The 57,671-nt window shown below is 42.3% G+C and carries 56 protein-coding genes (1 of these 56 running past the window's edge); 37 read left to right on the top strand and 19 right to left on the bottom strand.

What is annotated here, in order from left to right:
* Together glyA and rnk are read left to right on the top strand one after the other, a co-directional pair.
* Window positions 1-865, top strand: partial view of a serine hydroxymethyltransferase gene (glyA, locus tag G5T77_RS03025; protein WP_004784306.1) — the 3' portion only. Its footprint begins 389 nt before the window's first position; 865 of the gene's 1,254 nt are visible here — the last part of the coding sequence; its start codon lies off the left edge, out of view; its stop codon occupies window positions 863-865.
* 393 nt (window positions 866-1,258) lie between these two features.
* A complete protein-coding gene (gene rnk, locus G5T77_RS03020) occupies window positions 1,259-1,663 on the top strand; it encodes a nucleoside diphosphate kinase regulator (protein ID WP_034171243.1) in 405 nt (134 codons plus the stop codon).
* Window positions 1,664-1,726: 63 nt separating this feature from the next.
* Here rnk and G5T77_RS03015 read toward each other — a convergent pair whose 3' ends face one another.
* Window positions 1,727-2,215, bottom strand: a complete 489-nt coding sequence (locus G5T77_RS03015) for a TIGR00645 family protein (protein ID WP_005236522.1) — start codon at window positions 2,213-2,215, stop codon at window positions 1,727-1,729.
* Between the two features lie 399 nt (window positions 2,216-2,614).
* Between G5T77_RS03015 and G5T77_RS03010 the strand changes: the two genes are divergently transcribed.
* The 4 genes from G5T77_RS03010 (at window position 2,615) to ahpF (ending at window position 7,303) form a co-directional block, all read left to right on the top strand.
* Window positions 2,615-3,406: a tellurium resistance protein gene (locus G5T77_RS03010; protein ID WP_166135978.1), complete on the top strand. Its 792-nt coding sequence runs from the start codon at window positions 2,615-2,617 to the stop codon at window positions 3,404-3,406.
* 16 nt (window positions 3,407-3,422) lie between these two features.
* Entirely contained in the window at window positions 3,423-4,556 is a 1,134-nt protein-coding gene (locus tag G5T77_RS03005) for a toxic anion resistance protein (protein ID WP_166135981.1), read from the top strand.
* 37 nt (window positions 4,557-4,593) lie between these two features.
* Window positions 4,594-5,511 (top strand): hypothetical protein, encoded by a 918-nt coding sequence (locus G5T77_RS03000; RefSeq protein WP_166135984.1) that lies wholly within the window; start codon window positions 4,594-4,596, stop codon window positions 5,509-5,511.
* A 226-nt stretch (window positions 5,512-5,737) separates the two neighbouring features.
* Entirely contained in the window at window positions 5,738-7,303 is a 1,566-nt protein-coding gene (ahpF, locus tag G5T77_RS02995) for an alkyl hydroperoxide reductase subunit F (RefSeq protein ID WP_166135987.1), read from the top strand.
* A gap of 247 nt (window positions 7,304-7,550) precedes the next feature.
* Here ahpF and G5T77_RS02990 read toward each other — a convergent pair whose 3' ends face one another.
* The 3 genes from G5T77_RS02990 to G5T77_RS02980 form a co-directional block, all read right to left on the bottom strand.
* Window positions 7,551-7,805, bottom strand: a complete 255-nt coding sequence (locus tag G5T77_RS02990) for a YfhL family 4Fe-4S dicluster ferredoxin (protein WP_166135990.1) — start codon at window positions 7,803-7,805, stop codon at window positions 7,551-7,553.
* A gap of 3 nt (window positions 7,806-7,808) precedes the next feature.
* On the bottom strand, window positions 7,809-9,218 hold the full coding sequence (yegQ, locus tag G5T77_RS02985) for a tRNA 5-hydroxyuridine modification protein YegQ (protein WP_166135993.1): 1,410 nt from the start codon (window positions 9,216-9,218) through the stop codon (window positions 7,809-7,811).
* 133 nt (window positions 9,219-9,351) lie between these two features.
* Entirely contained in the window at window positions 9,352-9,762 is a 411-nt protein-coding gene (locus tag G5T77_RS02980) for a Cd(II)/Pb(II)-responsive transcriptional regulator (RefSeq protein WP_159123205.1), read from the bottom strand.
* Between the two features lie 85 nt (window positions 9,763-9,847).
* On the opposite strand from G5T77_RS02980, the gene G5T77_RS02975 reads away from it, so the two are divergent.
* The 3 genes from G5T77_RS02975 (at window position 9,848) to G5T77_RS02965 (ending at window position 11,113) form a co-directional block, all read left to right on the top strand.
* Window positions 9,848-10,471: a cation transporter gene (locus G5T77_RS02975; RefSeq protein WP_166135996.1), complete on the top strand. Its 624-nt coding sequence runs from the start codon at window positions 9,848-9,850 to the stop codon at window positions 10,469-10,471.
* Between the two features lie 249 nt (window positions 10,472-10,720).
* Window positions 10,721-10,912, top strand: coding sequence for a hypothetical protein (locus tag G5T77_RS02970; protein ID WP_227607384.1), 192 nt, complete (start codon window positions 10,721-10,723; stop codon window positions 10,910-10,912).
* An 18-nt stretch (window positions 10,913-10,930) separates the two neighbouring features.
* Entirely contained in the window at window positions 10,931-11,113 is a 183-nt protein-coding gene (locus G5T77_RS02965; RefSeq protein ID WP_166136002.1) for a hypothetical protein, read from the top strand.
* Between the two features lie 67 nt (window positions 11,114-11,180).
* Here the strand turns inward: G5T77_RS02965 and G5T77_RS02960 are convergent, their stop codons facing one another.
* Window positions 11,181-13,595: a membrane-bound PQQ-dependent dehydrogenase, glucose/quinate/shikimate family gene (locus G5T77_RS02960; RefSeq protein WP_166136005.1), complete on the bottom strand. Its 2,415-nt coding sequence runs from the start codon at window positions 13,593-13,595 to the stop codon at window positions 11,181-11,183.
* A gap of 174 nt (window positions 13,596-13,769) precedes the next feature.
* Window positions 13,770-14,549, bottom strand: coding sequence for a ferredoxin--NADP reductase (locus G5T77_RS02955; protein WP_005236496.1), 780 nt, complete (start codon window positions 14,547-14,549; stop codon window positions 13,770-13,772).
* A 105-nt stretch (window positions 14,550-14,654) separates the two neighbouring features.
* On the opposite strand from G5T77_RS02955, the gene tsaA reads away from it, so the two are divergent.
* Complete coding sequence (gene tsaA / locus G5T77_RS02950) at window positions 14,655-15,362, top strand: tRNA (N6-threonylcarbamoyladenosine(37)-N6)-methyltransferase TrmO (protein WP_166136008.1); 708 nt, start codon at window positions 14,655-14,657, stop codon at window positions 15,360-15,362.
* A gap of 145 nt (window positions 15,363-15,507) precedes the next feature.
* Here tsaA and G5T77_RS02945 read toward each other — a convergent pair whose 3' ends face one another.
* Window positions 15,508-16,527 (bottom strand): hypothetical protein, encoded by a 1,020-nt coding sequence (locus G5T77_RS02945; protein WP_166136010.1) that lies wholly within the window; start codon window positions 16,525-16,527, stop codon window positions 15,508-15,510.
* A gap of 130 nt (window positions 16,528-16,657) precedes the next feature.
* Entirely contained in the window at window positions 16,658-17,923 is a 1,266-nt protein-coding gene (locus G5T77_RS02940) for an MgtC/SapB family protein (RefSeq protein ID WP_166136013.1), read from the bottom strand.
* 212 nt (window positions 17,924-18,135) lie between these two features.
* On the opposite strand from G5T77_RS02940, the gene G5T77_RS02935 reads away from it, so the two are divergent.
* The 4 genes from G5T77_RS02935 to G5T77_RS02920 all read left to right on the top strand — a co-directional run bounded on the left by G5T77_RS02935 (window position 18,136) and on the right by G5T77_RS02920 (window position 22,488).
* The gene (locus G5T77_RS02935; protein ID WP_166136016.1) at window positions 18,136-19,893 is read left to right on the top strand and encodes a GspE/PulE family protein; all 1,758 of its coding nucleotides are present in this window, start codon (window positions 18,136-18,138) and stop codon (window positions 19,891-19,893) included.
* A gap of 96 nt (window positions 19,894-19,989) precedes the next feature.
* Window positions 19,990-20,355, top strand: a complete 366-nt coding sequence (locus tag G5T77_RS02930) for a NirD/YgiW/YdeI family stress tolerance protein (RefSeq protein ID WP_125279084.1) — start codon at window positions 19,990-19,992, stop codon at window positions 20,353-20,355.
* Between the two features lie 136 nt (window positions 20,356-20,491).
* Complete coding sequence (locus G5T77_RS02925) at window positions 20,492-21,163, top strand: response regulator transcription factor (protein ID WP_034703721.1); 672 nt, start codon at window positions 20,492-20,494, stop codon at window positions 21,161-21,163.
* The gene (locus G5T77_RS02920) at window positions 21,160-22,488 is read left to right on the top strand and encodes an ATP-binding protein (RefSeq protein ID WP_166136019.1); all 1,329 of its coding nucleotides are present in this window, start codon (window positions 21,160-21,162) and stop codon (window positions 22,486-22,488) included. The genes G5T77_RS02925 and G5T77_RS02920 overlap by 4 nt, the downstream gene beginning before the upstream one ends.
* An 86-nt stretch (window positions 22,489-22,574) precedes the next feature.
* On the opposite strand, the gene G5T77_RS02915 is transcribed toward G5T77_RS02920, so the two are convergent.
* Entirely contained in the window at window positions 22,575-22,745 is a 171-nt protein-coding gene (locus G5T77_RS02915) for a hemin uptake protein HemP (RefSeq protein WP_004784247.1), read from the bottom strand.
* A gap of 138 nt (window positions 22,746-22,883) precedes the next feature.
* Here G5T77_RS02915 and G5T77_RS02910 point away from each other — a divergent pair, with 138 nt between their 5' ends.
* On the top strand, window positions 22,884-23,783 hold the full coding sequence (locus tag G5T77_RS02910) for an NUDIX domain-containing protein (protein ID WP_125279081.1): 900 nt from the start codon (window positions 22,884-22,886) through the stop codon (window positions 23,781-23,783).
* A gap of 41 nt (window positions 23,784-23,824) precedes the next feature.
* On the opposite strand, the gene G5T77_RS02905 is transcribed toward G5T77_RS02910, so the two are convergent.
* Together G5T77_RS02905 and mrcB are read right to left on the bottom strand one after the other, a co-directional pair.
* Window positions 23,825-24,373 carry a tetratricopeptide repeat protein gene (locus G5T77_RS02905; protein WP_125279080.1) on the bottom strand — a complete coding sequence of 183 codons (549 nt, stop codon included), beginning with the start codon at window positions 24,371-24,373 and terminating at the stop codon, window positions 23,825-23,827.
* A 14-nt stretch (window positions 24,374-24,387) separates the two neighbouring features.
* Entirely contained in the window at window positions 24,388-26,778 is a 2,391-nt protein-coding gene (gene mrcB, locus G5T77_RS02900) for a penicillin-binding protein 1B (RefSeq protein ID WP_166136022.1), read from the bottom strand.
* 191 nt (window positions 26,779-26,969) lie between these two features.
* Between mrcB and G5T77_RS02895 the strand changes: the two genes are divergently transcribed.
* Window positions 26,970-27,908, top strand: a complete 939-nt coding sequence (locus tag G5T77_RS02895) for an NAD(+) kinase (protein ID WP_125279078.1) — start codon at window positions 26,970-26,972, stop codon at window positions 27,906-27,908.
* Window positions 27,909-27,910: 2 nt separating this feature from the next.
* A complete protein-coding gene (locus G5T77_RS02890; protein ID WP_004784238.1) occupies window positions 27,911-28,183 on the top strand; it encodes a DUF1315 family protein in 273 nt (90 codons plus the stop codon).
* Between the two features lie 59 nt (window positions 28,184-28,242).
* Here the strand turns inward: G5T77_RS02890 and G5T77_RS02885 are convergent, their stop codons facing one another.
* Window positions 28,243-29,244 carry a glycosyl transferase family protein gene (locus tag G5T77_RS02885; RefSeq protein WP_166136025.1) on the bottom strand — a complete coding sequence of 334 codons (1,002 nt, stop codon included), beginning with the start codon at window positions 29,242-29,244 and terminating at the stop codon, window positions 28,243-28,245.
* 414 nt (window positions 29,245-29,658) lie between these two features.
* On the opposite strand from G5T77_RS02885, the gene G5T77_RS02880 reads away from it, so the two are divergent.
* Together G5T77_RS02880 and G5T77_RS02875 are read left to right on the top strand one after the other, a co-directional pair.
* Window positions 29,659-31,002 carry a dicarboxylate/amino acid:cation symporter gene (locus tag G5T77_RS02880; RefSeq protein WP_125279076.1) on the top strand — a complete coding sequence of 448 codons (1,344 nt, stop codon included), beginning with the start codon at window positions 29,659-29,661 and terminating at the stop codon, window positions 31,000-31,002.
* Window positions 31,003-31,169: 167 nt separating this feature from the next.
* On the top strand, window positions 31,170-32,312 hold the full coding sequence (locus tag G5T77_RS02875; RefSeq protein ID WP_166136028.1) for an acyl-CoA dehydrogenase family protein: 1,143 nt from the start codon (window positions 31,170-31,172) through the stop codon (window positions 32,310-32,312).
* Between the two features lie 82 nt (window positions 32,313-32,394).
* Here G5T77_RS02875 and G5T77_RS02870 read toward each other — a convergent pair whose 3' ends face one another.
* Entirely contained in the window at window positions 32,395-32,913 is a 519-nt protein-coding gene (locus G5T77_RS02870; RefSeq protein WP_166136031.1) for a DJ-1/PfpI family protein, read from the bottom strand.
* A gap of 487 nt (window positions 32,914-33,400) precedes the next feature.
* Here G5T77_RS02870 and pheA point away from each other — a divergent pair, with 487 nt between their 5' ends.
* The 5 genes from pheA (at window position 33,401) to G5T77_RS02845 (ending at window position 38,917) form a co-directional block, all read left to right on the top strand.
* Window positions 33,401-34,510 (top strand): prephenate dehydratase, encoded by a 1,110-nt coding sequence (gene pheA / locus G5T77_RS02865; protein ID WP_166136034.1) that lies wholly within the window; start codon window positions 33,401-33,403, stop codon window positions 34,508-34,510.
* Window positions 34,511-34,576: 66 nt separating this feature from the next.
* Entirely contained in the window at window positions 34,577-35,668 is a 1,092-nt protein-coding gene (hisC, locus tag G5T77_RS02860) for a histidinol-phosphate transaminase (RefSeq protein WP_125279072.1), read from the top strand.
* A gap of 3 nt (window positions 35,669-35,671) precedes the next feature.
* A complete protein-coding gene (locus G5T77_RS02855; protein WP_166136037.1) occupies window positions 35,672-37,918 on the top strand; it encodes a bifunctional prephenate dehydrogenase/3-phosphoshikimate 1-carboxyvinyltransferase in 2,247 nt (748 codons plus the stop codon).
* A gap of 100 nt (window positions 37,919-38,018) precedes the next feature.
* Entirely contained in the window at window positions 38,019-38,384 is a 366-nt protein-coding gene (locus G5T77_RS02850; RefSeq protein WP_166136040.1) for a hypothetical protein, read from the top strand.
* On the top strand, window positions 38,372-38,917 hold the full coding sequence (locus G5T77_RS02845) for a GNAT family N-acetyltransferase (protein ID WP_166136043.1): 546 nt from the start codon (window positions 38,372-38,374) through the stop codon (window positions 38,915-38,917). The genes G5T77_RS02850 and G5T77_RS02845 overlap by 13 nt, the downstream gene beginning before the upstream one ends.
* Window positions 38,918-38,950: 33 nt before the next feature.
* Here G5T77_RS02845 and G5T77_RS02840 read toward each other — a convergent pair whose 3' ends face one another.
* Window positions 38,951-39,583 (bottom strand): hydrolase, encoded by a 633-nt coding sequence (locus tag G5T77_RS02840; protein ID WP_159123226.1) that lies wholly within the window; start codon window positions 39,581-39,583, stop codon window positions 38,951-38,953.
* 122 nt (window positions 39,584-39,705) lie between these two features.
* Between G5T77_RS02840 and yaaA the strand changes: the two genes are divergently transcribed.
* From yaaA to rnhB, 7 genes are all read left to right on the top strand, one after another.
* A complete protein-coding gene (yaaA, locus tag G5T77_RS02835; protein WP_166136046.1) occupies window positions 39,706-40,488 on the top strand; it encodes a peroxide stress protein YaaA in 783 nt (260 codons plus the stop codon).
* Window positions 40,489-40,961: 473 nt separating this feature from the next.
* Window positions 40,962-41,150, top strand: a complete 189-nt coding sequence (locus tag G5T77_RS02830; protein ID WP_004784216.1) for a hypothetical protein — start codon at window positions 40,962-40,964, stop codon at window positions 41,148-41,150.
* A 441-nt stretch (window positions 41,151-41,591) separates the two neighbouring features.
* Window positions 41,592-42,914: an NCS2 family permease gene (locus tag G5T77_RS02825; protein ID WP_004815389.1), complete on the top strand. Its 1,323-nt coding sequence runs from the start codon at window positions 41,592-41,594 to the stop codon at window positions 42,912-42,914.
* 77 nt (window positions 42,915-42,991) lie between these two features.
* Entirely contained in the window at window positions 42,992-43,993 is a 1,002-nt protein-coding gene (locus G5T77_RS02820) for an adenosine deaminase (RefSeq protein ID WP_166136049.1), read from the top strand.
* A gap of 82 nt (window positions 43,994-44,075) precedes the next feature.
* A complete protein-coding gene (locus G5T77_RS02815; RefSeq protein WP_004815392.1) occupies window positions 44,076-44,420 on the top strand; it encodes a hypothetical protein in 345 nt (114 codons plus the stop codon).
* 184 nt (window positions 44,421-44,604) lie between these two features.
* A complete protein-coding gene (locus G5T77_RS02810; protein ID WP_159123230.1) occupies window positions 44,605-44,985 on the top strand; it encodes a hypothetical protein in 381 nt (126 codons plus the stop codon).
* A 57-nt stretch (window positions 44,986-45,042) separates the two neighbouring features.
* On the top strand, window positions 45,043-45,633 hold the full coding sequence (gene rnhB, locus G5T77_RS02805; protein WP_166136052.1) for a ribonuclease HII: 591 nt from the start codon (window positions 45,043-45,045) through the stop codon (window positions 45,631-45,633).
* A gap of 79 nt (window positions 45,634-45,712) precedes the next feature.
* Here rnhB and csrA read toward each other — a convergent pair whose 3' ends face one another.
* The 3 genes from csrA to alaS form a co-directional block, all read right to left on the bottom strand.
* On the bottom strand, window positions 45,713-45,970 hold the full coding sequence (gene csrA / locus G5T77_RS02800; protein WP_004784202.1) for a carbon storage regulator CsrA: 258 nt from the start codon (window positions 45,968-45,970) through the stop codon (window positions 45,713-45,715).
* Window positions 45,971-46,218: 248 nt separating this feature from the next.
* Complete coding sequence (locus tag G5T77_RS02795) at window positions 46,219-47,499, bottom strand: aspartate kinase (RefSeq protein WP_166136055.1); 1,281 nt, start codon at window positions 47,497-47,499, stop codon at window positions 46,219-46,221.
* Window positions 47,500-47,563: 64 nt separating this feature from the next.
* Entirely contained in the window at window positions 47,564-50,257 is a 2,694-nt protein-coding gene (gene alaS, locus G5T77_RS02790; RefSeq protein WP_171521864.1) for an alanine--tRNA ligase, read from the bottom strand.
* A gap of 409 nt (window positions 50,258-50,666) precedes the next feature.
* Between alaS and G5T77_RS02785 the strand changes: the two genes are divergently transcribed.
* Entirely contained in the window at window positions 50,667-51,695 is a 1,029-nt protein-coding gene (locus G5T77_RS02785; RefSeq protein ID WP_166136058.1) for a type I glyceraldehyde-3-phosphate dehydrogenase, read from the top strand.
* Window positions 51,696-51,874: 179 nt separating this feature from the next.
* Window positions 51,875-52,171: a hypothetical protein gene (locus G5T77_RS02780; protein ID WP_004815405.1), complete on the top strand. Its 297-nt coding sequence runs from the start codon at window positions 51,875-51,877 to the stop codon at window positions 52,169-52,171.
* Window positions 52,172-52,207: 36 nt separating this feature from the next.
* Here the strand turns inward: G5T77_RS02780 and G5T77_RS02775 are convergent, their stop codons facing one another.
* Together G5T77_RS02775 and G5T77_RS02770 are read right to left on the bottom strand one after the other, a co-directional pair.
* On the bottom strand, window positions 52,208-52,507 hold the full coding sequence (locus tag G5T77_RS02775; protein ID WP_166136061.1) for an AzlD family protein: 300 nt from the start codon (window positions 52,505-52,507) through the stop codon (window positions 52,208-52,210).
* Window positions 52,504-53,250: an AzlC family ABC transporter permease gene (locus tag G5T77_RS02770; RefSeq protein WP_166136064.1), complete on the bottom strand. Its 747-nt coding sequence runs from the start codon at window positions 53,248-53,250 to the stop codon at window positions 52,504-52,506. Before G5T77_RS02770 ends, G5T77_RS02775 begins: the two co-directional genes overlap by 4 nt.
* 473 nt (window positions 53,251-53,723) lie before the next feature.
* Here G5T77_RS02770 and G5T77_RS02765 point away from each other — a divergent pair, with 473 nt between their 5' ends.
* The 4 genes from G5T77_RS02765 (at window position 53,724) to G5T77_RS02750 (ending at window position 57,607) form a co-directional block, all read left to right on the top strand.
* Entirely contained in the window at window positions 53,724-54,890 is a 1,167-nt protein-coding gene (locus G5T77_RS02765; protein ID WP_004815411.1) for an ATP phosphoribosyltransferase regulatory subunit, read from the top strand.
* A gap of 79 nt (window positions 54,891-54,969) precedes the next feature.
* Complete coding sequence (locus G5T77_RS02760; RefSeq protein WP_004784184.1) at window positions 54,970-56,289, top strand: adenylosuccinate synthase; 1,320 nt, start codon at window positions 54,970-54,972, stop codon at window positions 56,287-56,289.
* A gap of 130 nt (window positions 56,290-56,419) precedes the next feature.
* Window positions 56,420-57,205, top strand: a complete 786-nt coding sequence (locus tag G5T77_RS02755) for a M48 family metallopeptidase (RefSeq protein ID WP_166136067.1) — start codon at window positions 56,420-56,422, stop codon at window positions 57,203-57,205.
* Between the two features lie 93 nt (window positions 57,206-57,298).
* Window positions 57,299-57,607, top strand: a complete 309-nt coding sequence (locus G5T77_RS02750) for a hypothetical protein (protein WP_166136070.1) — start codon at window positions 57,299-57,301, stop codon at window positions 57,605-57,607.
* Window positions 57,608-57,671: the final 64 nt, after the last annotated feature.

Below are 57,671 nucleotides of genomic sequence, written 5' to 3'. Positions count from 1 at the left end.
GAAAGTAAGCTTCTCAGGTAAAACTTATAATGCAATTCAATACGGTCTGAATCCAGAAACTGGTGAGATCGATTATGAAGAAGTTGAACGTCTAGCTGTAGAACACAAACCACGTATGATCGTAGCTGGTTTCTCTGCATACAGCCAAATCGTAGATTGGCAACGTTTCCGTGACATCGCGGATAAAGTTGGTGCTTACCTGTTTGTAGATATGGCTCACGTTGCTGGTCTGGTTGCTGCTGGCGTTTACCCAAGCCCAGTTCAAATTGCTGACGTAACAACAACGACTACTCACAAAACTCTTCGTGGTCCACGTTCAGGCCTGATCCTTGCAAAAGCGAACGAAGAAATCGAGAAAAAACTTCAATCAGCTGTATTCCCGGGTAACCAAGGTGGTCCTCTGGTTCACGCGGTTGCTGCTAAAGCAATCTGCTTCAAAGAAGCAATGGCACCTGAATACAAAGCATACCAACAACAAGTGGTTAAGAATGCTCAAGCAATGGCTGAAGTTCTAATCGAACGCGGTTACGATGTTGTATCTGGCGGCACTAAAAACCACCTGTTCTTGTTGTCTCTGATCAAACAAGACATCACTGGTAAAGATGCTGACGCTTGGTTGGGTGCTGCACACATCACTGTGAACAAAAACTCTGTACCAAATGATCCACGTTCTCCATTCGTGACTTCAGGTATCCGTATCGGTACACCTGCTGTAACGACTCGTGGTTTCGGTGAATCAGAAGTTCGTGAACTTGCTGGTTGGATCGCTGATATCCTTGATGCTAAAGGCGATGAAGCTGTGATCGCTGCGGTTAAAGAAAAAGTTGCTGCTGTTTGTGCTAAATTCCCTGTTTACGCAAAATAAGCCTAACTTGAGAAAAGCCCCCTCAAGGGGGCTTTTTTATTGGGTGATATTTTTTCTGACTCATCTTCTGCTGCTAGCTTTTACGATGAGTTAAAAGGGAAGATAAGATCAAAGCTTAATCAATCCTATATAGAAAATACTTATCCTTTTATAAAACAAAGTTGAGAAATACAGATCCTATAAATCTGATTTCGAAAAGAGTATTGAGTTTTTCTAAAACTGGTTACATTCTTTGAAAAACAGCTTTATAAGTTGAGTTAAGACACAATTTTTTTAGCAGCTAAAAATAGATTTTTTATATTTGAACTTAATTTAATCTGATTAACCACTTAGAACCTAGATTCATTCGCTTTTTAAAGACTATTCAATCATTCATTAAACAAGGTAGTAAGAATGGCTAAACCAAAAATTATTTTATCTGAACAGGATGTGGAGCGTCTCGAAACCATGCTTGAAAATCAAGACAAGCTCAGTGAGACCATGCTTCAACTGGAAGATGAACTGGCTCGTGCTGAAGTGGTCAAGCCAGAGGACATGCCAAGCAATGTGGTGACCATGCATGCGCGTGCATTGCTGACGATTGCACCATCAACGGAGCCTGTAGAAATCACCTTAGTCTACCCGCATGAGTTTAAAGGTGAAAAAGGGCAAGTGAATGTCGTAGCACCGATTGGAACTGCAATCTTGGGCTTGGCAGAAGGACAGACCATTGAATGGCCACAACCTGATGGTCAGTTGATGAAAGTCACGATTGAAAAAGTGCTGTATCAGCCGGAACGAGAAGGTGACTATCTATAATTTTTTAGTTAATTCGCCAATATAAAAAGGCCCCTATAATCGGGGCTTTTTAATATCCATGTTTTAATGCTTTGTGAGTTTATCCAGATAACCCATAATAAATGCAGAAATCACAAAAGTCAGATGCATAATGATGTACCACATGATTTTGTCATTCTCGACGTTGCGGGCATCCATAAAAATACGCAGTAAATGAATCGAAGAAATAGCTACGATGGAAGCCGCAACTTTGAGTTTAAGCGAATTGGCATCCATAGTGCCGAGCCAGTTCAGGCGGGTTTTATTTTCATCGATTTTGAGTTGTGAAACAAAATTTTCATAACCTGAAAACATCACCATCACAATAAGTCCACCAACCATGGTCATATCAACCAGGGAGAGAATTACCAAGATCAGGTCAGCTTCAGTATATTCAAAGATATGCGGCAGGACATGAATCACTTCCTGAAAGAATTTTAAAGCCAGCAATAATAAAGCGAATGATAAACCAAAATAGACAGGAGCTAAGATCCAGCGTGCGGCATACATCGTATTATGAAAAAAACGTTCCATTTTATTCTCAGGTTACCTACTTTATTGTTGATCTTGATCATAAATAATTCATGCTTAAAATTCGAGAATTATTTATGTTTTATAATGCCTTATAAGTATTCTTAAGTTTAAAAAAAGCTTAATTAAGACCATAAATTAACTTGGCATTTATTGTGCTTATCCTTATTTGGTTGATTATTAGCCTATTTGAGGCTGATGGGAAAGGTTATAGAGCAACAGCAGGCTAGAAGCAAAATGATTCATACAAGAAATGACTGTAGGCCAAACTTAATTCCAACAATATCTTCAACGTATATAAAGAAAATTCTATGGCTTGAAGCATTCCTTTGCAAAATGCTACATGTTATGTTGAATGAAAAGACGTACTATAAAAATCGAATTCATTGAGTTTAAAGGGCCATGTCACAGATAGATGTTTTGATTCCAATCCAAGACATTGCAGTAGAGCAGAGCGAGATTCTAAGTATCAAGCGCAACGAACTTGTGCCTTTACTCCACGATCAATACAAGCTGAATCATTATGCGGACTCACTTATTCAGGCGCAGGCAGTACTATTAAATGGGGTAGATCCCCATCTGACCCAACAACTGAGCCAGACGATTGAACAGCTGATTCACATGCTGGCTCAATCAAAAAAATATTTAAAAAAACGTAAATTTAATGCCTTGCAGAAATGGCTGGGTATTGATCTGGACTATGGCTCAAGTCAGGTTGAATACTATAAAAAACTGGACTATTTACTGGATCAGGCAGATCACCTTAGCCGTAAGTTGCAAATTGAAATCCAGAAATCCCAATCGCGATTCCAGCAGCTGATCGGTTTACGTGAGCAAATGGCCAAGCATATTGTGGCAGCAGAAGAATTTTTATCTGAATATCCGCAGTTTGTCAGGAATCAGCATCCACTGGATAATTTTTCTGAGCGGCTGTCAAAAAAGGTGCATACCTTAAGAACCTTGCAAAGCAGTAATGACATTGCCATTACCCAGATGCAATTGTCCCAGCAACTGTCTTATAGCCTACTGGATCGGTTTAAAGAAGCGCAACAGGTGCTGATTCCGGCCTGGCAATATCATGTCAAACAAAGCCAGACGAAACACTCGACAAGTGATCTGGAAAAACTTGATAATAGCCGGGACAATTTGATTAAAACGTTAAAAAAGTCACTCGAGAAACCCTCGAATACATAACAATATAAGGTGAAACATGACCAAATCTGATGTAGTAAATTTACCTGTCGAAAGCTCAACTGAACTGACTGAACAGAAGTTCCAGCAAATGGATCTCAAAGAGCTGGGCTTGCAGCCTGCCGATTTTCAGGGGGTCTTGGCAGCACGTAAAGAACTGCAGAATATGAGTCATAATAGTGTGGCCGAATATGGCAAAAATATAGCCACCAAAACTTCAAGCTATACCGATGAATTGCTGAATCTGGTACAAAATAAAGATCTGGATGCAACCGGTCAAAAGCTGAATCAGGTGGTGCAGGTGGCACAGCAACTGAATACCAGCAGTATCTTGAACAAGAAAAAAAGTTCAGGATTTCTGGGCAATATCATCAGCAAATTTAAGGGCGTGAAAGATAATTTTGACTCGCATTTCAATACCACTAAAGAACAGATTGATGTACTGGTCAAGGAAATTGAAACTTCACAATCTGGATTAAAAGCCCGCGTTGATACCCTGGATAAAATGTTCGATGGGGTGCAGGAAGAATACAAGCAGCTGGGTATTCATATTGCAGCTGGACGTTTACGTGAACAGGAATTGCAGCAGGAAATTGCTGTGCTTACAGCTTTGCCACAAGATCAGAGCACCACGCAAAAAATCTATGACCTAAATCATCTAGCCAATAATCTGGAAAAACGCATCAGTGATTTACAGGTATTGCAGCAATCTGCGATGCAGACTTTGCCTATGATCCGGATTATTCAGTCCAATAACCTGATGCTGGTGGATAAATTCTATGCCATTAAAAATATCACATTGCCAGCATGGAAAAACCAGATCAGTCTGGCCATTTCACTGAATGAACAGAAGAACAGCGTACAGCTGGCCAATACCATTGATGATGCGACCAATGAGCTTTTACGCCGTAATGCAGATTTATTGCATCAAAACTCGGTCGATACGGCAAAAGCCAACCAGCGTTCTGTTATTGATATTGAAACGCTTGAACATGTGCAAAATACCCTCATTAAAACTGTTAATGATGTGATTCAGATCCAGAAAGAAGGTGTACAGAAACGTACTGAAGCAACGGTACGTTTAAGAGCCTTACAAGATAATCTGAATCATTTGGTGATTGAATCAAGTACCAGTGGATCTAAACCCAACTAAATGCAGTAGGGCCAAGATCTAAAAAAAGGAGTGGAGATTGCCGCCCTTAGATGAATATGCTGTAAATCCTCAGGAAATCAAGCAAGGGGTCGTCGCACTCAAAAAGCGTCAACGTAATTTGATGCTTTTGGGACTGACCACCTCTACGGTCTGTATTGCATCCGTGATAGGTCTATTCTTTCAGCAGGAAATGGTTTATGGCTTTTTTGGCCTGAGTACTCAGCTTCAACAGCTGCATTTACCAGTCAGTGTCGATGCTAATCTGGCCAGTATTGGGGATAGTCCGGATTATTTCTTTGCTCTATTAAGCTGGTTTGGCTGGCTGATTCTGAAAATCTTTGCCTCTTTTATTGGTGCATTTTTTCTGGTTGGATTGCTGAAGAAGTTTCGCTTCTTCTATGTGCGCTTTCAGTCTTTCATATTGAAGTTTGTAGGCTGGCTGATTTCCTTTATCGTGATCTGGTCAGGACTGACTTATTGGCAATATGACCTGAGAAATGACCGTGAAGACGCTTATCAGCAAGTGGTCTATTACGATAGTAATATCAATGATAGTGAAGTGGCTCGTTATCTGGTTGATTCCGATATTGCTTCACCGGTGAAATCTTATTTACTTGCCCAAACTGCACTCTTGCATAAGCCTGTGGATCTATCCGCAGCCAGACCTTATGTCGCACAAGTAGTTGAAGCAGAGCGGCAGGATAACAAGTTTGAACAATACGGATTTAAACCGGAACAGATCTGGACCATGCAGCAACAGGTCTATGGCAAAAGTCTAACGCCTGTGGCACAAAGTGTAGATCGTCAAGCCCAGCAAGCCGAACAAGTCAGCAAGATTACCAATGTCATCATTATTGGCATTGCCATCTTATTTGCCTTGCTTAGCTTAATCATATTTGTACTAGCTAATTCAATTAAGGGGCGTTCGCTACGTATTGAACAGCGAATCTTCTAAACTTAAAAATGCTCCTTTAAAAGGAGCATTTTTATTTTCCAACCTATATTCGGTTTCTTTGGGATAAAAGGCATAAATTCTAGCGATAATAAAAAATAAAATGAGGAGATGGTTTTTGATCTATAAAAACGATCATTAGGATAAAAACAAACTGTTTTACCTATTTTTGTTATTCACTTAATATAGCTTCATCGAATAAATATTTACTCCCTTGGAGACGTTAGCAATGTTAGATCAAAATACTTCAGCTCAATTAAAAACACTACTTGAACGTTTGGAAGGCCCGATTGAATTAGTGGCAACTCTGGATGGCTCTGACAAATCAGCCAAAATCAAAGAACTGGTTGAGGAAATCGCGCAACTTTCTGATTTAGTGACTGCCCGTTTTGGCGGTACCAACAAACGTGCACCAAGCTTTGGTGTGGCAAAAGCCGGTGAACAGCCTCGTGTGTTCTTTGCAGGCTTGCCGATGGGTCATGAGTTTACTTCCCTGATTCTGGCATTGTTACAAACTTCAGGCTATGCACCAAAAGTCTCTGCCGAAGTTCTGGAATCAATTAAAGGTTTGGGGATCAAATCTGACTTTGATGTATTCGTATCACTCAGCTGTCATAACTGTCCGGATGTCGTTCAGGCATTGAACCTGATTGCCATCTATAACCCGGGTACAACAGCAACCATGATCGATGGTGCTTTCTTTCAGGACGAAGTGGAAGAACGCAAAATCATGGCCGTACCAATGGTCTTCCAGGACAATGAACATATCGGTCAGGGTCGTATGACACTGGAAGAAATCATTGCCAAACTGGATACCAATGCCGCAGCCAAAGACGTGGAAAAACTCAATGCCAAAGACGCATTTGATGTCCTTGTCATCGGTGGTGGACCTGCAGGGAATACTGCAGCGATCTATGCAGCACGTAAAGGCATCAAAACTGGGATCGTGGCTGAACGCATGGGCGGTCAGGTGATGGATACCATGGACATTGAAAACTATACCTCAGTGCAAAAAACCCAAGGTCCGAAATTTGCTGCGGAGATGGAAGCACATGTGCGTGAATACGGTGTTGATATCATGAACCTGCAACGCGTGTCTGACATCAAAGGCGCAGATCGCACAGCCAATGGTCTGGTAGAAGTGACTTTAGAGAATGGTGCCAAACTTGAATCTAAAACCGTGATTCTGTCTACCGGTGCACGCTGGAGAGAGATGAATGTTCCAGGTGAGGCAGAATACAAAACCCGTGGTGTAGCGTACTGCCCACACTGTGATGGTCCACTGTTCAAAGGTAAACGTGTTGCAGTCATCGGTGGTGGTAACTCGGGTGTGGAAGCTGCGATCGACCTTGCAGGGATTGTTGAGCATGTAACGCTGGTTGAATTTGACACCAAACTTCGTGCAGACCAGGTATTGCAGGACAAACTGAATAGCTTGCCAAACACCACTGTGATCAAAAATGCACTTTCTACCGAAGTCATCGGTGATGGTTCACAAGTCACAGCGTTGAAATACAAAGACCGTGCCACTGATGAAGAGCACACAGTAGAACTTGCAGGGATCTTCGTTCAGATCGGTTTGTTGCCAAACACCGACTTCCTGAAAGGAACTGATGTTGAGCTAACTAACCGTGGCGAGATTGTGATTAACGAACGCAACGAAACCAATGTGAAAGGTGTGTTTGCTGCAGGTGACTGTACCACTGTTCCTTACAAACAGATCATCATCGCGACTGGTGAAGGTGCCAAAGCATCATTATCTGCCTTTGATTACATCATCCGTTCTGGTCAGTAAAAAAAGAAGCACCTGGAATCCCCACATCCCAGGTGCTTAATCTCAAACACCTATTATTATTTTCGCTTTATAGGAACTCAGGACGCTAACACCCGGGTTCCTTTTTTTAGTTATTGTTAGATCAGCCAAAAGCGTCCCCAATCGCTTTTAGCTGTTCCTTTCCTCTGGACAGTTTTTGTTTTCAACCCTTATTTTTATCTTTCCCCAAGGTTGTTCTTAGATGAAGTCATAAGACTTCATGCATCATTCAAGCTTTGAACAGATTCAAACCTTTAAATTTTTCCATTAACTGCTCTTGCGTTTCCTGATGTTCTGGATGCGGCACAATGCACTCAATAGGACAGACGGCAATACAGGTTTGATGATCATAGAAACCCACACATTCGGTACAACGATTGACGTCAATTTCATAAAGCTTCTCGCCCTCATAAATTGCTTCATTTGGGCATTCCGGTAAGCACATATCACAGTTGATACATTTATCGGTAATCAAGAGCGCCATTTTTTAACTCGCCTGATAAGCCAATGAAGAGGCTGAAATGTCTACAGATGATGATGGCAGATTACGGATCAGCAGGGCATACTGCATATTGACATCTGCAGGCACTGGAATTTCAACGACATGACCTGAACCTTTGGCATCTTCAATCAGATTGCCTTTACGGTCTTTGATCTCAGTTAAGGTAAAAGTGATGTTGCCTTTAGTGGTCATCAGCTCTAGTGAATCACCAACGACAAAACGGTTTTTCACATCAATCTTGATATAGTCACCATTACGCTCTAACACTTCTCCACAGAACTGCTGATGATCGAAACTCGATGAACCATTTTCATAGTTTTGATATTCACTATGCACATGACGACGCAGGAAACCTTCGGTATAACCACGATTCGCAAGACCTTCCAGTTGCGTCATGAGTGAAGGGTCGAATGGCTTACCAGCAAGCGCATCATCAATGGCTTTACGGTAAATCTGCGCAGTACGCGCACAGTAGAAATAAGATTTGGTCCGACCTTCAATTTTCAGTGAATGTACGCCAATCTTGGTCAATCGTTCCACATGCTGTACCGCACGCAGGTCTTTGGAATTCATGAAATAGGTGCCATGTTCGTCTTCTTCTGCCGCGAACATGTCTTCATCATTACGCTGTAACAGTACAGGTTCATAGAAATGATGTTGGGCTTCTTTATGCACCTGGTCGATGTCTTTCGAACAGCAGCCTGAATCCAGATTTTTAACCGGGATCACATCGCCCGTTTCATCTTCCTTGGCATCCAGTACTTGGTATTCCCAGCGGCAGGCATTGGTGCAGGCGCCCTGGTTGGCATCGCGTTTGTTCATATAGCCAGACAGCATGCAGCGGCCAGAGTAGGCCATGCACAACGCACCATGTACGAACACTTCGATTTCGATATCTGGAACTTGCTGTTTGATTTCTTCGATTTCTTCGATGGACAGTTCACGTGACAAAATTACGCGAGTAAGTCCCATATTCTTCCAGAACTTTACAGTTGCCCAGTTCACAGCATTGGCCTGTACAGACAGGTGAATGTCCATGTGCGGGAAATGCTCACGCACCAGCATGATCAGACCAGGATCGGACATGATCAGCGCATCTGGCTGCATTGCCACGACTGGTTCAAGGTCACGAATAAAATTTTTCAGTTTGGAGTTATGTGGCTGAATATTCACCACGACATAGAATTTTTTGCCAAGCTTATGCGCTTCTTTGATGCCAATCGCCAGATTGTCATGGTCAAATTCATTATTACGAACACGCAAGCTATAACGCGGCTGGCCGGCATAGACTGCATCTGCACCATAAGCAAAGGCATAACGCATGTTTTTTAGGGAGCCAGCAGGTGAGAGAAGTTCGGTAACGTGAGAAATGCTCATGATAAAATCGAAAGACATATAAAAAGTACGTCTTTATTCTAGTCATCTAAAATCAGGATTCAACCTAGTAAATAACTCGGAATTGGCATAATTTAACTCAATTTCAAGTTAAAAGATAAACAGTAAACGGTTTAAAATATCCATAAATATTTCAGCTATTTTCAATAGATTCCAGTGTTTTTAAAATCTGGCAATGATTAATCGTGGTTGGGGTATTACAGCTTTCGCGAAGCGCCATTAACTGCTGTTTAAATAATTGTAATTCTTTAATTTTATTTGAAATATCTATAAGGTGCTGATCAATCATCTGGTTAACTTCACAGCAATCCTGTTCAGGATTCTGTTCCAGCTGAATCAGGTATTCAATTTCTTTTAAAGACATGCCTAAAGCACGACAGCGTTTGATAAAAATCAAGCGTTTTAAGGCCTCGTCGCCATAATAACGATACTGGTTACTTGCTCGAAAATTCGGCTGAATCAAACCTCTTTTCTCATAAAATCGAATGGTATCAGTGCTTAAATCAGTTTTCTTGGCTATATCAGAAATCAAATAATGTGACATAAATACCTCAGGCTTGACCTTGGAGTGACTCCATAGTTTCTAATGACTTTATCGCATTCAGGATAAAAAATCATCGGAGAATAATATGGCCTGTAGTTGTAGTCATGAACCCGCGCCGCCCAAATCTAATAGCAAATTTAGAACAGCTTTATGGATTGCATTATTGATTAACCTGACCTTATTTGGTGTGGAGCTGATCGGCGGTGCTTATGCACATTCATCAGCGTTATGGGCAGATGCGCTAGATTTCTTTGGAGATGCTGTGAATTATGGTATTTCTCTGGCGGTGATTGGTGCAAGTCTGTATTGGCGTGCAACAGTTGCTCTGATTAAAGGATTGACCATGGCAGTATTTGGTCTGGTCGTCATTGGCAAAGTAATTTATGCCTTTATGCAAGGTATTCCACCTGAAGCCATTACGATGGGGATCATCGGGGTATTGGCCTTAATCGCAAACGTTGTCACAGCCATAATTTTATATGCTTTCCGGGATGGCGATGCCAATATGAAATCAGTCTGGTTGTGCAGCCGTAATGATGCAATCGGCAATGTGGCCGTCATTTTTGCAGCAGTGGGAGTCTTTGGCACTGGCAGTCTATGGCCAGATGTTATTGTTGCATTCATTATGGCAAGTCTAGGCTTAAGCGCTGGATATCATGTGGTGAAACAGGCTCTAGCTGAACGAGTATTGAAGCATGAGTCAGCCTGATCCTTAATATTAAATTTAATTATGAAAAAGCTGCTGATCAGGCAGCTTTTTATTAGCCTTAAGTCTAAAAAATAGATGAAAAATAAAGCTTTACAAATGCGATAAATTTAGGAAGAATCATGCGCGAAATTTAGAAAAGATTCATATAACTAAACAATTTAAATTTTTTAGTGTTTTTGAGGGGGAGCAATGAGCTTCATAAAACTACTTTCACTTTCAACTATTATACTGATGACTGGGTGTAGTTCTATGGTCGTCACTTATGATGCATCGGGTCAGGTGATTGGATCATGTAAAGCTACACGTGGTCTGCTTTCAACTGCTAGTGCTCATTGTAATGGATCAGGCAATGCAATTGGCGTGAACTACAATACGGTGGATGCCAAGACAGGTTTATTGCCAGTACCACCAAGTCAAAATCAGATTCATTTAGCACCATAAATCTTAGAGGGGAATATCATGAAATTATCAACACTTATTGCATTAGCAGCGACTATTGTACTAACTGGTTGTGCATCAACAGTGACTACATTTGACTCACATGGCCGTATGATCGGTTCATGCAAAGCAGAAAGCGGTTTTATTATCGGTGGTGGTGCAGGCTGTTCAGGTTCTGCAAATCAGGAAGGTCGCGATCGTTAATTTTTAATGACGATTGCAATAAAAAACCGAAGCCTAAGCTTCGGTTTTTTCTTTATTCATCAAAAAATTATTTTTGATCAGGTAAAGCAAAGGCAATAATATAGTCGCCAACATCTTTAGAATGGCTTGCACCACCTGCAGAAATCACAACATATTGTTTGCCAGTTTTTGGAGATTTATAAATCAGCGGTGCAGCAACAGCAGCAACAGGAAGCTCAGCTTTCCACACTTCTTTACCAGTTTTTGAATCCAGCGCACGTAGGTAATAATCCTGAGTACCTGCGAAGAACACCAGACCAGAAGCGGTTGAAGTAGGACCACCTAATGTCGGCATACCTAAAGGAATTGGCATATGGGTTTTCACACCTAATGGACCCAATTCTTTGGCTGTACCCATTGGTACTTCCCAAACGACTTTTTTAGATTTTAAGTCGATGGCAGTCATGGTACCAAATGGTGGTTTATTACAAGGTACACCCAATTTAGATTGCATGATGTCGATTTTTACACCCGCATAAGGACCTGCCAATTGAGGACGTACTGTACCCATAAAGCCAGGGACTTCGTCAGTTGAGATATGGTATTTGTGCATATCTTCTTTACGAACCAATGACATACGAAGTGGCATACGCATATCGTTGACGTACATCATGCCAGTCGATTCATCAATGGAGATACCACCCCAGTTGAAACCACCAAGCAGACTAGGCCATTCGATATATGGTTTTTCACCAGGTGCAGTGTATAGACCGTTATAGACAGAATCTTTAAAGTCAATACGACATGCCAATTGGTCAAAGGTTGAAATCCCCCACATATCTTGTTCAGTGAGCGTTTCATTACCAATTTGTGGCATACCCACAGAGAATGGTTGAGTTGGAGAAAGTTTTTCACCTTCAGCACCATTAGTGTCGACAGGACGTTCTTCAACTTTGGTAATAGGTTTACCAGTACGACGATCAAGGACAAAGATTTGACCCATTTTGGTGGTTTGGATTAACGCAGGTACTTTTTTACCATGATCATCGGTCATGTCATAAAGTACAGGTTGTGACGGTAAGTCATAATCCCAAACATCATGGTGAACTGTTTGATACGTCCAGACAGTTTTACCTGTTGATGCATTGACAGCCACAACGGCAGAACCAAATTTTTCTTTGGCTGCGTTACGGTCACCGCCCCAATAGTCAGGAGGACCATTACCTGTAGGTAAGTAAACCAAATTCAGGTCTTTGTCATAGGTTGGGATAGTCCACATGTTCGGTGTTTCTAAAGTAAAGCCTTTGCCATCTTTAGGTTCACCCACAAGTTCAGGATTACCAACATCCCACGCCCAAGCCAATTTACCAGTACGAACGTCATAAGCACGTACAACACCAGAAGGTTCGCCATGCACAATATCACGTACCCAACCGCCTAATACAGCAACATGGCCGGCAATGAGTGGGGTCGATGTTGGGTGGTAACGTTTACTTTGCTCAGTTGGGCCCATGTCATGTAGAACATCGACTTGACCATTAACACCGAACTCAGGACATAAAGCACCTGTTTTGGCGTTCAAAGCAATTAAACGGCCATCAACAGTAGAAGTCAGGATACGTTGTAGACAAGCTTTAATACCCGGTGCTTGTAAGTCTGCTGCAGTTAAAGATTTGTCTTTAGTTGCATCATAGTAACCAACACCACGGCAAGTGATATGCTCTGCAGTTTTTGCATGTGGATCATATTTCCAAAGTGCTTTACCACTGTCACCATCAATTGCTGAAATGATGTTAGTCGGTGTACATGAATATAAAGTACTACCAATTTGAATTGGTGTATTTTCATCGACACCGGCAGAAGTATCACGACCAGTGTGATAAGTCCAAGCCACTTTTAGATCTTTGACATTTTCAGGGGTAATGTCAGTGTACGGTGCAAAGCGGGTACCGTTACCATTACGACCGAAATATTCCCAGTTGTCTGGGTTTTCTGCATTCGGTTTAGCCAGTGCAGGGTCTTGTACGATATCAACAGGATTGAGGATTTTGCCGTGTGGGAAGAACGCAGCAATCAGGGCTGCGACACAGGCAAAGAAACCGGCAAAGCCAACAAGATTGGCAGCTTTGATTTTTGCAGCATTGAGTGCTGGCAGGCTTTTGCTTGCCCACATGCTGAGGACAAACAGAATAGTTGGAACCACCAGACGTGGGATATATTGCCAGAAGCTCAAACCTTGAACTTCAGCAATAGACCAGAGGAGGGTTGCAATAAAAGTAACAATAGAAAGCCAGAAACCAAAGGCTTTTTTCATCGCATATAAAATGGCGATTGCAACATAGGCAATCCCTGCAATGAGATAATAGCTTGTACCACCGAGGCTGAGTAATTTAGCGCCTTGAATGATCAAGTACAGCGCAACAAGTAAAGTCAGTACGACAACAAAATATCGATAGACTTTAGACCCTGTACGCTCGAGAGAGGAGGGTTGTTCAGTGCTCATACCTTGCCTATAAAAAAACGGCTTGGTTACATAAACGGTGAAACAGGAGAATGGGATCTAAATAGATCGAATTAAAAGTTTACAGAGTTTATGTAACTAAGTCTTTAGCGAGGATAAATCCTCATGAGAAATCAATTACAGTTACATATTCTAACATTTAAGAAGGAATTTAGATTATTTTTCAACGAATGCACGTTCAATCACGTAATCGCCCAGAACGCCCATACGTGGAGATTCTTTCAGACCGTGTTGGTCCAGCAGTGCAGCAACATCGTCCAGGAATGCAGGAGAACCACATAGCATTGCACGGTCAGTTTCAGGATTGAAACGGGGTAGTCCGATTTTCTCGAATAATTGACCAGATTCAATCGCAGTGGTTACACGACCTTGCGTATGGAACTCTTCACGAGTAACAGTTGGGTAATACACTAATTTTTCTTTAGCACCCAATTCACCAAAGAATTCGTGGTTTGGAATTTCGTTAAGAATCAAATCTTGATAAGCCAGTTCTGAGATAAAACGTGTACCGTGAACCACGATGATTTTTTCAAAACGTTCATAAGTTTCTGGATCACGAATCACAGAAAGGAATGGTGCAAGACCAGTACCAGAAGAAAGCAGGTACAAGTTTTTACCTGGGTTTAAGTCATCAAGAACCAGTGTACCTGTAGGTTTTTTAGAAACCAGGATTTCGTCACCCACTTTTACTTTTTGCAGGATAGAAGTAAGAGGGCCATCTGGCACTTTAATAGAGAAAAACTCTAGCTCTTCTTCATAGTTTGCACTTGCAATTGAATATGCACGCATTAAAGGCTTGCCATTGACTTCAAGACCGATCATCACAAACTGACCGTTTTTAAAACGTAATGCAGTGTCACGAGTCGTTTTAAAAGAGAATAAAGTGTCATTCCAATGGTGGACGTGAGTAATCTTTTCGACGTTAAAAGCAGCCATTAAAGGTCTCAATAAGTTATCAAATTAGAACAGGTTGCTATTCTAATCTAAATTCATTCTCTATAAACTGAATATATTTAATTGAGCTTATCAAAAAAAGTGATTATGACCGAACTCACTCTGCCGATTATTGGCTATATGCATTCTCCCTATAAAGAAAAGTTTGGCATCCCGCGTCAGCCTAATTTGGTACAGGTTGAAAGCTATATTGAAATGACCGGTCCATATAATGATTTACTCGCATTTGAAGGCATCGAAGAGTTTAGTCATCTCTGGTTAGTCTGGCAGTTTCATGACAATAAAAATCAGCAGAGCCAGCAATTTCGTCCGCAGGTTCGTCCACCACGTTTAGGTGGAAATAAAAAAATAGGTGTCTTTGCCACCCGTAGCATGTACCGGCCATCACCAATCGGGCTTTCTGTAGTCAAGCTCAAAGAAGTCAAAAAAGTCGGTAAAAATGTCCGGGTTTATGTCGCAGGAAGCGACCTGTTAGATGGAACGCCGATTGTCGATATCAAGCCCTATATTCAGTATTCAGATGCCGTGATTGAGGCACAAAGTGGTTATGCTCAGGACGAACCATCACGTAAGTCCGTGATGTGGAGTAAGGACGCTGAACAGCAAAAAAATTTATTATTAGAAAAAAGAAAAATATCTGTTCAAACGCTGCAAGAACTTGAGGCTGTCTTGTCTCTCGATCCTAGGCCGGCATATCAGGATGATGAGAACAGGGTTTATGGAATGAAGTTTGCGGATTTGGATGTGAAATTTAAGGTTAATACAAATAGTACTTACATCTTAGAAATAATATAAAAGTTTCTACTTTGTATATCTAAGAGCTAATTATTTAAATTACGCTATATAAAGCCTAAGATGTAAAGCTAAAATTTTTAAATATTAAGTAAATAATTTAAAAAGAAAAACCTATAAATTTATAGGTTTTCCTCTCTAATAACTCTTATTTGTAAAGTCCAACTTTTTCAGCAATTACTTTAGATGCAGTTGAATTAAATAAAGAGCATGAAGATTTTTGTAGGTCTATTAATTCTTTTAACAAGATCTTTTGCTCGCCTGATGCAGCGTTGTAAAGTCTGTTTAGCTCAGATATTTCTGACTCAAAATTGAATGACGTTCCTGATTTATAAAAATCTACTTCATAAATATTACTTTTATATTCAGCAAAACCGTTTTCAATGTTTTCTTCATTATATAAGTAAGCTACTGAATCTTTAAATATTCTTTTTGTATAGCCTTTTGGATCTAAAAGAAGTTCTTGCCAATAGCCTTTTAGGTCCTGCTGGATATCAGGTTCTAGTGAATAGTTATATAGTTCAATATAATCTTCAGAATGTTCAGCTTTCTGTATTTGTATACAGGTTGAGCCCTCTGGGAAAGTAGAATTTTTTAGATCAGTATAAAATTTAAGTCCTTTATCGCCCATTGGATAGCTTTCAAGTAAATTATATTTTAATGCAAGAAAATTATTAGGGCTTAAGGCTGCTGCCACATTTTTACCGCTAATATCAAGTGTCTTAAAAGTTAATGTTTCACTCAAACCTTTAGAGTTAATAGATGAATATGGAAGTCTTTTCCAAGTGGTTGTATTGGAGGTAATTGTACCTTCTAATTTGCCATATGATGGGTGGTTAGTGCCTTTATCATATAATCCATTAGCAGTTAAATAAAAAGTTTCACTATTATTCCAGCCTGTTGTTTCGTCTACTTTTATATAGATATTCCCTTGATCAAAGGTTAGCTGTTCAATTTCATAATTTAGATCCGAGTCGGAATATTCATCAATATAGAATGATGACCATTGTTGGAAGTCAGGTTTTGTAAGGGTAGTATTTCCAGTTCCAGTTCCAGTTCCAGTTCCAGTTCCAGTATTACCGCCATTTGAATCAGAAGATGAACCCCCACCACACGCACTTAGCATTAATGTACTGAAAATAGCGAGCGATAAATTTTTTAATTTCATAATAGTCCTTATTAAAATAATTAATTTAAATATTGCTTCTCTTAATTGAAGCAAACTGATTATAGCGAGAAAATATTAGAATTAAACTTGTAAAATATATAAAAATTGATTATTTAAATATACTTAATAGTCAAAAATACATCCACCAAAAAATACCCATCAACACAGCCATATGTAAAATCTGTATGGGTGCAAAATACAACGCGAATTTAAAACCACCTGTTAAGGCTGCATTGACCGATTTAGCCAAAGCATGTGCGCCTAAACCTAAGAGTAAGGCATAGATCAAACGGGTATTGGAGGGATCTCCTTGAATGACCACACTGGCCATTGCGGCATGAATTTCAAATAAGGATGCAAATAAAGTACCAGCAAGAAGACCAGCATTGCCCAGTAATATTTCCAGACCGTAAACTCCAGCCTGAATCAGGGTTAATGCGGCAGCGATAATCACAGCTTCTTTGAGACTAAACATCTTACTGTCAGAAGATTCCGGAGACTCCTGATTTTTAGCAGGTTCAGCTTTATGTAATAATATAAATGCACATGCAGCCAGAATAAGCATAGCGACTAATGAAGGGAGGAGCAGAATTTTTAGCCAATCCCAGGAAACGCCTCCCACTACAATAAACAATAGAACTAATGTCGAAATGCAGGACATCAGGGCAGCGCCAGCATTGGATTTTGCATCCATTTCACCTTTGCGCACCTGTATCCCCAGTTGAGCAATAGTAGCGGTACTAGAAACAAAACCTGAAGCAATTGAAGACAGCATCAAAGCATTTTTAGTTGAAAAGAAACGTTTAGCGATATGTGCCAAAGCTTGAACTACCAGTATGAGAGTTACTAATTTTAAAATCAGATAAGGGTTCAGCACTTCACCCCATAAAGGCCGGTCAGGGGTTAGCGGTAAACCAATCAGAATCAAGGCTAATAATAGTAATCCATCCCTAAATTCAGCCTCAGTAATCCACTGTCCGGCAATATTATGCATAGAGTGTTTGGCCATTAAAATTATCGTGATCAGAACTGCTAGTCCTGCAGCCAGAGGAATATTCCATAAACAAATCGCCCCAATAAAATAGGTCATGATAAAGGCCAATTCGGTGGTAATCCCCGGATCTTCTATCTGGTTTCTAATAGAAAAAATGACAATACCGCCAATAATGAGTGCACCGGCCAGACCCATTGCCATTCCGAATAAAAAGCACAATGCGCCTAATAAAGCACAGATCGCAAAAGAGCGTAGCCCGGCAAAACTGGCCTGTTCTTCACGCTGTTTATGCCGTTCACGTTCCAGACCAATCAATAAGCCACATCCTAAAGCGGCGGTCAGGAGGGTAAGCAGCTCATGAAAGGAACTACTTTCATTTAAGGGAACTACGTTTAAATCCATACCCGGTCTCAGCGATTGAATAAGATATCCTGATTGAAATATAGGCGAAAAATTGACACATCGACAAGCAGAAAAAGGTTATGACCTAAAACCCATGTGATGTGTTTATCATTTATGAGAAACAATATTGCTTTTAAGTTTGGAAGTCGCGATGGAATGCGAAAAACAGGAAAAACTTGTTATAGTGGAGGCAGTTTTGGGGACCATCGATCATGAAATTTGATTTTGAAATTGATACAGGCTGGTGTTTGGATCAGCTTTTAAAAGACGGAAAAATAACTGAACGTGACCGGATGCGAGTTCAGACCACACATCGTCAACGTGAACAAATAAAATGGCATCCCTTGCAATGGATCGCGCACTTTAGTCTGGTTGATCAGTCCCATCCTCAAAGTACTTTGACACTCAACCGCTTATGCCAGTGGCTGGCAGAAAAAACCGGTTTAATGTTCTATATTATCGATCCGCTCAAAGCTGATGTGCAGGCCTTGACCAATGTTATGTCACAGGAATATGCATTGCGTAACCGTATTCTGGCAGTAGAAATTCAACCAGATAAAGTTCTGATTGCTACAGATCAGCCTTATAAAACTGAATGGGTCTCAAACCTCGAACAGAATATTGCACCAAAAAAAATTGAACGGGTATTGCTCAATCCGGAACAGCTCCAGCGTTATATTGTTGAGTATTATCAGGTCAGTCGTGCAGTCAGTGGCTCGCAAAAATCATCTGCTTATGACAGGGAAAATAAAGGCGTAGAAGCCTTACTGCAACTAGGTGATTCACAGAATCCGGATGCCAATGACCAGCATATCGTGAAACTGGTAGACTGGGTGCTGCAATTTGCCTTTGAGCAGGGTGCCAGTGATATTCATATGGAACCGCGCAAAGACACCGGCAAGATCCGTTTCCGGATTGATGGAGTATTGCATACCATCTATAACATGCCAGCCAATACCTTGACCGCAGTTATTTCCCGAATCAAGATTCTGGGCCGGATGAATGTGGCAGAAAAACGTAAACCACAGGATGGTCGTTTAAAAACTCGGACTCCAAAAGGGCAGGAAACAGAACTGCGTTTATCGACCTTACCCACCGCATTTGGTGAAAAGCTGGTAATGCGTATATTTGACCCAGAAGTTCTGGTCAGAAGTTTTCAGCAGCTCGGTTTCGAAGGGCATCTGCTCAATGACTGGAATAATCTGACCAGCCATAGTCACGGTATTATTCTGGTCACCGGACCGACCGGTTCTGGTAAAACCACCACACTGTATTCCACTTTAAAGCAGCTTGCGACTGAGCAGGTGAATGTCTGCACGATTGAAGATCCGATCGAGATGCTGGAACCAAGCTTTAACCAGATGCAGGTCAATAACGGAATTGAACTGGGCTTTGCAGATGGTGTACGTGCACTGATGCGTCAGGATCCTGACATTATTATGGTCGGCGAGATTCGTGACCAAGATACGGCCAATATGGCGATTCAGGCAGCATTAACCGGTCACTTGGTACTTTCTACCCTGCATACTAATGATGCGCCGTCGAGTCTGACCCGCTTGCATGATCTGGGCGTACAACCATTTTTAACAGCAGCGACTATCCTGGGGGTTCTGGCTCAACGTCTGGTGCGTAAGCTATGCCCACAATGTAAGCAGGAGAGTTTCCTGGATGAGCAGGAATGGCAACATCTGGCAGTGGACTATCCTTTACCACGCCCAGAATTTGTTTTTAAAGCAGTCGGTTGTGAAGAGTGTCGCCATACCGGTTATAAAGGCCGAATCGGGATTTATGAATTTATGCCGCTCAGCCTGACCACCAAGCAATTGATCGGAGCGGATGCTAACCTGAATCAGTTACGTCAGCAGGCAAAAAAAGAAGGGGTGGAACCTTTACGGATTGCCGGTGCTCGCAAGATTCTTGAAGGGGTCACCACGCTTGAAGAAGTCTTAAGAGTTGTGCCATTAAATTAAATTCTGAAGATGAAGTAATCTTAAGATTCAATTCATCTTTGGCTGTTTTAATAGCATTATCGAAACAGGGCAAGGCTTTAAAAAGAGGTAACTGCAATGAAAATGATGATGAATACTATTTTAGCAGCTGCATTAATGGGTTCAATTGGGACTGTCGCAGTTGCGAGTAGTGAAACTGCGGTGAATCAGGCTGCATTTGCTAAAACGACTACAGTTAAGCAAGCGTTGACCATGAAAGATGACAGCAAGGTTCAGCTGAAAGGATATGTAGTAAAAGCTGTCGGTGATGAAAAATACCAGTTCCGTGACAATACTGGCACCATCACTGTCGAAATTGATGATGAACTTTGGCAAGGTAAACCAGTATCAGCTAAAACACCTGTGGTAATCATTGGTGAAGTAGACATTGACTATAAACCTGCGAAACGTGTTGAAATTGATGTCGACCAAGTTCAGTTCTAATTCCAGCATGATTTCCTGAACTGAATCTGAAGACAGCAACAAAAAACCACATGCAAGTTACCAAAAAGCATGTGGTTTTTTTGAGTCTAAAACTTTTTCAAGGCAAGATAGAAAGATAAAATAAGCGGAGCATAGCATGCGTATTCTTTTGGCAGAGGATGATGAATCTCAGGCGGAAAGTATTCAAACCTGGCTGGAAATGGACGGTTATGTAATTGATCGGGTCGATCGAGGGGATCATGCCATTCTGGCAATTGAACAGCATCAGTATGACTGTATTTTGCTGGACCGTGGCCTGCCGAATGCAACCGGAGACGACATTCTTAAAAGCTTGCGCAATAAACAGAAAGATACACCTGTTATCTTTATCACCGCCAAGGACAGTATTCATGACCGGGTCGCAGGACTTGATTTGGGGGCCAATGATTATCTGGTAAAACCCTTTAGTCTGGAAGAGCTTTCCGCTCGCGTGCGTGCCCAGCTCAGACAAAAACAGCAAACGCCAAATCATATCCTGGAATGGCAGGATCTTAGTCTGGATACTCAGGCCAAGACCGTAATGAAGGCGGGACAGAGCATTAATCTGACTGCAAAAGAATTCCAGATTTTATATAAGCTGATGCAAAAACCAGAACATATCATTACCCGGGAGCAGCTGGAGGAATCCCTCTATGCCTGGGGAGACGAAATCGAAAGCAATGCGATTGAAGTCTTTATTTATCAGCTACGTAAAAAAATTGGCAGTCAGATGATTAAAACCATTCGTGGCTTGGGCTACCGGATGCATAAACCCGAGGCCTCCATATGAAGGCACCCATTTCCCTGCAAAGTCGGCTGATTCAACATGCCATGTTCAGTTCCATACTGGCAGGATTTCTGGCGTGGCTGCTGTTATTGGGAATTTCCAGTTATCAGGCGATTGATTTGCATGATGACCTGATGGAGGAAATTTCAGAGTTACTTTTAGGAGATGTGAACCAGGCCAAAAATACGCAGGTTGATGAAATCAGTGAGCAGTTTGATATTCAATATGCCTTACTACTGAATCAGCAGGTACTGACCACTTCAATTGATGATGAACTGATTAATGAGATACCACTTGCACAGAAAAATGGATTTCACTTTGATTATGAAAATGGTCATTTTATTCGCATCCTGATTGCTGAAGATCAAGACTTGAAAGTGAAAGTGGTACAACCGCTTTCGGTACGCTTTGATGAGCTTTGGCAAACGACTTTAGGTTTCGCCGGGATTTTATTTATCCTATGGATATTACAGTGGCTGATTTTACGTTTTGCCATTAAGCGGCAATTAAGACCTTTAAATAAAATTTCCCGAGAAATCGGTTCTAAATCTGCACAGGATCTCACTCCGGTTCAAAGTCCTGATCCTGAAATTACCGAACTGCAACCGATTGTCCGTCAGCTGAATGCTATGTTGAGCCGTTTAGAAAAATCATTGGCTGCCGAGCAACGTTTTACTGCCGATGCTTCGCATGAGTTGCGTTCCCCATTGTCTGCCATTCAAATGCGTTTACAGGTGCTTAAACGTAAATATCAGGAAGATGCCCAACTTAGGCAAGCGTTACAGATGATCCAGAATGACGTCAACCGCGGAACGCAGATTCTGGAAAACTTACTGCTATTGGCTCGGCTTGATCCAGAACATGCAGAGCAGCTTCCCAAACAGCAGGTGAATCTTAAAGTATTGGTTCAGGAGGTCTTACAAGCTTTACAACCTTTTGCTCAGGAAAAAGAGATCCACTGGAACTTAAAACTTGAAGATGCAGTGATTGAAGCAAATGCAGAGCTGATTTTTAGCTGTATCCGCAATCTGGTTGATAATGCCATTCGTTATACGCCGATGCAGGGACAGGTCGAAATCAGGACGATAGTTGAAGGTCAGAATCTACAACTTATGATTGAAAATTCGGGAGAGGGAATTCAGGAAGAAGTTGTTCAACGTTTAGGTGAGCGTTTTTACCGCGCCTTGGGCACGCGAACACAAGGTTCAGGTTTGGGATTGTCGATTTGTCAAAAGATTATGCAGTTACATACGGCCAAGATTGATTATGCGCCGTCAGTTTTGGGTGGGCTTAAAGTTTCATTAATAATTTTTCAATCTGAAGAATAAAGATATTAGATATAGCAATTAAAAAAAGCAGTATGCGCTGATTCATACTGCCTGTTCCCACGTTTATTATTTTTGGAGTATTTAAATTACTTAGTCAGGATGAGACGATTGTTACGAGTCAAACGTAGACGGTATTCTTCACCCGCATGCATGATCCGGATTTCTCGTCCTAGCGCAAATAAATTGTTCGAATGCAACATCGGTAGCGCATGCTGAGTATCATTATTGCGGGTAAATAGGCTAAATGGTGCGTTCATTCCGTCGACTCCGTGGTGTGTTTTGGATTGATTTAAATGATAATCATTATCGAATAGATCTGTCAACGAATAATTGCTGCATTTATAAAAAACTCTAATTTGCTTACAATCTGTAAAACTTCAATAGTTCAGAACATTATGTCTAAAGCCACAATTCATGTCGCAATCGCTATTTTATTTCATCACAATCAGGTTCTGGTCGGTTGGCGTGAAGCTAAACAGCATCAGGGCAATAAATATGAGTTTCCAGGCGGAAAAGTAGAACAGGGCGAATTGCCTATAGAGGCATGTCGACGTGAAGTGATTGAAGAAGTCGGAATTGACATCGAACAATGGCAGGCTTTTGATTTTATTTCGCATGAATATGAAGATGTCATCGTCAATCTGCATATTTTCCATGCTTCGGTTCAGCCAGAACAATTAGCTGGAATCAAGCAGCCTTGGCGCTGGTATAGCCGGGATGAACTCAGTGAACTAAATTTTCCTAAAGCCAATCAGGCCATGATTCAAAAGCTGCAATGGCCGAGAAAGATCAAAATTTCTGAAGACTTGAGTCACCTGAATAATCTGGAAACAGACCAGATGCTGTATTGGCGAGTAATGGCCAGCCCTGAACACATTAGCCAGTTACAGCAGATTCCAGTCGATCAGTTATCCAGATTGATCATTAATCAGGAACTTTGGTCACAATTGAATGAATTGCAGCAGCAAACCATTCGTACGCTTCACCTGAAACAGTCTCAATTGATGCAACTGCAAAAAGGGGAGTTAGCTGGTGGCTATCGTTATCTTGCAGCCTGTCACGATCTGGAAGCATTAAAACATGCAGAAAACATAGGCTGTGAAGCAGCTTTACTCAGCCCGGTACTGGCAACAGAAACACATCCTGATACCGCAGCTTTAGGCTGGGAAAAATTTAAACAGATGGCTGAACAGGTACAAATTCCTGTATTTGCCTTAGGCGGTATAAAAGCTGAAGATCTAGACCATGCTCAAAACCAGCATGCTTATGGGATTGCAGGGATCCGTTATGTTTAAGTCAGAAACTTATTATAAATAACCGGGCTCACGCCAGGGCCTTAAAATTTCTTTAAGGCCTGCTGAGCTTGCTGAATAGCTTTGGTGTTTTTTTGCAGTTGAGCTGCTTTCAGGCGCACCTGCCAGAGCTGCTTTTTCATTGCATTGGTCTGCGCATAGCTCAAACCACGTAAGGCGAAAGCATCTGCACGGGCCGGCTGGTTTTTACGGTTTGCGATCAAGCCAAGATACAGATAAGTTTCTGAAGCTTGGGGCGCCAAACGCTGAGCTTGTACTGCAGAAGTTTCAGCTTGATTATATTGCTGCTTGCTATAGGCCTGCTGAGTTTGCTGCATCAATTTTTTAAATGCAGGTAAGTTACGTCCATCATCAAACTTTTGTGCCTGAGGCTTTTGCTCAGGGATCACAATCTTCTGACGTTTAATCTCCGGTCGATCATAGGGCGTAATCACTACACCATCAGGTGTAGAGGATTTTGGTTTCTGCTGAACCGGAGGTTTGGTAGGAGCCGCAGGCTGTTCTGGCTCCGACATGCTTTGGCAGCCCACCAGACCGAGGATGAGCAGACCAGGAATCAATTTTCTTAACATAAACATAGACTCAATTATTGGCTATAACTTCCACTCGCGATAATACGGGTTTGTTTAGCAACTTCGCGTTCTATTTCTGTTTCACTTTCTTGTATATAACGACTGAGATCATCATCTTCCTCATCTTCTGGTGAAGGTTCTGAATCAATCGTATAAGGTTCAGTGGCGTAATGCGAGATGCCACAAGCAGTTGCCTGATTAGGCAAGGCATGACGTGAAATCGGAATATACATGGCACCATCACAGCCTTGGGCAGTCAGTTTACCTGTATAACGGTCCAGCCAGTGCCATTCAATTTCATTAGGCTGAGCCAGATTCACCGGCTTCTGACGCAGCTGTTTCATGACATTGGTCCAGACCGGAAGTGCACCTGAAGAACCGGTTAATCCAGTGACTTTGTTGTCATCCAGACCTAACCAGACCACTGTCATATAGTTGCCAGAATAACCTGCAAACCATGAATCACGGGTATCGTTTGTCGTACCCGATTTACCCGCCAGATTCAGGTTGCGTGGCAAACTGTTATAGGCAGAACGACCAGTACCACTCGACATGACCTGTTGTAAACCATAATTCAGAGCATAGGCTGATGCTGGATCAATCGTCGGCTGAACACTTAAGCTGTAACGTTCAAGCGAGCGGCCATTAGCATCAACTACTGAACGAATCGATTTCACCGGATATTTAAAGCCACCTGTTGCGAAGTTACCGTAAATATTCATCACTTCCATCGGTGACATGTCTACTGCACCTAAATAAATAGATGGATAAGAAGGAATGTCAGAAGTCACACCGAATTTTTGCAGATGGTTAATAAAGGTCGACAGGCCAAATTCCTGTGCCAAACGTACCGCAGACAGGTTATAGGATTGTGACAGGGCAAGAGACATCGGTACTACACCATGTGCGCTACCACTATAGTTTTTCGGTGTCCAGGGTTTGCCATCACTTTGAATGGTGATCTGGCTGTCTTCAATTGGACTGGCCCAGTGATAGCGATTCGATTCTAGTGCTGTCAAATAAATCACCGGTTTGAGTAATGAACCCACCTGACGCTTGGCATCTAAAGCACGGTTAAAACCGGTAAAGTCCTGGGTAGAACCTACCGCTGCAACCAGTTCGCCATTTTCAGGGTGTGCGACCAGAACAGCGCCCTGCAAATCTTTTAGACGGCCTGGATTGGCTTTGCTTAAACGGGCTACACTTTCCTTAAAGCTGTCCTGAATTCGGGTTTGTGCCAATGGATCTAAGGTTGTGAAAATACGCAGACCCTGGTTGGTTAAATCAGTTTCCTGATATTCGGTACGCAACTGACGGCGAACGATATCCAGAAAATCCGGGAAGCGAGCAGGGCCTAAAGTTGGTTTGGAAATGACGTTCAGCGGACGGGCAGTTTCTGTTTCATACTGATCTTGGGTCAGATTACCCATTACCAGCATATTATTTAGAACCACATCACGACGTTTTTTCGCAAGTTCAGGATTACGCCATGGGTTATACAGGCTTGGACCTTGTACCAGACCGACTAAAAAGGCCTGTTGAGAAATATTCAGTTCACGTAACGGCAAGCCAAAATAAAATTGTGAAGCCAGACCATAACCATTTACGGAATAGTTGCCATTTTGGCCCAGATTCACTTCATTTAAATAGGCTTCCAGAATCTCATCTTTGCCATAATGCAATTCAATCAGCATTGCCATAAAGGCTTCATTCACCTTACGTTTTAAGGTGCGTTCTGGTGTTAAGTAGAAATTCTTGACCAGCTGCTGGGTGAGGGTTGAACCACCTTGACGTTTACCACCAGTAATATTACTTACCACTGCACGTGCAATCCCGCGTGGAGATACACCATGGTGATTGTAGAAATTACGGTCTTCAGTGGCAATTAATGCGTCAATTAACGGTTTAGGCACTTTATTGAGCTTAATCAGCACACGGTCTTCATTATGCTGCGGGTAAATACCACCAATCAATAAAGGTTCCAGACGGGCAATCCCGCTAGAAGAGGGTTTGGTCGCACTTACTTCAGCAATCTGATCGCCATCAAAGCTGACTTTCAATACCTGTTCAGGTTCAACGCGATCGCCAAAATCAAAGCCACGGGTATGCACATACATGGTATTGCCAGTGCTGACAAAGCTGCCCGATTTGGTATAGCTGTCTGAACCTTTATAACCCAGTAATTTTAATTCTTGTTGGAAATCCTGCTGGCTGACCGGGGCATTTACATACACTTCCATCGGGCGTGCGAAAACCTTGGCCGGAATATCCCAGCGTTGACCTTCAAATTTTTCACGCACAATATTATCTAATTTAATCAAATAGATACTAAATGCTACAAATGCAGAAATGACTAGAATGGAGAAGATTAAGGCAATGAACCCCATACCTCGTTCAGATTTCATAAATGACGATAAGACCCTGTGAAATTGTGCTAATCATGCGAAGCTTTTCATTATTTTGCAATATTTAATCAATTATTGAGATTAAAATTAAAATTAAACTTCACATTTTCTCCTTAATTTCAATCTATTTCAATTCAATCCTGCACAGCTTTGTCATGTTATAAATTGTCATCCTATTCAAGCTTAATGTTATGATAAGCAGGATTCGAAGCGGAGCGACGACACTGGTGCAAATTTCCCACAAGACATTTCGAAATATCGGGTTGATTGGACGCCCGGATAAATCTTCAGTGGTTGAAACCTTATGCCTGATCCACGATCATCTGCTCAATTTAGGTCTACATCCTGTTTTTGATGCAGATACAGCTGAACTGGTTCCTTATCAGAATACCCAAACAGTTAGCCGCGCCTTGTTGGGCGAAGTGGTTGATCTAGTCATTGTGGTAGGTGGGGATGGTTCACTGTTACATGCAGCGCGGGCATTGGTAAAATACAATACGCCAGTGATCGGGGTGAACCGTGGTCGTTTGGGCTTCCTGACCGATATCAAGCCAACTGAAGTCATCTTTAAACTGGATCAGGTATTAAAAGGTGATTTTCAGGCAGAACGCCGTTTCCTGCTGGAAATGGAAGTTCGCTCCAAAGGTGAAATCATCTATGATGCGATTGCCCTGAATGATGTGGTCTTGCACTCGGGCAAATCTGTACACATGATTGATTTCGAGCTGAATATTGATGGACAATATGTCTATCGTCAGCATAGTGATGGTCTGATTGTATCTACACCGACCGGTTCAACAGCCTATGCACTGTCCGGTGGTGGGCCGATTGTGCATCCAAGTATGGATGCAATTGTGCTGGTGCCGATGCATCCGCATACCTTGTCTTCACGTCCGATTGTGGTCGGAGGGCATAGTGAAATTAAACTGATGATTCGTGAAAATCGCGTACTGCCGATGGTGAGTGCGGATGGACAACACAGTGTGTCTTTGAATGTTGGCGATAGCGTCCATATTCGTAAGCATCCCTTTAAACTGAATCTTCTGCATCCGCCAGGTTATGACTTCTATAATGCATGTCGAACCAAACTGGGCTGGAATCAGGACTTCGACTATCTTAAGCAGGATTAAATATGAATATTGAACAAATGCTTGCCGTACTCAATCCTGAGATTGTAGAACGCTTAAGAACAGCCATTGAAATTGGCAAGTGGCCAAATGGTGTAGCACTGACTCAGGAGCAGCGTCAGACCTGTATGCAGGCTGTCTATGCCTGGGAAATGAAAAACCTGCCAGAAACCGAACGTAGCGGTTATATCGATCGTGGCACTAAAGAAGAAGGCGAACAATGTGATGATGATCATCACAAAAATGAGCCGGAATTTAAACCGATCCGTTTCGTTTAATCGAAACCGAAAAAAAGACCACAGATGTGGTCTTTTTTAATGTCTGTTTTTTGGTTTGATCAAACTGAAAGACGGCTATTCCAGAGTTCTCTGGCTTTTTGCATCGCCGCTTCATAGCTGTCATATTCGCCCATGGTATACAGTGCAATGCCCATAGTTTCAACCACTGCGATTTCCCCATATTCATGTGAGCGTTGACCTTCCCATACTTGCTTAAACACAGCTAGATCCAGCTCTTCTTCAATCGGACTACGGTTGTCAGTCAGTTTTGGTAATTCGTGCTCATAAAGTTCGCCATTCTTAATTCCACAGATTAAAGTTTTGGCATCCGGGTTACGTTCGAACTCACCACCTTCACCTTTAATGACTGCACTATTTTGATAGCCTAACTTGTAAGCGGACTGCTGATGTGAACTACGATAAGCAGGGTGGAAAATGGCTTGTAAAGTCGCTTTGGCATTAAATGGATTAATCAGGCGTGCCAGCGTATGAATCGGAGAGCGTAAGCCCATGACATTACGTAGCCCGATCAACTCAGCCAGAATTGGAGAGATCACCTCCAATGGCAGGTAAGCAAAATGTTTGTCTTTAAGCTGCTGTTCCACCTCAACATCATTTTGGCAGATCGGATAGCCTAAGTAGTTAAGTACCTGTTCGGTATAGACCCGATTCAAGGTATGACCTGAAGCACCATGCATCACGATATTATAGCCATGCTTAGCAAGGGTAAGCGCAGCCAGAATGAACCAAGGATAATGTTTGCGTTTACCTGCATAAGACGACCAGTCCAGATCAACATCAAGCGCCTTAAAATTCAGTTGGTCCCGGGTCGCTTGCACAAAGCCTGCGAGTTCATCAACGGATTCTTCCTTGACGCGTAATAGCATCAGAAAAGCGCCCAGTTGTACGTCCAGTACTTCATTTTTCAGGATCATGCTAAAAGCCTGATAGGCTTCTTCATAGCTTAAAGAACGTGCACCATTTTTTCCCTTGCCAATAATACGAATAAACTGGGCAAAAGGATGTTCGGCATCTTTATAAATATTTCGCTTTGTGGTCATGGGCATAGATCAATCATGTTCATCAAGTATTGGCATATTTTACGCTGATATTGGTATTTCACCTTCTTATTTTGCAGAATTATTAGAGTTTTATAAGACTATAGTCTAAGAGGTATTGTTTAGTATTTAGGCAAATTTAACATTTCGGGTTAAACAAAAGTCTAAAAAGCGGTTAAAATTTCACGCAATTCTTGTGTTTGCTTTATCTCCTGATCAATGCACTGACTTTTCTTAAAGATCGGTGTTCCTGTGATTGTTAAACGTACATACACATTCTAATTTCAGTATCAGATTAATTTCTTGATACATAGGCACTTTTTTGTTTCAGACAATGAAGTATTGGACGCTTGTTTTTTAAAAATAAGTGAAAACTGAATATTGCTTCTGGTTAGAAGTATATCGTGAACTAAGGTTATGGCTAAAAAACCAATTTATAAGTCGCTTTATTTTCAAGTGATTGTAGCCATTATTGCGGGTATCCTCGTCGGACATTTCTCGCCAAGTGGTACACAAATCATTAATGGTGCAGAACAATATGTTCCAGGTCTGGGCGAACAACTGAAGCCGCTGGGTGATGCATTTATCCGTTTAATTAAAATGATCATCGCACCTGTGATTTTCTGTACCGTGGTTAGCGGGATCGCAGGTATGGAGAGCATGAAATCAGTCGGTAAAACTGGTGGTGTCGCGCTACTTTACTTCGAAATCGTGTCAACGATGGCACTGATCATTGGTCTTCTGGTAATTAATATTGCCAAGCCAGGCGTTGGGATGAATGTTGATCCGGCATCGCTGGACACGGCCGGGATTTCTAAATATGTAGAGTCGGGTGCTTCTCAGTCTACCGTTGATTTCTTTATGAATATCATTCCAAATACGGTGGTTGGAGCATTTGCTGAAGGCGAAATCCTGCAAGTCCTTTTATTTGCGATCCTGTTCGGTTTTGCATTACACAAACTGGGTGCACAAGGTAAGCCAGTTCTCAAACTGGTAGATCAGATTTCACATGTGTTCTTTAACATCGTGAACATGATCATGAAACTTGCGCCTATTGGCGCATTTGGTGCGATGGCTTTCACGATCGGTAAATATGGGATCGGTTCTCTGGCGCAATTGGCCCAGTTGATCATCTGCTTCTATATCACCTGTTTGCTGTTTATCTTTATTGTGCTGGGTTCAATTGCGCGCTTTACTGGCTTTAGCATTATCAAGATGATTCGCCTGATTCGTGAAGAGCTGTTGATTGTACTCGGTACTTCATCATCTGAATCTGTATTGCCACGTATGTTGAAAAAACTTGAGCTTGCAGGTGCTGAAAAGTCAGTGGTAGGTCTGGTCATTCCAACCGGTTATTCATTTAACCTGGATGGTACTTCAATTTACCTGACAATGGCAGCAATCTTCATTGCACAGGCGACCAATACGCAACTTGATTTGTCTCACCAGATTACCTTGCTTCTCGTATTGCTCATTTCTTCTAAAGGTGCAGCGGGTGTAACTGGTTCAGGCTTTATCGTGATGGCAGCAACCTTAGCGGCTGTAGGTAATATTCCGGTTGCAGGTCTGGCCTTGATTCTCGGTATTGATCGCTTCATGTCTGAAGCCCGTGCCTTGACCAATCTGGTCGGTAACTCTTTGGCAACTCTGGTTGTAGCAAAATGGGTCGGTCAGTTAGATATGGACAAGCTGAACTATGCATTAGCAAATCCGGCTGAAATTGATGAAAAAATGGCGCAAGAAGGCAACAATGCTCATTAAGTTTGAGTTTGTCTTATAGGTCATAAAAAAGGAAGCTTCGGCTTCCTTTTTTATTTTTATCTGACTGTGAAGTTAGCAAAAAAATAAGTCAGGTACATGACAGCCTTTCTAAAAATAGTTAGCCTGTGCACAGGAAATAAAACGATAAACACGATAAGGATAAAAGAATGCTGGCTTACGATGCTGACCTGGAACTTTTCCGCGACAATTTCAAACGCTTTATGAATGAACATGTAGCGCCTTACTATGAAGAGTGGGAGCGTGAAGGCATGATGCCGCGTTCAGTCTGGAATGCCATGGGCGAAAATGGCTTTTTGTGTGTCGATGTCCCGGAAGAATATGGTGGCTACGGTGTTCCGACCCACTATTCCCTGATGTTAATCGAAGAGTCAGCTCGAGCAGGCTATAGCGCCATCTCAACTGGCCTGTCTTGTCACTCGGATATCGCAGCGCCGTATATCTTGCATATCGGTACAGAAGAGCAGAAAAAATACTGGCTACCGAAAATGGTGTCTGGTGAAGTGGTCGGTGCGATTGGCATGACTGAGCCGGGTGCAGGTTCTGATTTGCAAGCCATGCGAACCAATGCCATCTTGCAGGATGATCATTATCTGTTAAATGGTTCTAAAACTTTTATTTCCAATGGTCAGCATGCTGACCTAGTCGTATTAGCCGTGAAAACCGATCCACAAGCACGCGCCAAAGGTGTGTCTTTGATGCTGGTGGATACGCATCTGGAAGGCTTTAAAAAAGGCAAGAATCTGGACAAGATTGGTCTGCATTCACAGGATACTTCAGAGCTGTTCTTTGATAATGTCAAAGTACCGAAAGATCAGTTGCTGGGTCAGCCAGGTCAGGGCTTCGTCTATCTGATGCAGGAACTCCCACGTGAACGTACCGCTATTGCGGCAACCGCACTGGGGGCGATTCGTGGCTCGATTGATGTAACGACTCAATATGTCAAAGAGCGTCAGGCCTTTGGTCAGGCGATTGGCCAGTTCCAGAATACCCGTTTTGTACTGGCACAGGCCAAGATTGACGAGCTGGCAACAGCAGCTTTCTATAACCAGAATGTTGAGTTGTATATGCAAGGCAAGCTGGATGTTGAAACTGCAGCAGCGCTAAAGAGTTTCTCTACTGATATGCAGATGAAAGTTGCTGACAGTCTACTTCAGCTCTTTGGTGGTTATGGCTATATGACGGAATATCCGATTTCGCGTTTCTTTGTTGATGCTCGCATTCAACGGATCTATGGCGGTACCAATGAAATCATGAAAGAAATTGTTGCACGTGGTCTGCTTGGACGTTAAAAATCAACAGATAAAAAAAGAGTCCGAAATGGACTCTTTTTTTATAGAAAGAATATTCTTGAAATCTAGATATTTTATTATTTTAAGATTTTAGTACATCCAGACATTCATGAATAAAAATTGGCAAATCATTTGGCACTCGAGATGAAATCAGCTGATTATTGTCATTGACCAGTTCAACATCATAATACGTCGCACCCGCATGTTGTACCCGAGGTGCATGCGCACGGATACTGGTAATGATGCGGTTCTTTAAAACATCTGCTTCACTGAGTAATAAAGATGCGTCACAAAGACTGAAGATGGTCTTTTTGGCCTCATTAAAAGCCTGAATGAAATGTAAGACTCGCATATCGTTGGCGAGGGACACTGGCGATTCACCGCCCGGAATGAGTAGGGCATCAAAATCATCAATACTGATATGATCAATTCCCCGATCAATGATTACACTCGACTGGCCATGTAGTCCATGTACGACTTTTCCGGCATGCAATTCAATATTACAGACACTGTGCTCTGCAGCAAGTAAGGCTGCAACAGGTTCAGTATATTCAAGATCTTCAAAATTATTCGTTACAAGTACCGCTATTCTTTTTGGCATTATAGGCACCCCCAATATAGTTTTAAATTAGACTAGCGATTTAAGGTTTAAAAAACGTCTCTGCTTTGTAACCAAATAGTGATTTAGTGTAAAAAATCCAATTAAATCAAAGGAAAATGATCAAAAAAACAGTTTTCTATGTGCATTTTATTGTGAACTGTCACTCAGATTTTAAGTAGTTAAACTAGAGGAATCGAGATGGCTTTATTTTTATTTTCTTATGCTTAAAATCGTTATGTAGATTAAGAAATAGTGATATTTCATCTTGATAAAAATCAGTTAAGATGGGCGGGCAAAGTTTACAATTTGATAATGTAAAAGATGCGAAAATGCTGAAAGAAATGTTACCAGATATGACTAAATCGATGAACGGTTAAAATCAAATCCCTGTTTTTAAGAATTAATCTACTAAAGTTATATTGTGTAACATTTGCAGCGCACTAATTGTTATACTGCACAGATAAGGTTTATGAAGGGCGACATCACGATGATCAACGACGATCAAAACACAACGGCTTCTTTAGATTTGGCTAAAATTCGTGAAGATATCGATTCAGTTGATCAACAAATCCAGCAATTGATTAACCGTCGTGCACGTTTGGCTGAGGCTGTAGCAAAAGCGAAATTCGCATCTGAAGAAAATCCGCTGTTTTACCGTCCGGAACGTGAAGCACAGGTTTTGCGCAATGTTATGGAGCGCAATGAAGGACCATTGTCAGATACGACGATGGCACGTCTGTTCCGCGAGATCATGTCGGCTTGTTTGGCGCTTGAAGCACCGCAAAGTATTGCGTTCTTGGGACCTGTCGGTACCTACACACACTCAGCAGTATTGAAACATTTTGGTCATGATGCTGTGGTTCGTCCATTACCGACTATTGATGAAGTGTTCCGTGAAGTAGAAGCGGGCAGTGCACATTATGGTCTGGTGCCTGTTGAAAACTCCTCTGAAGGGGTAGTGAACCACACTTTAGACTGTTTCAAGACTTCGCATCTGAATGTGATTGGCGAAGTAGAATTACCTATTCATCACCAGTTCCTGATCTCTGAAAATACCCGTAAGGACAGTATTAAACAGATCTATGCACACCAGCAGACTCTGGCTCAATGCCGTCAATGGCTGGATGCCCATTATCCAGGTGTAGAACGTGTGGCACTCAGTTCAAATGCTGAAGCTGCGCGCCGTATTCAGAATGAATGGCATTCTGCTGCGATTGCTTCTGAAATTGCTGCGAATATCTATAATCTTGAGATTATGCACAGCAATATTGAGGACAATCCAGAGAACACAACACGCTTCCTGGTGATTGGTCGCGAGAAAGTGCCACAAAGCGGTAATGATAAAACTTCATTATTGGTGTCTGCGCATGACCGTGCCGGTGCATTGCTGGAAATTTTAGCTCCATTTGCCAAACACAACATTAGTCTAACCAGTATTGAAACTCGACCTGCACTTCCTGAAAAATGGGCTTATGTATTCTTTATCGATCTTGAAGGTCATATTGAGCAGGAAAATGTTAAAGCTGCGATCGAAGAAATTCGTCCGTTTGTGAAAGAAGTCCGCGTGCTTGGTTCATATCCTGCAGCTGTTTTATAAAAGCAGCCTTTCGTGGTTAGTGCGAGGGTGCTAACCACTGTTTCATCTGTAAATCGGAAGTATAAAATGTCGTTTGTCCCAGCCAATGAAGGCATCTCTAAATTAAAGCCATATCAACCAGGTAAACCGATCAGTGAACTTGAGCGTGAGTTGGGCATCACTGATATCGTGAAACTGGCTTCAAATGAAAACCCGCTGGGCTGTTCAGATAAAGTCAAAGAAGCAGTGGCTGCGGAACTGGCGGAAATTGGCCGTTATCCTGATGGTGGTGGCTTTATCCTGAAAGATCAGATCAAGACACAATTCGGTTTTGATCATAACCAGATTACTTTGGGTAATGGTTCAAACGACTTACTTGAAATATTTGCCCGCGCATTTGTTTCTGAAAAAGATTCTGTGGTGTATAGCCAGCACGCGTTTGCGGTATATGCACTGGTAACTCAAGCGATTAATGCCGAAGCAATTGAAGTGCCAGCAAAAGGTTTTTCGCATGACCTTGAAGCGATGGCGGCTGCGGTAAAAGACAACACCAAACTGATCTTTATTGCCAATCCGAACAACCCGACAGGCACCTGGTTCGAAGAAGCTGAATTTGAAGCATTTATGCAGAAAGTGCCTGCGAATGTGATCGTGGTACTGGACGAAGCTTATGTGGAATATTTCCCGGAAAACTTCAATAGCCTGAAATTCCTGAAACAGTATCCAAACCTGATCGTCAGCCGTACGCTGTCTAAGTGCTATGGTCTGGCTGCGCTGCGTGTTGGTTTTGCTTTGGCATCTGTTGAAGTGACTGATTACTTGAACCGTATCCGTCAGCCATTCAACGTCAACCATTTAGCGATGGTGGCTGCGGTTGCTGCACTGAAAGATGAAGCATTTATCGAGAAATCTCGTGAAGTGAACAAGGCGGGTATGGCTCAGCTAGAAGCGGGTTTCAAAGCTTTAGGCCTGAACTATGTACCTTCACGCGCGAATTTCATCTTGGTTGATGTACAGGCTGACCCAGCAGAAACATTTAACAAGTTGTTGAAAGAAGGGGTTATCGTACGTCCAGTGGGTATTCCAAATCACCTGCGTGTATCGATTGGTACTGAAGCTGAAAATGCCAAATTTCTTGCTGCATTAGGTAAAGTACTTGGCTTAGAGGCGAAAGCTTAAGTTATGTCGCAGCCACTGTTTGAAAAAGTTGCCTTTATCGGACTTGGACTGATTGGTTCAAGCCTGGCGCGTGTCATTAAGGCCGAGCATTTAGCCAATGACATCGTGGCATCGACCCGCTCACAAAAAACCTTGGAAGATGCCAAGGCACTTGGTCTGATTTCAGACGGCTATGCAGATCCTGTAGAAGCTGTTCAAGGGGCAGACCTGGTGGTGCTGGCTTTACCTGTTCGTGCAACGCAAAAGGTATTGGAAACCGTCAAGCCATATCTGGCTGAGGGTGCCATTATCACCGATGTGGGTAGTACCAAAGGTAATGTGGTAGAAGCAGCCAAAGCCGTATTTGGTGAAAATCTACCAGAAGGTTTTGTGCCGGGGCATCCAATTGCGGGTGCAGAACATACTGGTGTACATGCGGGTAAGGTGGATCTGTTCGCTAATCACAAGGTGATTTTGACACCGTTGCCAAGCAGCGGACAATGGGCGGTCGAGAAACTGATTCAACTGTGGCAGGCGGCAAAGGCGGAAGTAATTTGTATGGATGTGGAAAAGCACGATGAAGTGCTGGCACATACTAGTCATCTTCCGCACCTGATGGCCTTCAACTTGGTCGAACAACTGGCCAAGCGCGAAGACAATCTGGATATTTTTCGTTATGCTGCCGGTGGCTTCCGCGACTTCTCGCGTATTGCTGCCAGTGATCCACAAATGTGGCATGACATCTTTTTTGCCAATAAAAAGGCGATTCTCAATGCCGTGGACGGCTTTGAAGCTCAACTCGCGATTATCCGCAAGCTGATTGAAGATGAAGATTCACAAGCCTTAATGGGCTTATTAGGGCATGCGCAGGCTGCGCGTCAGCACTTCAATCATATGCTCGCCAAGAAACCTCTCATGGAGAAAAATAAAGTGACACAACAATTTACCATTCAACCAGGTGCCAAGACGTTCCAGGGTAAATTTACCGTGCCAGGTGACAAATCTGTGTCACACCGTTCCATCATGTTTGGTGCCATCGCTGAAGGCACAACGCATGTAACGGGTTTCCTTGAGGGTGAAGATGCGCTTGCGACGCTGCAAGCCTTCCGTGACATGGGCGTAAGTATTGAAGGTCCTAAGAATGGCGAAGTGACCATTCATGGCGTGGGTATGCATGGTCTGAAAGCACCAAAATCTGCGCTTTACATGGGCAACTCGGGTACTTCGATGCGTCTGCTGTCTGGCATACTGTCAGCACAGAAATTTGATTCTGTAATGACTGGCGATGCTTCACTATCTAAACGTCCAATGGAGCGTATTGCTAAACCATTACGTTTGATGGGTGCACAGATTCAAACTACGGGTGAACGTGGTACACCACCAGTATCGATTACCGGTAATCAAAACCTGAAAGGTATTCAATACGACTTGCCAATGGCATCGGCTCAGGTGAAGTCTGGGATTTTGCTAGCGGGTCTTTGGGCTGAGGGCGAAACTTTAGTGACTGAACCTGAACCCACCCGTGACCATACTGAACGTATGTTGCGTGCGTTTGGTTATGACGTAAAAACTGAAGCTAACCGTATTTCCCTGCAAGGTGGCGGCAAACTGGTGGGTACCAATATTCAAGTCCCATCGGATATTTCTTCTGCTGCTTTCTTTATGGTCGGTGCAGCGATTACTGAAAATGCTGACGTGACTTTGGAAGCGGTAGGCATTAACCCAACCCGTACTGGTGTCATCGAAATCCTGAAACAGATGGGAGCCGACATCGCTGTTGAAAATGAACGTATTGCGGGCGGTGAACCGATCGCGGATATTCGTATCCGTGGTACACGTACCTTAAAAGGCATTCATATGCCGGAAGACCAAGTGCCACTAGCAATTGATGAATTCCCGGCATTGTTTATCGCGGCAGCTTGTGCTGAAGGCCAAACGATTCTAACTGGTGCTGCTGAGCTGCGTGTCAAAGAATCGGATCGTATTCAGGTGATGGCTGATGGTTTGAAAACCATGGGTATTGATTGCACACCAACTGATGACGGCATCATCATCGAAGGTAAAGGTAAGACAGGCGACTGGTCACCAATCTTTACTGGCGGTGAAATTGAATCGCATCATGACCACCGTATTGCAATGAGCTTCTCGATTGCAGGTCTGCGTAACTCAGGTGAAATTAAGATTGTTGGGACTGAAACCGTCGCAACCAGCTTCCCAACATTCACTGAATTGACTTCTCAAGCCGGTCTGGCGATTGAAGTGACAGAATAATTCTAAAATTTACATGAAACAGCCAAGCTTTTGCTTGGCTGTTTTGTTTATATTGGCTTATGCTAAAACCATACAACAAAAAAGCCATTTGGATGTAGCAATGCGAAAATTAAAATTTATGGCCAATCCCCAGAGCCAGCAACAATTACAGGGTAGTCAGCAGACTCAGGAATATGTGGCACATCTGCTGACGGAAGAGCTCGGTAAATATGGCTTTAAGACTTTGGCGCAAAGTGGTGCACAAGTGGCCGTAAGTGTCGATGAACATGAGTTGCCATTATCAGTGAGCTGTGAGACACGAGACCAGGAAGGGCACCTGATTTGTGAAATTGCTTCTTATCCGGATGAAGAACAGGACTGGCTGGACCGGATTACAGAACAAAGTTTATTAAATCAGTTGGCACAAGCCGTTGAAGCATCATTGAAAGAACAAGAAAGTTTTAGTGAGTTTGAGTGGAAGAACTAGTTCAACAAATGCAAAGGGTTTTGCCCATACTACAAAGTGAACGTCTTGTTTTAGATTATTTTAAGCCATCTGATGCTGCGGAAGCCTATGCCTCGATTACCCCGAGTCTGACCCGTTTTATGGCATGGGATGCACCGGAATCTGAACAGGTATTTGCAACAGTCTGGCAAAACTGGCTAAACAATATGGCTGATCATAAAGAATATATCTTTGTGATCAGTCATATTGAAAGACATGAATTTATCGGACTATGTGGTTTACATCGACTGCATGATGAAATACCTGAAGTGGGTATCTGGATTCGTGAAAAGGCGCATGGTCATCATTATGGACATGAGGCAGTACGTTGCATTGTGGCCTATGCTTTCAATACATTAGGGATCAAAGCTTTGAGCTATCCGGTAGCCGAAGAAAACTGGGCTAGCCGAAAAATTGCAGAACGTGTAGATGGAAAAATTACCAACCACCTAGATAAACCTAAATATCGGGCTGTAATTTATGAAATTCATGCTAAAGATTTTATTTCTGAATAAAAAAACCTCATCATTCGATGAGGTTTTTTTTGATCAGCTTAATGCGAGGAAACGGCTCATCGCAATCCGAAGCTGTTTTAAATAACCGGTAAAGAAATGATTTGCGCCAGGCAGGATCGTGACCAGATGACGTTGAGGCTTGGCCCATTCAATCATGTCGGATAAAAGCGTGACATCATCCGCTTCACCATGGATAAATAAAATATCACCTTTGATCTGTGGAGTAACATAGTGACGTAGGCCAGCTACGGTTGCAGTCGGTAGACCACACAAAATCACTTTTGAAGGTTGCAGTTCAACGGGCAGGGCAGCATAACACTTGGCCATGACATGTGCGCCAAAACTGAAACCGCCTGCAAAGAAAGGCAGGCCAATATGTTGGCGACGCGCATATTTAATGACTTCAAGTATATCATCCGTTTCACCAAAGCCTTCATCATGCAGACCGGCACTTTGACCAGAACCACGGAAACTTGGACGATAGACAACACAACCACGCTCTAAAAACATTTGTGCCAGTAACACTGGAACCTTATGTTGTGGTGTGCCACCTTGTAATGGATGGGGATGACAAACAATCGCGAATCCTTTCACTTCACCCTGAGGATAATCCACAAAAACCTCAAGTTGGCCAGCAGGGCCTTGGAGGAAGATTGGTTCGGACATAGAAAACCGATAAATTGTAGGAGAATTTTCTATTTTAACGATTATGATAAATAAAAACATGAATTGGAATTAAAATAAGTCTACTGATATAGTTTGATTAATCATTTTTTAACCAGGTTGCTATGCTTGCTTTAATTTCACCAGCCAAGACTTTAGATTACGAAACACCTTTACCTACCGATCAATTTACTCAGGCAAGATTGCTGGAACATTCCCAGGAATTGATAGAAGTTGCCCGCAAGTTATCCGCAACTGAAATTGCCAGCTTAATGAGCGTCAGTGAAAAAATTGCCAATCTGAATGCGGAACGCTTTAGAGACTGGCAGCCAGATTTTGATTTTTCCAATGCTCGTCAGGCAATCTTTGCCTTTAAAGGGGACGTTTATACCGGTCTGGATGCTTACCAGTTAAAGCAGGATCAGATTCATTACGCACAGAACCATCTGCGTATGTTATCCGGCCTATATGGCTTATTGCGTCCGCTGGATCTGATGATGCCTTACCGTCTGGAAATGGGAACCAAGTTGACTAACCCACGTGGTGCTCATCTCTATGAGTTCTGGGGACAAACCATCACTGACCTGATCAATCATGATCTGGCAGCAGCAGAGTCTGAAATTCTGGTCAATATTGCCTCTGATGAATATTACAAGGCAGTGAAAGAAAGCAAAATTCAGGCTGAAATCATCAAGCCGGTATTTTTAGATCAGAAAAATGGCAAATATAAAGTCATCAGCTTCTATGCCAAGAAAGCTCGTGGTTTAATGGCGCGCTTTATCATTGAAAACAAGATCAAACGAACTGAAGACTTAAAAGCCTTTAATACCGATGGGTATTATTTTGATGCTGAAAGTTCATTAAAAGGTGAGTTGGTATTTAGACGTGATGAGCAGCTAGCTGCTTAAGGTAAAAGATTTACCCAAGGCTGAATGAAGAAATTTTCTTAAAAGTCTTGGGTGAATTTAAGTTTAGCAATATTGAATTGAATAAAAATTAAAAAAAAAGGGAAGGAACTTCCAAAATATCATTTATTTAGAAGAATTTTTAACAGGAAATGGATAAATTTTTTAGAAGAAAAGCTAAATAAAATAATGAAAGCTATAGGGAGCTTTAAAAGATATTTTTCACTCGATAAATTTATATAGTAAAGACAAATTTCTAAAAAAATAAAAAATAGAATCAATCAATTAATTTCTTTTAATATTCAAAAAATGACTAAAAAATAAAAAAATATGGCTCAGAAAATTATGATTAATTGAGTAAGAAGTATAAAAAAATGAAGAATATAAAAACTCTAAATAATTGAAAAAAATGCATTTTATCGGGTTATTTGTAAACTATGTCACAATTTTATTGTTATTTTGTTAGCATAATTTCAATGCTGTTACATAACTCAACTACAAAAATGAAAATTTATACAATTCCTATTTTTGTGCTGATGGTGGGTTTACTCGGTTATTGTGTTCACCAACAGGCCGAAACAAGAAAACATGAAGAGCTTCATCAGATTCTGAAAGAAGTACAACATTCAACTAAATTGCTGAATGCAAATCGGCCCCGACCTTAATAGATTTGTACTAAGCTCTTTGATTAGGGAAACAGGTAAAAAGATAAAAATAAAATTATAATAAATAAAAGAAAATTTAATAATAGTAGAACTAGATTATATTAATTTTTAATAAAATATAAATTCTAAGAAGCAATCAGAAATCAATGTGTTATAATTTGCAAAAGATAAAGTTAGATCAAATTTACTTAAATTAAGTATTTGATTCTAATGATGAAAAAAGCTGCATAGGGGTTATGCAGCTTTTTTGTTTAGATTGTTTTTTGAGTTTTTCTAGCGCAGTTTTCTTACTGTTCGCTATTGAAACATTTTGACCCGCTAAATGGCGAAGCTGGCATATTCGTTGCTAACAGATCCTTAAAATTCATGAAGTTTTCTATAAAATTTCCTGGATTCGGCGGCATGCTTAAAGCATAAAGTTTACTCAATAGGGGCTAGGTCATGACGACTCCTAATCCATCTTCAGAAAATATGCTGGAACGTCTGTTCAAACTGAGTGAAAACAAAACCAGTTTCCGTACAGAAGTTCTGGCAGGTGTAACCACGTTCCTGACAATGTGTTACATCATTATTGTTAATCCGATGATTTTATCCGAAACCGGGATGGATCATGGGGCTGTCTTTGTAGCCACCTGTCTTGCAGCCGCAATTGGCTGTCTGGTGATGGGGCTAATTGCCAATTATCCAATCGCACTTGCACCGGGTATGGGCCTGAATGCCTTCTTTACCTACTCAGTCTGTCTGGGAATGGGTGTGCCTTGGCAAACTGCATTAGGTGCAGTATTTGTATCTGGTCTGGTCTTCATTGCCATCAGTATGTTCAAAATACGTGAGGCGATTGTCAATGCCATTCCAATGTCACTCAAACTGGCGATTGGCGGTGGTATTGGCCTGTTCCTGGCCCTGGTTGCACTGAAAAATGCTGGCATCATTGTTGATAATCAAGCGACCTTGGTGGGTCTGGGTGATTTGAAACAGCCAACTGTTATGCTTGCGCTACTTGGCTTCCTGTTAGTGGTGGTAATGCATCACTTCAAAGTCCGTGGTGCGATCATTATCAGTATTTTGGTAATCACTGCGATTTCTACTGCTTTAGGTTATAACCAGTTCCAGGGTGTAGTGGGTCAAATTCCTTCACTCGCACCAACCTTCCTGCAAATGGACTTTCAAGGTCTGTTTACAGCCAGCCTGATCGGTGTGATCTTCGTATTCTTCTTGGTCGATCTGTTTGACTCTACTGGTACGCTAGTAGGTGTTTCACATCGTGCAGGTTTGTTAAAAGATGGTAAATTGCCGCGTCTGAAAAAAGCATTATTTGCCGATTCTTCTGCGATTGTTGCTGGGGCGGCGTTAGGTACTTCTTCAACTACTCCTTATATTGAATCATCAGCCGGTGTTGCAGCAGGTGGTCGTACTGGTCTGACTGCCGTCGTAGTTGGCTTGCTGTTCATTGCCTGCCTGTTCCTGGCTCCATTGGCTCAATCTGTACCAGGTTTTGCTACTGCTCCAGCATTGCTATTTGTCGGTGTATTGATGATTCAGGGTATTGTCCATATTGAATGGGATGATATTACTGAAGCGGTTCCGGCGTTCCTGACCATTGTATTCATGCCATTTACGTACTCAATTGCAGATGGTATCGCAATGGGTTTTATCAGCTATGCGCTGATTAAACTGTTGACAGGTAAAGCGAAAACTGTTCCATACATGGTATGGATCATCGCAGTACTGTGGGCATTGAAGTTCTGGATGTTTGGCGGCTAATTTTTGTCGAATATCAAAAGGGTGTAAACTCAGTTTGCACCCTTTTTTATTTTTCTCAGGTTTAATCAGGAGTAGCGATGAACCGTCTTGAATTGATTCAGGCCTTGCCAAAGGCTGAGCTGCATGTGCATATCGAAGGTACCTTTGAACCTGAGTTAATGTTTGCAATTGCACAGCGTAATGAAATTAGCATTCCTTATAAATCGGTTGAGGAAGTAAAGCAGGCTTATAATTTCCATAATCTGCAATCTTTCCTAGATATCTACTACGCGGGCGCCAATGTTCTGATTCATGAACAGGACTTTTATGATCTGGCCTGGGCGTATTTTGAAAAATGCGCAGATGACAATGTCGTGCATACTGAAATGTTCTTTGATCCGCAAACCCACACCGATCGTGGCATTGCTTTTGAAACCGTGATCAATGGCTTGCAGAGAGCCTGTGATGATGCGAAAGCTAAATTAGGCATTACTTCACATCTGATCATGTGTTTCCTACGTCATCTTAGTGAAGAAGCAGCATTTGAGACATTAGAGCAAGCACTGCCTTATAAAGATCAAATCATTGGAGTAGGGCTGGATTCAAGTGAAGTCGGGCATCCACCGTCTAAGTTTGAACGTGTTTTCGCCAAAGCGCGTGAAGCCGGTTTTCTGGTGGTTGCACATGCGGGTGAAGAAGGTCCGGCAGAATATGTCTGGGAAGCTTTGGATTTATTAAAAGTAAACCGTATTGATCATGGGGTACGTTCTGAGGAAGATCTAGAATTGATGCAGCGTTTGATTGCAGAGAAGATGCCGCTTACAGTATGTCCACTTTCAAACCTGAAACTGTGTGTGGTAGATGATATGCAGCAGCATAATATCCGTCGCCTGTTGCAGCACGGCGTGCATGTCACAGTGAATTCAGATGATCCATCGTATTTCGGTGGTTATATGAATGACAATTTCATTGCCATTGCTGAAGCTTTGGACCTAAGCAATGATGAGCTAAAACAGCTGGCGATCAATTCTTTTGAAGCTTCATTTATTTCTGATGCTGAAAAACAGAAATGGATCAGCCTGATTCAGGCACTCGTTTAAAATATCATTCCAGTAAATTTGTTAGCCCAAAGAGGGTGGAGTTCGCTCTGCCTTTTTATTTAATCTGATCTGTGAACCAAAGATGAAATTAAAATTCCTGTGGCCTGTTCTGGCTGTTAGCTTAATCAATCCTGCTTGTGCAGATACCTCAATGACTCAGAAAGCCCTGAAACCTCTGATTGAATATCAGTGTGGCCAAGAGCTGAAAGATTCCAAAGTCTGGAAAATGGGTACTTATTTCATGGCTGAAGCCAATAAACAGCATTTACAGCAAAAAGTATGTGGCTGTGTAGGTGAGCATGCCTTGGAAGGTGTTCCGGCTAAAACCCTGTTAAAAGCAACCGTTGATGAAGAAACTAAAAAAGAGCTGACCCGTAAAGCAATTGCCAATAGCTTAAAAGGCTGTATGGGCGAGTTTATCAATTAAGGATTTTTGGGGGCTGGCTTATTCAGGCCTTACCCTTAAATGAGTAGTGAGTCTTCTTTCCTGTGATGGCTGTGAATCTGGCTGTGCGCAGATTAGACATCATGGCGCATTTTTAGATTTCTTATTGCGATAAACTTCGGCACAATAGCTGCATATTTTAAAAGTTGAAAAAAGGATAAAATCCGTGAAAAAATTATTGGCTGTTGTTGCTCCATTAGCACTTGTTCTTTCTGCCTGCGTAGCACCCCAAGGTACAGGCACCCCAACTCAAGCAAGTACAGGTCAGCAACTCGGTTCTGCAGCCATTAAAATTGCCATCAATGCAAAATGTGTTACTGAACTAAATAATATTCCGGCTTGGCAAACTGCAACACGTTTAATGACAGAAACACAAAAACAGAATATCCAGTCTGAAATTTGTGGTTGCGTGAGTGAAAAAGCACCACAAAACGTGACTGCGGTAGATTTGGCGACTGCAGCAATTGACCCAGCAGCACGTGCAACTATTGTAGGCAATGTCGTTGCAAATACTATTAACGCTTGCGTGGCTGAAGCGGTAAACTAAGTCAAAATCAAATTTGAATAGGCTGACTGGTTCAGCCTATTTTTTATGGGAAATAAAATGAACATTGCTGGTGTAGATGAAGCAGGGCGTGGGCCATTAGTAGGGTCGGTAGTCGCTGCAGCTGTGATATTGGATCCGAACAACCCGATTCGGGGCTTAAATGATTCCAAGAAGCTAAGCGAGAAGAAGCGAGAAAAACTTTTTATTGAGATTCAGGAAAAAGCACTGGCTTGGGCCATCGCTGAAGCCTCTGCGGCAGAAATCGACGAGCATAATATTTTCCAGGCCTCTTTGCTGGCAATGCGCCGCGCTGTGGAAGCATTAAGCATTCAGCCGGAACATGTACTGGTCGATGGCAACAAGATTCCTCAGGGTCTTGCGATGAGCTGTGATGCGGTTGTAGGTGGGGATGCTCTGCATCCTGAAATCTCGGCAGCCAGTATTCTGGCAAAAGTGACCCGGGATCGCCAGATGGTAGAGATGGATCAGAGGTATCCACAATTTGGCTTTGCCAAGCATAAGGGTTATCCGACCAAAGCACATTTTGAAGCGATTGCCTTACACGGGGTGATTGATGAGCACCGTCGTAGTTTCGGACCGGTGAAAAAAGTGCTGGCAGCGTTGCTTGATCAGCAGCAGGCAGGATAAAGTCTGATTATTTTGCTATGCAGTTGAAAATTAGACAAATTAAAAGCGGCTTAAAAGCCGCTTTTATATTCATACAAAATTAACGGTTAAAGTTATTTTGTGTCTGGTTATCATCTTCATAAGAAGAAGGCTGATAATCCTGGTCAATATGCTGAAGATGTTCATGCATTGCACGTTCATGCTGGATACGCTGGTAAATCTCTTCACGGTGTACAGAGACTTCTTTCGGAGCATTTACCCCAATACGAACCTGGTTGCCTTTTACGCCAAGTACAGTCACGCTGACTTGGTCTCCGATCATTAAAGTTTCCCCGACGCGTCGAGTCAAAATCAGCATGTTTCTCTCCTTGCAAAATGCAAAACCTGCAATCTATTGAATGTAATAAAAAAACACAACCTAAAATTATATAATTAAAGTTTGAATAGAAAGTCCTGTCCATGAAATGAAGAGGTTAACTATCCAGGCTGTTGAAAATCCTTAGGCTTAATATAACAGAGCCACTATAAAAAAAACTATAGTGGCCCTGCATTTTTGTAGAGATTTAATGAAATACTGTCAGACAATGACGGTATTTTGTAGTTCTCTTAAGCGCGTGCGCTAGATTCACCATGTTCACGGTCTAAACCAAACGCAGTGTGAAGTGAGCGAACTGCAAGCTCAAGATAATTCTCTTCGATAATTACTGAAATCTTGATTTCAGAAGTAGAAATCATCAGGATGTTGATGCCTTCATCAGCAAGGGCAGTGAACATTTTGCTCGCTACACCAGCGTGAGAACGCATACCTACACCTACGATAGACACTTTTACGATGTCATCACGAGTTGCAACTTCACGTGCGCCAATCGCTTGAGCAGTTTCTTCAAGGATTTTTTTGGCTTTAGCGAGTTCACCGCGGTTTACAGTAAACGTGAAATCAGTTGTACCATCTTCTTCAACGTTCTGGATAATCATATCCACTTCGATATTGGCATCACCAATTGGTTTAAGAATTTTAGATGCAATACCTGGCTCATCTGGAACACCCAGAATAGTCAGTTTAGCTTCGTCGCGGTTGAACGCGATACCAGAGATAATTGGCTGTTCCATGTTGTCTTCCAGTTCAGTAGTAATAAGAGTTCCGACGTTGTTTTTGAAGTCTTCGTCAAATGCGCCATCATTGTCATTATCGAAGCTTGAGAGTACCCGTAAAGGCACTTGGTACTTGCCTGCAAATTCTACAGAGCGAATTTGAAGAACTTTAGAACCTAAAGATGCCATTTCCAGCATTTCTTCGAAAGAGATACGGTCTACTTTTTTCGCTTTAGGAGCAACACGAGGGTCAGTCGTATATACGCCATCAACGTCTGTGTAAATCTGACATTCATCCGCTTTTAGCGCTGCAGCAAGGGCAACACCTGAAGTATCAGAACCACCACGACCTAAAGTTGTGGTATTGCCATTAGCATCAAAGCCTTGGAAACCTGCAACCACAATCACGCGGCCTGCGTCCAGGTTTTCAGTCAATACATCGGTATCAATAGATTCGATACGTGCTTTGGTGAATGCACTGTCAGTTTTAATACCAACCTGGCGACCAGTTAAAGATTTAGCTTCAACGCCAATTGAATTCAGCGCCATAGCTAACATGGAAATCGTTACCTGTTCACCCGTAGAAACCATTTGGTCAAGTTCACGTGGGTCAGGGGTTTCGGTAATGGCTTTCGCGAGAGCAAGCAAGCGGTTGGTTTCACCACTCATAGCAGATACGACTACAACCATCTTGTGGCCATGGTCATGCCAGCGCTTCACACGACGAGCAACATTGAGAATGCGCTCGGGAGTACCCATTGAGGTACCGCCATATTTTTGAACGATTAATGCCATAGTTGTTCCATATAAACCATGACCCTGATTTTCCGATCAGGGTCAGTTACACAAAATGAAGTTTTTATTTTGCTTCAAGCCAAGCTGCTAAATCAGCCATCACTGGAGCAAACTTCTCGTTAAGTGGCGCGCCACCTTGTGCCAAGTCAGGTTTACCACCACCTTTACCACCTAGCTCAGTTGCCAAGTGTTTGATGATGTCACCCGCTTTAATAGAAGCAGTAAAGTCTTTAGCTACAGATGCAATCAAGCTAACCTTGTCACCCTCTACACCTGCAAGAACAATGACTGCATTTTCTAATTTTGATTTCACACCATCGTGCAGGTTACGTAGTGCTTTCGCATCCATACCCTGAACAGTCGTGATTAATGTTTTACGACCAGCAAGCTCTTGAACCTGGCTTAAAAGTTCACCGGCTTGTAGGCTTGCCAATTTTTGATTCAGCTGTTCAATCTGTTTTTGCAATTGATGCGCAGTGTCCACCACAGCTTCAACTTTTTCGACTGTTTGATGGTTCTGTGCTTTTAACAAACCATTGATATATTGAACATCACGATCGACTTTCTGTACGGCTTCAACCGCTTTAGTACCGGTTACGGCTTCAATACGACGTACACCTGCTGCGACACCACCTTCAGAAGTGATTTTGAACAGACCGATGTCACCTGTAAGTTTCACGTGAATACCGCCACACAGCTCGATAGAGAAGTTTTTTTCGTCAATCACTGAACCCATAGACAATACGCGAACTTCTTCACCGTATTTCTCACCGAACAGCATCATCGCACCTTTGGCTTTCGCAGATTCGATGTCGAGCAGTTCAGTGGTAACAGGCGTGTTGGCAATCACTTCGGCATTTACCAGACGTTCAATTTCTTGCAGTTGCTCAAACGTTACAGGCTGATCGTTGGCAAAGTCGAAACGTAATACGTCAGACGCAACCAATGAACCTTTTTGTTGTACGTGTGAACCCAGGATTTGACGTAGGGCAGCGTGTAGCAAGTGAGTTGCAGAGTGGTTACGTGCAGTTGCGGCACGAATGTCGGCTTTAACCGTTGCTTCCACGTTTTGAGTAACTTTCAAGTTACCCATAGTCACGATACCTTGGTGAACGAATGCACCACCAGATTTTTTGGTATCTTGAACTTCGAAAATACCGGTATCGTTTTTGAAGAGTCCTGTATCACCGATTTGACCACCGCTTTCTGCATAGAAAGGAGTCTGGTTAAGAACGATTAATGCGTCGTCGCCTTCAACCACTTCGTCAACCTGTTCGCCATCTTTGTAGATTGCGATGATTTGACCTTGACCTGCGGTCGCGTCATAACCTTCAAACTGAGTTTCGCCTTCAACTTTAACAACGCTGTTATAGTCGATTGCGAATTTACCGGCATCACGTGCGCGTTGACGTTGTGCAGCCATTTCTTTTTCAAAGCCAGCTTCGTCAATCGTTAAATCACGTTCACGTGCGATATCTGCTGTAAGGTCAGTTGGGAAGCCGTAAGTATCATAAAGTTTGAATACGATTTCACCTGGAATCACAGAACCTTTCAGGTTTGCCAATTCGCCTTCAAGCAATTTCAGACCTTGCTCAAGTGTTTTCGCGAATTGTTCTTCTTCTTTCAGCAATGCAGCTTCGATACGTGTTTTGTTTGCTTCAAGCTCTGGATAAGCAGCACCCATTACATCAATTAAAGGCTGAAGCATTTTGTGGAAGAATGAACCAGTCGCACCCAGTTTGTTACCGTGACGAACTGCACGGCGGATGATACGACGCAGTACATAACCACGACCTTCATTCGAAGGGTTCACACCATCCGCAATCAGGAAGCAGCATGAACGTGCATGGTCAGCCACAACTTTAAGTGAAGCAGGGTATTCAACCGGTTTGTTTTCAGCTTGTGCTTTCGCTTCAATATCTGAAGTATCTAGACCGATAATTTCAGCAGCAGCTTTTAACAGGTTTTGGAACAGGTCGATTTCATAGTTAGAGTTGACATGTTGCAGAACCGCAGAAATACGCTCAAGGCCCATACCGGTATCAACAGAAGGTGCTGGAAGAGGGTGCAGGACGCCATCCGCAGTACGGTTGAACTGCATGAATACGTTGTTCCAGATTTCGATGAAACGGTCGCCATCTTCTTCAGGTGTACCAGGCAGGCCACCCCAAATGTGCTCACCGTGATCATAGAAGATTTCAGAACATGGACCACAAGGACCAGTATCGCCCATTGCCCAGAAATTGTCTGATGCGTATTTTTCGCCTTTGTTATCACCAATGCGGATAATACGGCTGGCATCTAGACCAACTTCTTTATTCCAGATATCAAACGCTTCGTCATCAGTGTGATACACAGTTACGTACAATTTGTCTTTAGGCAGTGCCAGCCATTTGTCGCCGGTCAGAAATTCCCAAGCAAATTTAATCGCATCACGTTTGAAGTAATCACCAAACGAGAAGTTACCCAGCATTTCAAAGAATGTGTGGTGACGAGCTGTGTAGCCAACGTTATCTAAGTCGTTGTGTTTACCACCTGCACGTACACATTTTTGTGAAGATGTTGCACGAACGTAGTCACGTTTTTCCAGACCCAGGAAGCAGTCTTTAAACTGGTTCATACCAGCATTGGTAAACAATAATGTTGGGTCGTTGGCAGGAACCAGAGAACTCGACGCGACACGTGTATGCCCTTGCGATTCAAAGTAGCTTAAAAAAGCTTCGCGAATTTCAGCTGATGTCATAAAACGAGTACTCACAACCAAGTCACTCCATAATTTCCGATTTGGCTAAAAACATCACAGTCTGACAAGAAGGTTGGTTCTCTGCTGCAATGCGGGGCTTAAATATTTAAAAACGCCAAATTATAACGGAAAATGCCTGTTCAACCAATGATTTTCATATTTATAGATCATAAAACTATAAGGAATGAATATTAGAAAAATCAGAAAAATGCCCTGCAAAATCAAAAGCTATTGTCATTACAGCAATTTATCTTCATTCTCGCTGATAGAAAGACTGGATTGCTTCAAGTAAAGCATGAATTTTTCGATGAAATATTGGACATTCTGTGTAATTTTTAGTGGATTTAGCTGAATAGTTATCAGTCAGCTGGATAATTCCATTAATATAGGCGCATAAAGTTTTATGCCGCAGTAGGGAACGTCGATGCAACGTATCGCAATTAATGGTTTTGGACGAATCGGACGCAATGTGTTGCGTGCATGGTTTGAAAATCCGAAAGATTTTAATTTTGACATCGTTGCCATTAATGACGTTGCCGACGTTGAAACCTTATTGCATTTATTTAAATATGATTCTACTCATGGCCGTTTCCCGGGGCAGGTTGATCTGACGTATGAAGATGAGTATGCCTACCTGCATGTCACTTATCGCGATGCTTATCAGAAAGTTCAGGTGTTAAGACAGGCGAATCCGGTGGAAATGCCATGGCGGGAATTGAATATTGATGTGGTATTGGAATGTACCGGCTTATTCCGTTCGCGTGAGGCTGCGACTCAGCATATTACTGCCGGGGCAAAACGGGTGATTATCGGCGCTGCACCGTTTGATACGGTGGATGCTGCAATTGTCTATGGCGTCAACCATCGTGATGTCAAAGAAAGTGACCAGATTATTTCTAGCGTGTCTTGTACTACGCAGGCATTGGTACCGCTAGTCAAAATCATTGATGATGCCTTTGGGATTGAGACTGCACTGATGACTGAAATTCATGCGGTGACTGCGGATCAGTCAGTACTGGATCATGCCCATCGTGATTTAAGACGTGCCCGTGCTTCCGGGCAAAATATTATTCCAACCACATCTTCAGCTTTGGGTGCTTTAAAACGCGTAATGCCGAAGATGGAGAACCGGATTGATGGTTATTCGATTCGCGTGCCAACCATTAATGTCGCAGCAATTGATCTGACTTTTATTTCTCAGTCACCCATTACTGATCATCAGTTAAATGAACTATTAATTAACGCTGCACGTCAGGATTTTGCTGAAATCATGTCTGTGACAGATGAGCCTTTAGTATCTTCAGACTTTAATCATTCGCCTTACTCATTGATTGTGGATCTGACCCAAACCCTGGTAGTGGGGCATCAGGCTAAAGTATTTGCCTGGTATGATAATGAATGGGGTTATGCCAACCGTTTGCTGGATCTCTGTGAATCCTTTTATACAGATTAAGCTATTTTGAAAGCATCCCAAATGGGGTGCTTTTTTATGCAAGATTAAAAAATTAGAAGAAAATGAATAAGAAGTTGGACGTAATTGATCGAAAAGCTCCGGATTTATGCCGAATATTTCTGTGATCTGGATATTTTTTCGTTAAGATAAAGATAATTAAATGGAATAAGAGCAAGCACATGATGTTGATCTGGGGATTTATTATATTACTGACCTTGGCTGTGATTTTTTTGATCTGGCTGCAATTTAATAATAATGAGAGTTCACAAAATGTGGAAGGCGTGCCAGTTGAGGAAAAAGTGGCACATCTGGAAGAAAATTTAAAAAAGACCTTGGAAATTATGCAGGATCTGGCGAAAAAGATGCATGTACAGCAGGAAGTACTAGATCAGACTACAGCCAAACTGCAAAAAGTTGAGCTGCAAAATGCAGAACTGGTAAATCTGCTCGCTAAAGTAGTAGAACCAAAGTCATAAGACCCTTTCATGCTGGCTTAGCCTTATATAAAGGATTTAAACTAGTAACATTCTTAAAATAGCTGCCGAGGCCATGCTAATCAAAATGGTTGGCAGCATCCCAAAGCGTGATGCAGCGAATAGTGTCGACATTATAGCGATCAGATCAGCCGGATCATCTCGTAAAAAATATGGGGTGATCATCGAAATCAGTACACAACCTGGAATTACTTCCAGAATTTTACGCTGACGATTATTTAAGGTTTTGTTCTTGAGTAGGACATAGCCAAGTATCCGGGCGCAGTAAGTCGTTAGCGCCACCAATAAGATTGCAATAAAAGTGCTCATCTGAATCATGCTTCATCCTTCTGAATGAGCCAGAAGGCAGAGGTAATGCCTGCAAGTGCGCCAATCAGCACATACCAGTTGTCCGGTAGATAGCTATAAGCCAGTGCTGCACAAACAAGACTCACTAACCAGGGCCTCGCTTCAGTAAAGCCTTTCCACATGCCTTTCAGCAAAACCAGCATAATGGCGGGGAAAGCCATATCAAAACCAAAACGGTTAATATCACCTAGCACAGGTCCAAGCAGGGCACCGAGTGTCGTAAAGCCGACCCAGGCCAGATAAAGAACAATACATAGCCCGGCATAATAAGGCAGACTAAAAGCATATCGATAACCAAACTGTGACAGTCGACGCTGTGCATCTGTCAGGCTTAAGGCCCAGCTCTCATCCACCATAAAAAATAATGCCGGAAAGACTTTTCGATTTGGAAGATGTCTTAAATAAGGTACTAAACTGGCACCGAGCAGAATATAGCGGCTGTTAATGAGAAAAGTAATAAAGATTAAGGTAAGCAGATGCGGTGGATCAGTCCAGGCTTCTAAAACTGCAAACTCGGAACCGCCAGCAAAGTTCAGCCCGGTCAGCAAGGGAACCTCAAGCAGGCTAAAATCTTTTTGTGCTGCTGTTGCGCCCAAGACCAGCGCCAGAGGAATTACACCTAATAATAAAGGTAGGCAGTCTTTCACACCACGCTGAAAATCACTCAGAGGAGTAGCATCAGAAGGCGTAATACGTGGCTGGAAGGGAGGCATGAGATGATCGGGTTTTATTCTAGAAGGAGAAAGAAAGTTTATAAGAAATATAGGAGTCTTTGCAGTGCCTTTAAACTCTACCAGAATGATGCTGTTTTCTTGGTCATTTAAGTTCCCACATTGAGTTTTTGTATAGGATTATTTTTAAGCATCTAGTACTGATATTTTATAAATTTTTACTCTTAGATAGATGAGGATTGAATCAAGAATAAGTTTTTCGTCATTGTTTTGGTTAGGGAAATATATTAGAAAATCAAGTTGATATATTGGTTATTAAATTTTATTCAGCCTATTTTCTCTTAATAAGAAAGAGATGATTTGGTTTATCTATCTAAGTCCTTTGTTCAGTCAGAGAAAATTATCAAAATTGCGATGCACAGCCTAAACGATCGTGCTAGACTAGGAGAAATCGGGTGTGCTCCCGATTTTTTTATGCGGTTTATTCCGCGCTGACAAGAATTTAGGTTTACAACATGCCCATTTCAGAGACATGGTTATTACCTGATGGTGTAGCTGATGTATTACCAGAACAAGCGCAAGTCATCGAAAGCCTGCGCCGTCAATCACTGGATTTCCTCGCATCTCGAGGTTATCAGCTGGTGTACACGCCATTTATTGAATACATTGAATCTCTATCTTCTCTCTCAGAATCGAATCAGGATTTAGACTTAGCCACTTTTAAAGTGATCGACCAGCTGTCTGGCCGCTTGCTTGGTGTGCGTGCCGATATGACACCACAAGTGGCTCGTATCGATGCGCATGTACATCCAGTGGAAGGTGTGGCTCGTTATTGCTATGCGGGTACGGTTTTACATACAAAACCTCAAGGATTTAATACCACACGTGCACCATTGCAATTAGGTGCAGAATTATTTGGTTCAGACAGCATTGATGCTGACGTGGAAATGGTTGACCTGATGATCAGCCTGATTCAGGAAGCGGGTCTGGCCGACGGCGTCCACCTTGACTTAGGTCATGTTGGTCTGTTCCGTAGTCTGATTGCACAAGCGGGTTTAAGTAAAGCAACCGAACGCCAACTGTCTGATCTGTATCAACGTAAAGCATTGCCGGAACTGGCTGAATTTACTGCAAATCTTAAGTTTGGTTCAGACTTCTATACGCTTGGCCGCTTTGCAAGTGACCTGGATGCCTTAAAAACGAATTTAAGTGCTGAAGTATTAGAAAATCCAGCCTTCAAACAGGCATTTGATGCACTGCAAACCACCAAAAATGAAGTTCAGGTGCGCTGGCCGAATCTGCATATTGGGATTGATGTCGTCGAGTTACGTTCATACCATTATCACACCGGCCTGATGTATGCAGTTTATGCACCGAACCGTGCTGCTGCTTTAGCACAAGGTGGCCGTTATGATGGCATTGGTGAGCATTTTGGTCGTGCACGTCCGGCAACTGGTTTCTCTTGTGACTTATATGCTTTAAGTGCAGGCAAGTTTGCTACAGCTAAAGTTGTGGTAGCACCTAAGGGTACAGATGCTGCGCTGTTAAATGCGATTCAGGCAACCCGTGCACAAGGCTTAAGTGTAATTCAGTTATTAGGTAATGATGATTTAAACTCAGTACCGTATGCAACTCACCAGCTGGTGAATGTGGACGGTGAGTGGACTATCAAAACGATTTAATCGCTTTAATTGTTTTACTCAGTGTTCATGTCGCTGAGTGGGACTTTCAACTTTAACAGCATGATGTAATGAGGCTATTATGGGCAAGAATGTTGTGGTACTTGGTACCCAATGGGGCGACGAAGGTAAGGGTAAAATCGTCGACCTGCTCACAGATCAAGCGGCTGCAGTAGTTCGTTATCAAGGCGGACATAACGCAGGTCATACTCTCGTGGTTGGTGGTAAGAAAACTGTATTACACCTCATTCCATCAGGTATTTTACGTGAAAACGTATTGTGCTTAATTGGTAATGGTGTGGTTCTTTCACCTGAAGCGCTCATCAAAGAGATGGATATTCTTGAAAAAGAAGGCGTGCCAGTACGTGAACGTCTACGCATTTCTCCAAACTGTCCATTGATTCTTCCGCACCACATCGCACTTGACCAAGCTCGTGAGAAAAAACGTGGTAATGCGAAAATCGGTACAACTGGTCGTGGGATCGGGCCTGCTTATGAAGATAAAGTGGCACGTCGCGCAATCCGTGTTGCTGACCTGGTACGTGGTGGCGAACATCTGAAAGCTCAGCTTGAAGAATTGCTTGAATACCACAACTTCCAATTGACTCAATTCTTCGGTGTTGAAGCAGTTAAAGTTGAAGACGTACTTGCGCTTTGCGACGAATGGCGCAAAGTGATCGAACCTATGGTCATGGACGTGACTGGTGAACTTCACGCTTACCGTAAAGCTGGCAAGAAAATCATGTTCGAAGGTGCGCAAGGTTCATTGCTTGACGTTGACCACGGTACATATCCGTACGTGACTTCTTCAAACACGACTGCTGGTGGCGTAAGTTCAGGTTCAGGTCTTGGTCCATTACACCTTGACTATGTACTGGGTATTACTAAAGCGTATACTACTCGTGTAGGTTCAGGTCCATTCCCAACTGAGTTGGTGTATGACGCTGCAACTGATACAGGTGATGCAATCGGTAAACACCTGGGTACTGTAGGTTCAGAATTTGGTGCATCTACTGGCCGTCAACGTCGTTGTGGCTGGTTCGATGCTGAAATCCTGCGTCGTTCAGTAGAAGTGAACTCACTGTCTGGTATTTGCTTGACTAAACTTGACGTTCTTGACGGTTTGGAAGAAGTGAAAATCTGTGTAGGTTACGAAGCTGCTGATTCTGGCTGTGTTGGTTCTTCTGATGCGCTTGCATTTGAAACTTTAAAACCGATTTACGAAACTATGCCAGGCTGGAAAGAATCTACTTTCGGTGCGAAATCACTAGACCAATTGCCACAAGCGGCAATTAACTATGTGAAACGTCTTGAACAATTGATTGAATGTCCAATCGACATCATTTCAACTGGTCCAGACCGTGAAGAAACCATTATTCTTCGCCATCCGTTTGATGCTTAATCCTTTAAGCTAAAAATGATAAAAAACCCTGTGATTTCACAGGGTTTTTTATTTGGAAAAGCTTATAAAAATGATTGAAAACCTGTTTGGATTCTTTATGATGTTTTGACCTTATATATTTGAGAAGGTCATGAAATATAAAAATTTATTGGCGGGGATGGTCATTGCGACCACATTAACGGGGTGTACTACGGTTGCAGATTTGATGGGAGCTGATTCAGCTACATTAAATCTGAGTGCAGCACAAAGCTATAATCAGATGCTGACAGAGGCCAAGCAGAAACAGATTCTGGATACGACTTCTGCCACCTATAAAAAAGTAAATCGGGTTTTCCTGAAAATGAAGCCTTATGCAGATCAACTGAATCAGACCGGTCAGAAGTTTGACTGGCAAGTGGCTGTGATTAAATCCAACGAGATTAATGCGTATGTCGCACCAGGTGGCAAGGTGGTGTTCTATACGGGCATTGTTGACACACTAAAACTCACAGACGATGAAGTTGCTGCCATCATGGGGCATGAAATGGTGCATGCGCTTGAGGAACATTCAAAAAATAAGGTAGGAGCGCAAGCACTGACTGATCTGGCAGTAAGTATCGGTAGCAAGTACGTCGGGCAGTCCGCTGGTGGTTATGGTGGGCTACTGCTGGATATGGGTGCTCAATTTGGTGTAGGCTTGCCATTCTCACGTAATCTGGAAAGCCGTGCCGATAAAGGCGGTCTCATGCTAATGGCACGAGCAGGCTATAACCCGAATGCAACGATTACTTTGTGGCAAAAAATGAATGCACAAGACAGCCGTGGTAATAGTGTCCTGAATAAATTTACTTCTACACATCCAACGAATGATGACCGAATTGCAGCCTTGCAACAGCTGATGCCTGAAGCGATGACGGTATATAAGACTAAGAAATAATTTGGAAATTCAGGACTAAAGTCTTAACGGCAAGTGCTGTGCAGTGGCATGGCGCTTGTTAGAATAAAACAAAATAAAATATGAGTACGCAGGATGCATAAAAATATCTCGGGAACGATGTTCTATTCCTTGTTATTCGCGATGGGTGGCGCTCCGACCATTGCGATGCTGATTATCCGTGCTCAAACTAAGGATCCTGACATTATTTACGGTGCATTTATTGGCTTGAGCGTAATCATTGCCTGTGTGCTAGTACCTGTCATCTTGCTACAAAATGCTTTTCTATTTTTTAAGCGTAAAAGTGAAATTTTAGAAGAAAAAATTAAACCTTTGTGTCATTTATATTTAGGTTTAAATATTGTCTGCCTGATTTATTGGCTTGCGATACAGTATTGGGGTTAAAATTACATAAATTATAACAAGATGAAGTAATTGTACATTTAGTTGCTCCGGCCTTTAACTTATA

The organism is Acinetobacter sp. GFQ9D191M (assembly GCF_011174875.1).
GTDB lineage: Bacteria > Pseudomonadota > Gammaproteobacteria > Pseudomonadales > Moraxellaceae > Acinetobacter.
The sequence above is the reverse complement of the archived record's forward strand: the minus strand, read 5'-3'. Positions and strand labels throughout refer to the sequence as shown.

What these genes read in the sequence shown, in the direction of transcription:
- rnk (WP_034171243.1), top strand. Translation starts at nt 1,259, where the DNA reads ATGGCTAAACCAAAAATTATTTTATCTGAACAGGATGTGGAGCGTCTC.
- G5T77_RS03015 (WP_005236522.1), bottom strand. Translation starts at nt 2,215, where the DNA reads ATGGAACGTTTTTTTCATAATACGATGTATGCCGCACGCTGGATCTTA.
- G5T77_RS03010 (WP_166135978.1), top strand. Translation starts at nt 2,615, where the DNA reads ATGTCACAGATAGATGTTTTGATTCCAATCCAAGACATTGCAGTAGAG.
- G5T77_RS03005 (WP_166135981.1), top strand. Translation starts at nt 3,423, where the DNA reads ATGACCAAATCTGATGTAGTAAATTTACCTGTCGAAAGCTCAACTGAA.
- ahpF (WP_166135987.1), top strand. Translation starts at nt 5,738, where the DNA reads ATGTTAGATCAAAATACTTCAGCTCAATTAAAAACACTACTTGAACGT.
- G5T77_RS02990 (WP_166135990.1), bottom strand. Translation starts at nt 7,805, where the DNA reads ATGGCGCTCTTGATTACCGATAAATGTATCAACTGTGATATGTGCTTA.
- yegQ (WP_166135993.1), bottom strand. Translation starts at nt 9,218, where the DNA reads ATGTCTTTCGATTTTATCATGAGCATTTCTCACGTTACCGAACTTCTC.
- G5T77_RS02980 (WP_159123205.1), bottom strand. Translation starts at nt 9,762, where the DNA reads ATGTCACATTATTTGATTTCTGATATAGCCAAGAAAACTGATTTAAGC.
- G5T77_RS02975 (WP_166135996.1), top strand. Translation starts at nt 9,848, where the DNA reads ATGGCCTGTAGTTGTAGTCATGAACCCGCGCCGCCCAAATCTAATAGC.
- G5T77_RS02970 (WP_227607384.1), top strand. Translation starts at nt 10,721, where the DNA reads ATGGTCGTCACTTATGATGCATCGGGTCAGGTGATTGGATCATGTAAA.
- G5T77_RS02965 (WP_166136002.1), top strand. Translation starts at nt 10,931, where the DNA reads ATGAAATTATCAACACTTATTGCATTAGCAGCGACTATTGTACTAACT.
- G5T77_RS02960 (WP_166136005.1), bottom strand. Translation starts at nt 13,595, where the DNA reads ATGAGCACTGAACAACCCTCCTCTCTCGAGCGTACAGGGTCTAAAGTC.
- G5T77_RS02955 (WP_005236496.1), bottom strand. Translation starts at nt 14,549, where the DNA reads ATGGCTGCTTTTAACGTCGAAAAGATTACTCACGTCCACCATTGGAAT.
- tsaA (WP_166136008.1), top strand. Translation starts at nt 14,655, where the DNA reads ATGACCGAACTCACTCTGCCGATTATTGGCTATATGCATTCTCCCTAT.
- G5T77_RS02945 (WP_166136010.1), bottom strand. Translation starts at nt 16,527, where the DNA reads ATGAAATTAAAAAATTTATCGCTCGCTATTTTCAGTACATTAATGCTA.
- G5T77_RS02940 (WP_166136013.1), bottom strand. Translation starts at nt 17,923, where the DNA reads ATGGATTTAAACGTAGTTCCCTTAAATGAAAGTAGTTCCTTTCATGAG.
- G5T77_RS02935 (WP_166136016.1), top strand. Translation starts at nt 18,136, where the DNA reads ATGAAATTTGATTTTGAAATTGATACAGGCTGGTGTTTGGATCAGCTT.
- G5T77_RS02930 (WP_125279084.1), top strand. Translation starts at nt 19,990, where the DNA reads ATGAAAATGATGATGAATACTATTTTAGCAGCTGCATTAATGGGTTCA.
- G5T77_RS02925 (WP_034703721.1), top strand. Translation starts at nt 20,492, where the DNA reads ATGCGTATTCTTTTGGCAGAGGATGATGAATCTCAGGCGGAAAGTATT.
- G5T77_RS02920 (WP_166136019.1), top strand. Translation starts at nt 21,160, where the DNA reads ATGAAGGCACCCATTTCCCTGCAAAGTCGGCTGATTCAACATGCCATG.
- G5T77_RS02915 (WP_004784247.1), bottom strand. Translation starts at nt 22,745, where the DNA reads ATGAACGCACCATTTAGCCTATTTACCCGCAATAATGATACTCAGCAT.
- G5T77_RS02910 (WP_125279081.1), top strand. Translation starts at nt 22,884, where the DNA reads ATGTCTAAAGCCACAATTCATGTCGCAATCGCTATTTTATTTCATCAC.
- G5T77_RS02905 (WP_125279080.1), bottom strand. Translation starts at nt 24,373, where the DNA reads ATGTTAAGAAAATTGATTCCTGGTCTGCTCATCCTCGGTCTGGTGGGC.
- mrcB (WP_166136022.1), bottom strand. Translation starts at nt 26,778, where the DNA reads ATGAAATCTGAACGAGGTATGGGGTTCATTGCCTTAATCTTCTCCATT.
- G5T77_RS02895 (WP_125279078.1), top strand. Translation starts at nt 26,970, where the DNA reads ATGATAAGCAGGATTCGAAGCGGAGCGACGACACTGGTGCAAATTTCC.
- G5T77_RS02890 (WP_004784238.1), top strand. Translation starts at nt 27,911, where the DNA reads ATGAATATTGAACAAATGCTTGCCGTACTCAATCCTGAGATTGTAGAA.
- G5T77_RS02885 (WP_166136025.1), bottom strand. Translation starts at nt 29,244, where the DNA reads ATGACCACAAAGCGAAATATTTATAAAGATGCCGAACATCCTTTTGCC.
- G5T77_RS02880 (WP_125279076.1), top strand. Translation starts at nt 29,659, where the DNA reads ATGGCTAAAAAACCAATTTATAAGTCGCTTTATTTTCAAGTGATTGTA.
- G5T77_RS02875 (WP_166136028.1), top strand. Translation starts at nt 31,170, where the DNA reads ATGCTGGCTTACGATGCTGACCTGGAACTTTTCCGCGACAATTTCAAA.
- G5T77_RS02870 (WP_166136031.1), bottom strand. Translation starts at nt 32,913, where the DNA reads ATGCCAAAAAGAATAGCGGTACTTGTAACGAATAATTTTGAAGATCTT.
- pheA (WP_166136034.1), top strand. Translation starts at nt 33,401, where the DNA reads ATGATCAACGACGATCAAAACACAACGGCTTCTTTAGATTTGGCTAAA.
- hisC (WP_125279072.1), top strand. Translation starts at nt 34,577, where the DNA reads ATGTCGTTTGTCCCAGCCAATGAAGGCATCTCTAAATTAAAGCCATAT.
- G5T77_RS02855 (WP_166136037.1), top strand. Translation starts at nt 35,672, where the DNA reads ATGTCGCAGCCACTGTTTGAAAAAGTTGCCTTTATCGGACTTGGACTG.
- G5T77_RS02850 (WP_166136040.1), top strand. Translation starts at nt 38,019, where the DNA reads ATGCGAAAATTAAAATTTATGGCCAATCCCCAGAGCCAGCAACAATTA.
- G5T77_RS02840 (WP_159123226.1), bottom strand. Translation starts at nt 39,583, where the DNA reads ATGTCCGAACCAATCTTCCTCCAAGGCCCTGCTGGCCAACTTGAGGTT.
- yaaA (WP_166136046.1), top strand. Translation starts at nt 39,706, where the DNA reads ATGCTTGCTTTAATTTCACCAGCCAAGACTTTAGATTACGAAACACCT.
- G5T77_RS02830 (WP_004784216.1), top strand. Translation starts at nt 40,962, where the DNA reads ATGCTGTTACATAACTCAACTACAAAAATGAAAATTTATACAATTCCT.
- G5T77_RS02825 (WP_004815389.1), top strand. Translation starts at nt 41,592, where the DNA reads ATGACGACTCCTAATCCATCTTCAGAAAATATGCTGGAACGTCTGTTC.
- G5T77_RS02820 (WP_166136049.1), top strand. Translation starts at nt 42,992, where the DNA reads ATGAACCGTCTTGAATTGATTCAGGCCTTGCCAAAGGCTGAGCTGCAT.
- G5T77_RS02815 (WP_004815392.1), top strand. Translation starts at nt 44,076, where the DNA reads ATGAAATTAAAATTCCTGTGGCCTGTTCTGGCTGTTAGCTTAATCAAT.
- rnhB (WP_166136052.1), top strand. Translation starts at nt 45,043, where the DNA reads ATGAACATTGCTGGTGTAGATGAAGCAGGGCGTGGGCCATTAGTAGGG.
- csrA (WP_004784202.1), bottom strand. Translation starts at nt 45,970, where the DNA reads ATGCTGATTTTGACTCGACGCGTCGGGGAAACTTTAATGATCGGAGAC.
- G5T77_RS02795 (WP_166136055.1), bottom strand. Translation starts at nt 47,499, where the DNA reads ATGGCATTAATCGTTCAAAAATATGGCGGTACCTCAATGGGTACTCCC.
- G5T77_RS02785 (WP_166136058.1), top strand. Translation starts at nt 50,667, where the DNA reads ATGCAACGTATCGCAATTAATGGTTTTGGACGAATCGGACGCAATGTG.
- G5T77_RS02780 (WP_004815405.1), top strand. Translation starts at nt 51,875, where the DNA reads ATGATGTTGATCTGGGGATTTATTATATTACTGACCTTGGCTGTGATT.
- G5T77_RS02775 (WP_166136061.1), bottom strand. Translation starts at nt 52,507, where the DNA reads ATGATTCAGATGAGCACTTTTATTGCAATCTTATTGGTGGCGCTAACG.
- G5T77_RS02770 (WP_166136064.1), bottom strand. Translation starts at nt 53,250, where the DNA reads ATGCCTCCCTTCCAGCCACGTATTACGCCTTCTGATGCTACTCCTCTG.
- G5T77_RS02765 (WP_004815411.1), top strand. Translation starts at nt 53,724, where the DNA reads ATGCCCATTTCAGAGACATGGTTATTACCTGATGGTGTAGCTGATGTA.
- G5T77_RS02760 (WP_004784184.1), top strand. Translation starts at nt 54,970, where the DNA reads ATGGGCAAGAATGTTGTGGTACTTGGTACCCAATGGGGCGACGAAGGT.
- G5T77_RS02755 (WP_166136067.1), top strand. Translation starts at nt 56,420, where the DNA reads ATGAAATATAAAAATTTATTGGCGGGGATGGTCATTGCGACCACATTA.
- G5T77_RS02750 (WP_166136070.1), top strand. Translation starts at nt 57,299, where the DNA reads ATGCATAAAAATATCTCGGGAACGATGTTCTATTCCTTGTTATTCGCG.